Here is a 57,671-nt window from a genome sequence, read left to right as displayed (position 1 = left end):
GCGTACGTCGCGACCGGGCCGGGACGCTCCGTGCAGACGCCGAAGGCGTACCGCGTCGGAAGTCCCGGCCGCTCGATCCCGAACACCTGGGCCGCGCAGGCGAGTTCGAAGGTCGATTGCGGTGGGCGAACGAGCGCCGCCACTCGATGCATGGCGGGAAAGTACCGCACGATGTCTTTCCTGACACTCCGCGGAGCGGCGGTCGGCCGCCAGGCTGGCCCCATGACGACAGAACAGAACACGCCCGCCTATGTGTGGTCCGCCGTCCAGGACGCCCCCGTCCACGAACTCTTCCCGGGCATCCGGGCCCGGCCGCTGTGGAGGGGGGACAACGGCGCGAAGGCCGCCGTGCTGGAGATGGACGCGAACACATGCTGGCAGGGGGTCGACGTCCACGAACCGGGCCCCGAGGAGGTGTTCGTGGTCTCCGGCGTCTTCAACGACGGCGACCGGGACTATCCGGCCGGCTCCTTCATCCACGCCTCCGCGGGCTCCTCGCACGTCCCGCAGACGACGACGGGCTGCACGCTGTTCCTCTTCTATCCGGAAGGTTAGGTCACCCGCGGTCACGCGTCGTTTCCTCATGACCGGTCGTCCGCGTCAGCGCCGGCCACGCCATCGACGCCCTGCCCGCCAGGCCCCCCGCCGCCTGCCGCCCCCCGCGGCCTCTACCGGCCTCGACGCGACCGAGATCACCCACCGCCGCCGTACCGCGGTGACGGCACGACGAACGCCGCCCTGAACTGTGTTCGAACGGCCCCGCGAGCCGTCGTTCAATGTGTGTCGGGGCGCCCGGGGCGGATGGCATGCTGGCGGTGTGAGCGAGGAATCCGACGTCCGCCTGCGTATCGCCGGCGAGTTGCTGCTGTTCCTGCCCGCGCGGCGGCGGCACGAGTGGCAGCGGGTGGCACCCGACGGGACATCGACGCTGGGTCACGTCGTGGAGTCGCTCGGCGTCCCGCTGCCCGAGGTGGGGCCGCTGATCGTCGAGGGCGCGGAGGTCGGCAGGTCCTACCAGCCCGCCGCCGGTGACGTGGTCCACGTTCACGCCGTGCCCCGCCCCCAGCGGGTGCCCCTCGAACCGGGGCGGGACGCGCCCCGGTTCCTGCTCGACGTCCATCTGGGCACCCTCGCGCGGCGGCTCCGGCTGCTGGGCGTGGACGCGACCTACCACAACGACATGGACGACCCCTCGCTGGTCGTCGAGGCGAACAGGGAACGCCGCGTGCTGCTGACCCAGGACCACGGCCTGCTGTGCCGCCGGGCGCTCTGGCTCGGCGCCTACGTACGGGGCACCAGGGCGGACGACCAGCTCCGCGACCTGCTGGAGCGGTTCGCGCCACCGCTGCGGCCGTGGACCCGCTGCACGGCCTGCAACGGGGAGCTGGCCCCCGTCGACAAGACGGAGATCGACCGCCTGCTGGAGACCGGGACCAGGCGCTCGTACGACGTGTACGGCCGCTGCTCGGAATGCGGCCAGATCTACTGGCGCGGCGCGCACAGCGAGCGTCTGGAGGAGATCGTACGCTCGGCCATGCGCACGGTCCGCCCGGAGTCGCAGGTGGGCGGGGGTCCGCGCTGAGGCGGGCCGGTCCCGTTCCGGGAGCACCGCGGGGTGCGGCACCTCCGGCGGTCACGGGAACGCGCGCCGGCCCGGTGTCGCCGTGACGTCCCGCCCAGGGGCGCTCAATCGTCAAGGGCCGGCAGGTCGAGCCGGTCCAGCCGGTCGCGGTCGGACAGCACGTCGATGGCGAGGATCCTGCCGACCGTGACGGTGAAGGCCATGACGGCCAACGGCCGCCCGTGCGCGACGACGACCCCGGCGACTCCGTTGACCAGCGCCGGGCGCGCGAACGGGGAGAGCCGTCCGAAGGTGAGCGCCTGCTCGGCCACGGTCCGCGCACCGGTGATCACGACCGTGTGACGGGCCCGCGCGCCGCCACCGTCGGACCGGAGCACGACGCCGGGATCGAGCACGGCGACGAGCGCGTCGAAGTCACCGTCGCGAGCGGCGGCGAAGAACGCGTCGACGACCTCACGCTGGCGGGCGAGATCGGGGTCGGGAGCCGGGGCCTGCCCCCGTACCCGGCGGCGTGCGCGGCTCGCGAGCTGCCTCGCCGCGGCCGGGGACCGCCCGACCATCGGGGCGATCTCCTCGAACGGCACCGCGAACATGTCGTGCAGCACGAACGCGAGCCGTTCGGCCGGCGACAGGGTCTCCAGCACCACCAGCAGCGCCAGCCCGACCGAGTCGGCCAGCAACGCCTCGTGCTCGGGGTCTCCCCCGGCTTCCCGGCCGACGATCGGGTCGGGCACGCGCGTCTCGAGGGGGTCCTCGCGCCGCTGTTCGCGCGAGCGCAGCACGTTCAGGCACACGCGCGCCACCACCGTCGTCAGCCACGCGGCGAGGTTCTCCACGCCGCCGGTGTCGGTGCGGCCGAGCCGCAGCCAGGCGTCCTGGACGGCGTCGTCGGCCTCGCTCACCGAGCCGAGCATCCGGTAGGCCACCGCCCGCAGACGGGGCCGGTGCTCCTCGAAACGCTCCGTCAGCCATTCGCGCTCGTCCACCCGTCACGTTCCTTCCTCGCGGAGTGTCGTAACGGTGGACCCGCGAAACCCGGCCGATGTGACCGGAGGACCGGTTCCCCCTCAGGAAAAGTGGTCGGGGGCGAGGAGCGGATGAGCTCCTTCCACTCGGCGATCGGGCGGCCGTACTTCTTCTCGATCGAGGGGAAGTAACTCGCCGGGCCCTTCACAGCGTCAGCCATGTCCGCAGTATCCCATCTATCCCTATTAGTCCTTGATCGATCCAGGCACGGGACGCGCCTCGGCCGGACACCGCGAAACCAAGATCACATGATTCGGGGTCAGGGTCCACGGATGGGCGTAATCTCCCTGAAGGACACCGGAAGGCAGGAGATCCCCCCATGGCCGATGAGCCGACCGTCTCGACCCCGTCATCCCGTTCGCCAGAGGACGGGCGGAGGCCCGGAATGGAACGGATCGACGCCGAGGTGCCGCACTCGGCTCGCATCTGGAACTACCTGCTGGGCGGGAAGGACAACTTCGCCGTCGACCGCGAGGCGGGGGAGAGGGTGTCCGCCGTCTTCCCCGGCATGGTGGACGTCGCCCGTCATTCCCGGTACATGCTCGCCCGCGTGGTGCGTCACCTGACCGGCGAGGCGGGCATCCGCCAGTTCCTGGACATCGGCACCGGGCTGCCCACCGTCGACAACACCCACGAGGTCGCCCAGCGGGTGGCGCCGGACTCGCGCGTCGTCTACGTGGACAACGACCCCCTGGTGCTGGTGCACGCCCGCGCGCTGCTCACCAGCACGCCCGAGGGCGCCACCGACTACATCGAGTCGGACGTGCGCGACCCCGAACACATCCTGCGGGAGGCCGCGAAGACCCTGGACTTCGGCAAGCCCACCGCGCTGATGCTGATGGGCATCATGGGCCTGATCGGCGACCACGACGAGGCGATCACGATCGTGCGCCGGCTGATGCGGGACCTGCCCTCGGGAAGTTACCTGGCGCTCTACGACGGCGTCGACACCGACCCCGCGTACGTCGAGGCGATGCGGCGCCACAACTCGGGGAGCGGCGTGGTCGCCTACACGCCGCGCAGCCCGGAGCTCATCACCCGCTACTTCGACGGCCTGACGCTGCTGGAGCCGGGCGTCGTACCGGTGCAGCGGTGGCGGCCGGATCCCGCCCCCTGGGGAGACGTTCCCGAGGTGGCGTGCGCCGGGGGCGTCGCCCGCAAGCCCTGACCGTTCTCACCACGCCCACCCGGCACAGCACGGCACAGGGGCCGGGGGTTCCGGCCCACCCGCTCAGCAGGCCGGGGATCCGCCACCGGCGGATCGTTCGAACGGCTCGTCGGCGCGCACGACGGTGGCGAGCACCTCGTTGAACGCCTCGGTCGAGGTGGGGTGGTTGTAGACGGCGTCGCGGAGTTCGGCCGCCTTGACGCCGTGCCGCATGGCGAGCGCGACCGTGTTGACGAGTTCCTGCGCGTCGACGCTGAGCAGGACGGCTCCGAGGATCTCGTCCGTCTCGGCGTCGATCACGAACTTCATGAATCCGCGGGTCTCCTCGACGATGTACGCGCGGGGCATCGCCACGATCTCGGCGACGGGCTTGCTCGCGATCCTCACCCGGTGTCCCGCCGCCCTGGCCTCCTTCTCGGTGAGGCCGACGGTCGCGACCGGCGGGGTCATGAACAGGGTGCGGGGAACCGCGACACGGTCCGACACCGAGCGCCGGCCCTCACCGACGAGCTGGTCGAGGACGACGCGGCTGTCGTCGAGGGAGAGGTAGGTGTGCTGCGGCCCGCCGCGGACATCACCGAGAGCGTAGATGTGCGGCTGGCTCGTGCGCAGATGCTCGTCGACCTCGACCGCCCCGCGTTCGGTCGTGCGGACGCCGGCGGCGTCCAGCCCGAGGCCGCGGGTGGCCGGCGCGCGACCGGTGGCGGCGAGGATGGCGTCGGCTTCGAGGGTGTGCCGCCGCCCGTCCTTCTCGTAGACGACGGTCGCGCAGGTCTCACCGTCGCGGACCTCCGTGACGTGCGCGCCCTTGACGATCTCGATGCCGTCGTCCGTGAGGATGCCCTCGGCGACGGCGGCGGCGTCGTCGTCCTCACGGCCCAGGATCCTCGAGGAGGTTTCGAGCAGGGTGACCCGCGAGCCGAACCGGCGGTAGATCGAGGCGAACTCGATGCCGATGTATCCGCCGCCCACGATCGCGAGCCGTTCCGGCAGGGTCGTCGTCTCGATCAGACCGGTGCTGGTCAGGGTGTACTTGCTCTCCCTCAGACCGGGAGTGTCGGGGATGATCGTCTCGGCGCCCGTGTTGATCAGAATGGTCTCGGCGGAGATCGTGACACGTTCGCCGCCCGCCTCGACGCCGACGGTGTGCGGGTCGACGAACGTGGCCCGGCCGGTGACGACCGTCGCGGTCTCGATGCCGTTCAGCGCCTCGTAGTTGCCCCTGCGGAACACCGTGGTGAGTGCCTGCACCTCCTCGACGGAACGCTCGTACCACTCCTGCGCCGGATCACTCTCCCGGCGCTTGCCGGCGCGGTGGACCAGCGCCTTCGTCGGCACGCAGCCGACATTGGGGCATGTCCCTCCGTACATCCGCTCCGACTGCTCGACGAGCACCACGCGCCTGCCGAGGCCGCCCATCGTCTTCGCGACGGCCTTGCCGCCCTTGCCGAAACCGATAACGAGAAGATCGGCGTGAAGAGTGTCGTTCGTGGTGTCCATAATTCCAGTTTCGATAGGTAAGATTGAGCTCATAAGGCGTATTTGTCTCATTTTTCATCGCGAGCGTCTCATCATGGATTCAGTCAGTCACCTCGTCCGCCTGGCGAGAGCGCAGGCGACCCTGGACAAGCGCTGCCTGCTGGCCGGCGCGACCGTCATGGATATTCCCGCCCGGGGTGAGGGTGATGCGGCCTTCCACCTCCTGCTCGACGGCGCGTGCACGCTCGAGCTCCCCGATCGGCACGTCGAGCTCCGGCCGGGCGACGTCGTGCTCCTCCCCCGCGACACGCCGCACCGCGTTCGCACCACCGGATCCGGACCCGCTCAGGGGGTGTCCGAAACTCCCGGTGGCGCGTTCTCCACCGTCCGCAGCCGAACGGGTGAGGGCGTGATCGACCTCTTCTGCGGGCACTACTCGTTCGGCCCCGGCGCGGGGGCCATGCTCTTCCGGAGCCTTCCCCACCCCTTGCATGTGTCCTTCGCGGAATCCGGCGAGGTGAACGAGATCGTCCGGATGCTGGGCGGGATCATGCGGTGGGAGGCGCGGGACGACGGGCCCGGCACCGCCGCCGTCCTCTCGGCCCTCTGCAACGCGCTGCTCGCGATGGTGCTGCGGAAATCGGGCCGGCGGCTCGCCGAACCGGCGCTGTGGACCGCCGCCCACGACGAGCGGATCCGTGCCGTCATCGACGAGGTGCTTCGAGATCCCGGCGCCGACTGGCCGATCGCCCGCCTGGCGCGCGTGGCGGCGATGGCGCGGGCCACGTTCATCCGGCACTTCTCCCGCAGCACCGGAATGACCGTCGGCGCGTTCCTCACACACGTCCGGTTGATGACCGCGGCGGAACTGCTCCTCGACACCGAGCGTACGGTCGCCTCGGTCGCCGCCGAGGTGGGATACCGTTCCGAGTCCGCGTTCGGCCGGGCGTTCCGCCTGGCGACCGGATCGACGCCGGCCCGGTTCCGCCGCAACCTCGAACGCGCGGTGTGAACGACGCCGGCGGCCCCGCGATCCGCGCGGCGGCCTCCGGCCCTGGAATTCTTACCGTCCGCGAACGTCCGTGTGCCGGACCGCCGGGACAGCGGCGTCGCCGCATACCCTCGCCGGGTGAAGATACTGCTCACCGGCGTGGCCGGTTTCATCGGAAGCCACGTGGCCGAAGCCCTCCACGCCGCAGGCCACGACGTGATCGGCCTCGACCTGCGTACCGGCGCCGACGTGCGGGACGGCACGGCGCTGGACGGACCGCTGGGCCGGGTGGACGCCGTGGTGCACCAGGCGGCCAAGGTCGGGCTCGGCGTGGACGTGGCCGACCTGCCCGACTACGCGTCGGTGAACGTTTACGGCACCGCCGTGCTGCTGGCCGCGATGGCCCGCCACGGCGTGGCGAGGCTGGTGCTGGCCTCGTCGATGGTGGTGTACGGGGAGGGCGCCTACGACTGCGCCGCCCACGGCCGGGTGCGGCCGGGGCCGCGGGCGGTCACGGATCTGGACCGGGGAGCCTTCGAGCCGCGCTGCCCGCGGTGCGGCGCCCAGGTGGCGTCGGCCGCCATCGACGAGCACGCGCCGATGGACCCCCGCAACGCCTACGCCACCACGAAGCTCGCCCAGGAACACCTGGCGGCGAACTGGGCGCGCGAGACCGGCGGCACCGCCGTCGCGCTGCGCTATCACAACGTGTACGGTCCGCGGATGCCCAGGGACACCCCGTACGCGGGGGTCGCGGCCATCTTCCGGTCGGCGCTGGAGGCGGGGCGCGCACCACGCGTCTTCGAGGACGGCGGCCAGCGCCGCGACTTCGTCCATGTGCGGGACGTCGCCAGGGCCAACGTGGCCGCGCTGGGGGGCGGGGAACCGGGCTCGCTGGCCGCCTACAACATCGCCAGCGGCGAGCCGCACACCGTGGGCGAGATGGCCGCGGCCCTCGCCGAGCAGCGCGGCGGACCCGTCCCGGTGGTCACCGGCGAGTACCGGCTGGGTGACGTGCGCCATATCGTGGCCTCCCCGGAGCGTGCCCGCCGGGAGCTGGGGTTCGCCGCGGAGGTCGCCTTCGCCGAGGGAATGAAGGAGTTCGCCACCGCCCCGCTGGGATGACGCGCCCGCAGCCCCGCTGGGATGACACGTCCGCGACGCTGTCCGAGGGTGTCGCAGGCGTGCCGCGGGAACGGTTCACCAGGGCGAGAGGACCAGCCCCTGCAACAGCAGTCCCGTCACGACCTGGGCGGCCGGCCACCACCTGCCGGGTGCCAGGCTCGCGGCCAGGCCGACCCACAACGCGTAGGGCACCCAGATGCGTTCCACCTCGCCCCGCGTCACCCCGCTGACGTCCAGCGCGAGCACCGCCACCAGGGCGGCCGCCACCACGGCGCGCAACCCGCCCGGGCCGTGCCGCGCCAGGCCCGCGGCGGTGGCCGGTCCCGTGAGCATGGCCAGCACTCCCAGGTTGGCGAACAGGAAGTACAGGTAGGGCCGGGCGGCCCCCGGATCGGCCGCCCACTCGGCGTGGGTGGCCAGCACCCCGGCGGGCCACAGGAAGCCCGCGGCGGCGAAGGCGGCGGTCACCGCCGCGGCACCGGCCAGGACCGCGAGCACGGCCTCGCGCGGCACGCGGGCGGCGACCGCGACGACCACGGGGATCAGCAGGTAGGGGACCAGGCCGTAGCTGAGATACGGCAGCGCGCCGAGCAGCACCCCGGCGCCGGCCCCCCAGCAGACCCTTCGCGCGATCCGGCCGCGTCCGCCGAGCACCAGGAGCGCCACGCCCCACGCGCCCACCCCGGCGAAGAAGGCGTCCATGCTGGTGGCGATCCAGACCGAGGCCGGGGTGAGCGCCAGGTACGGCAGCGCCCTCCGTGCCGCCCGTTCCCCGCCCAGCTCCCGTACGGTCAGTGCGATCGCCACGGTCGCCGAGCAACCGACCGCGATGACCAGCAGCGCCGCCCACAGCGGTCCGGGAAGCCCGAGCGCGGCCAGCGACCAGAGCACCAGTACGGGCAGCGGGGGGTGCCCGCGCACGTGGGTGGGGTAGTCCGGCAGATGCCGGGTGAAGGTGGCCAGCCAGCCCAGCGGGTCGTCGCCCACCGCGGGCAGGACCGCCAGATACTCCTGCGGATGGGTCAGCGGAGCGGCCGGCCCGTCGGCGGAGATCGCCAGCAGCAACGTCCAGGCCAGCGCGCAGCCGTAGGACACGAGCAGGGCGCTTTTGAAGCCCAGCCGCGCCGCGAGGGCGGGCAGGAACAGGACGGCGGCGCCTCCGAACGCGGCGGCGGGCAGCAGCGCGAGGGGCGGCACGCGGAAATGCCCGTGCAGCGGCGGCAGGTGGTCGATGGTGAGCACGCCGAGCGCGTGCAGGACCGCGCCCGCCGCGAAGGACCCGGCGATCAGCAGTGCCCAGATCCGGAGCGCGCGTGCCGTCTCCCCGCCACGGGTGGGATTCGCGGCAGGGGCACCTCGCGCCACGGCCGTCGCTTCGCGCGGCCATGTGTCCGGAACATCCGGCGAGGAACCGCTCAAAGGATGTTCCTCCCCGCTTCGATTCGCTGCCCTGAGTCGTCGACCACCTTCCAAAGCTAGAGCTGAGCCGGCCACTTGTTGGACATACGTCACAGCTTTGTAAGAGGTGGTCGTCGCTCCCTGGCCTAACCTCGAGATCATGAAGATCGACGTGGTGTTGCCATGCCTGAACGAGGAGGCCGCGCTCTCCTGGGTGCTCGGCCGGATGCCGCACGGCTATCGCCCGATCGTGGTCGACAACGGTTCCACCGACGGCTCGGCCGATGTCGCCGCCGAGCACGGCGCGCTGGTGGTGAGCGAGCCGCGGCGCGGGTTCGGCGCCGCCTGCCACGCCGGGCTGCTGGCCGCGACCGCCGAGGTCGTGTGCTTCATGGACGCCGACGCCTCGCTCGACCCGGGCCAGCTGCCGCGGGTGGCCGGCCCGGTCCTGGCGGGCGAGAGCGACCTCGTACTCGGTCGCCGGATGCCTCACTCCGGGCCCGTGCACGCCCGGGTCGCCAACGCCGCGCTGGCCGCACGCCTGCGGCGCCGCACCGGCGCACCGCTGCGCGACCTGGGTCCGATGCGCGCCTGCGGACGCGCCGGACTGGTCGAGCTGGGACTGTCCGACCGCCGGTTCGGCTATCCCCTGGAGATGGTGCTGCGCGCGGCCGCGGCCGGCTGGCGGATCACCGAGGCCGAGGTCGACTACCTGCCGCGCGTGGGACGCTCCAAGGTGACCGGCACCGTGCGCGGCACCCTCCGGGCGATCGCCGACATGCGCCGCGTCATGGAAGAGACGACGTGAGCGCCGCGCAGATCGTGGTCATCGCCAAGGAGCCGGTGGCCGGGCGGGTGAAGACCCGGCTGACCCCGCCGTTCACCCCCGAGCAGGCCGCCTACCTGGCGGCGGCCGCCCTGCGGGACACGCTGCACGCCGTGGCGGCCGCACGGAGCGACCGGCGGGTGCTCGCCCTCGAAGGGCGTCCCGGGCCCTGGCTCCCGGACGGCTTCACCGTCATCCCGCAGCGCGGCGACAGCCTCGACCAGCGCCTGGCCGCCGCCTTCCACGACGCCCACCGGCTGCACGGGCTGCCGGTGGTCCTGATCGGCATGGACACCCCCCAGGTCACCCCGGAGCTGCTGAACACCGCCCTCACCCTGCTGACCGCTCACGACGCGGTGTACGGACCGGCGGCCGACGGGGGCTTCTGGCTGCTCGGGCTGTGCCGCCCCGACCCGTCCCTGCTGCTCGGCGTGGCGATGTCGCGGCCCACCACCGGCGCCACCCAGCTGCGACGCCTGCACGAGGCCGGGCTGAACGTGGCCCACCTGCCGGAGCTGGACGACGTCGACACCGCCGCCGACGCCTTCCACGTCGCGGCGCAAGTGCCCGGATCCCGTTTCGCCGGAGCTCTGGCGGCCGTCCGGTCGTCCGTGCCGGTCGACGCCGGTCGGCGCCGGTGAGCCGTCATGCCGAGCGACGGGCGCGCGAATCCAGTGAAAACGGGAAGAGGCGGGGCTTTGAGAGCGGAATTTTCCGGTAAGGACCACCGGCGGGTGACGAAGTGGTCGTCCTACGCCGGCTTCGGGGGTGATCGGTGGCGGACGCCACCCGCGGGCACGGTCATGTCGGGGACGGGCTCGCAAGGAGCAGGGAAATGCCGCGGGTAAGGGCGTGGCTGCGGGGGGACGAGCGGCCGCCGGGCCCCTTCCGCCCGGAGTTCTGGCGCAGCCCGCTGCGAGGGCCGTGGCTGACGTCGGTGTTCGGCCTGGTGCTGCTGGCGGGAATCCCGATCGTGGCCCTCACGGGCCTGGTCTCCTATGCCGCCTACAATCCGGGGCTGCCCGGCAACGACATCACTCCGGAGAGAGGGCTGCTGGGCTTCTACCTCTTCGACTGGCCGACCAGTCCGGTCTGGCTGTACCGGCTCAACCAGGGAGTCCACGTCATCCTCGGACTGACCTTGGTGCCGGTGCTGCTGGCCAAGCTGTGGTCGGTGATCCCCAAGCTGTTCGCCTGGCCGCCGGCCCGCTCCCCCGCCCAGCTGCTGGAGCGGGCCGGCCTGCTGCTCCTGGTCGGCGGCGCGGTCTTCCAGTTCACCACCGGCATCCTGAATATCCAGCTGCTCTACGTCTTCCCGTTCTCCTTCTACCCGGCCCACCTGTACGGAGCCTGGATCTTCCTGGCCGCGCTCGTGGCGCACGTCGTCCTCAAGCTACCCCGGGCGATCGCCGCTCTGCGATCTCGCGACTTCCGCCGGGAGCTGCACGCCCGCCTGCGCGACACCCGCCCGGAACCTCCCGATCCCGACGGGCTGGTGCCCGTCGCCCCGGCGCCGCCCACCATGTCCCGGCGCGGCCTGCTGGCCTTCGTCGGCGGTGGTTCGCTGACGATGTTCGGCCTGTCCGTCGGCCAGACCCTCGACGGGCCGTTGCGCGGCACCGCGTTGCTGGCCCCGCACGGCCGTACGTACGGCCCGGGCCCGAACGACTTCCAGGTGAACAAGACCGCGTCCAGCGTGGGCATCGGGGAGGCGGAAACCGGTCCCGGCTGGCGGCTGGCCCTGACCGGGCCGCGTCCGGTACGGCTGTCGCGCGCGGACCTGCTGGCGTTGCCGCTGCACACCTACCCGCTGCCGATCGCCTGCGTGGAGGGCTGGTCCACCGAGCAGGAATGGACCGGTGTACGGCTGGCCGACCTGGCCCGGCTCGCCGGGGCCGCCGACGGGAGCGGGGTTTTCGTCCGGTCGCTGCAGCGCGGCGGCGTGTTCGGCCACGCGTCGCTGAGCGCCCGGCAGGTGGCCGACCCGCGCTCGCTGCTGGCGCTGCGGGTCAACGGCGCCGACCTGTCGATGGACCACGGCTTCCCGGCCCGGATCATCGTGCCCAACGCTCCCGGCGTGCACAACACCAAGTGGGTGCGCGAACTCGACTTCCGGTCGTTCTCGTGACCCGCCGCAAGGGTGAGCCGCGCCGGTGGACGACCGTGTACGGCGCCGGGCCGGGGCACCTGCTCGTCCTGGCCGCCTGCCTGGCGGTGGCCGGCTACGCCGCCACCCGGGTGGTCGCCGCCGGGATATGGGTGGGGTTCCTGCTGTGGTTCCTCGGCGCCCTGATCGTCCACGACCTGGTGCTGGTGCCGGCCTACTCCTTCGCCGACACCGCCCTCCGGTCACGGTCGCGGTCCCCGGGAGTCCCGTCCCGGCCGACGTCCGCCGGCCGGTGGCCGCCGCCGGTCAACTTCGTGCGCGTACCGGCCGGACTCTCGGGCCTGCTGCTGCTCGTCTGGTTCCCTCTCATCCTGCGCGCCTCGGAGCACAACTACCGGGAGGCGACGGGGCTGAGCACCCTCCCCTACCTCTGGCGATGGCTGCTGCTGAGCCTCCTGTTCTTCACCGCCTCGGGTCTCCTGTACGCGTTGCGCCGCCGTGCCGCCGTGCCGCCGGGCGGACGGCCCGGTGAGCATCCGGCCGATCGGTGACCACGCTCTGCCGCCGGACCGCCGGACCGCCGGACCGCCGGTCGGCCACCCCGGTCTCCCCGAGGGCCCGCTCGGCTCGGGCGTCGCCCACAGGTGCCGGTACGCCGAGTTGAGGTGAGGTGACACGAGTGAGGTGAGGTGACACGAGGCTTCTTCGCTCCGTCGATGTTTTTCGCACCATGGGCCGATCAACTCCGTGGCGCTTTCGACGCATTCCTGACCGGTGGCGCAAACAGGGGGTACGCGTCATGGTTTTGTAATGGTTCACGCCGCCTTGTCGCGGTAACGTCGCACCATGATTTCCGCTTGCCGGTTTAGTTTCCGGAAAATCCCTTGCGGCCACGGTGCCTCCGGAAGAAATATCGTACGACCCGACGAACATTTCGTCTTTTTCTGTGAAATCAGGAAATTCGCATGATCGGCGCCCTTTACGAAGACTCTCTGAGGGGAGAAAACGTGGACGTCGAATATTCCGACGGCCGTGTCCGGCCACTCGCCTCCGAGTGCTGGCTGCGGCCCATGGAGGGGGACGAGCACATACTGGCCCGATGCGACGGACCGACCCTCGACGTCGGTTCGGGGCCCGGCAGGCTGACCGTGGCGCTCACCCGGAGGGGAATCCCCGTCCTGGGCGTCGACATCACCCCCCTGGCCGTCAGCCTGACGCGGCGCGCCGGCGGCCTGGCCCTGCACCGAAGCGTCTTCGATCCCCTTCCCGGCACCGGCCGATGGTCCAGGGCGCTGCTGGCCGACGGCAACATCGGTATCGGCGGCGACCCCGAGGCCCTGTTGCGGCGCATGCGGGAGCTGGTCAGGCCGGGCGGTGCGGTGATCGCCGAACTCTCCCCGCCCGGGTCGCGGAGCGAGGTGGAGCGCCTGCGCCTGCGCCAGGACGAACGGGCCGACGACTGGTTCGCCTGGGCGACCGTCTCCGCCGACGACATCGGCTCGCTCGCCCGGCGCTGCGGGTTCCCCTCCGTCGAGCACTGGCAGGAGGCCGGGCGGTGGTTCGCGACCCTCTCGTGAACGTCCCTGCCGCAGATCGTGACGACGGCGCGGACGGCCGTGGGCGAAGAGGCCCCCACCCGATCGGCACGAGGGCCGGGGGAACTCAGGAGAACAGGGCGCGGCCCCAGTAGTCGCCCGCGTCGCGCACGCCCGGCGGGCAGGCGAACAGGCCGCTGGAGACGTGCTTGATGTACTCGTTGAGGGAGTCCTTGCCCGCCAGGGACCTCTGCACGGCGACGAACTGCCGGTGGGGATCGCGCTGGTAGGCGATGAAGAACAGCCCGGCGTCCAGGCGGCCCAGCCCGTCGGAGCCGTCCACGTAGTTGTAGCCGCGGCGCAGCAGGCGCGCGCCGCCGTTGTGGGAGGGGTGCGCCAGCCGTACGTGCGCGTCGTCCTTGATCAGGGCTTCCCCGTCGGGCCCCTTGGCGTCGAAGTCGATCACGTCGAACTCGGCCTTCCCTCCCAGCGGGGCCCCCTCCCCCTTGTCCCGGCCGAAGATCTGCTCCTGCTCGGCCAGCGGCGCCCGGTCCCACGTCTCGACCAGCATCCGGATCTTACGGGTCACCAGGTAGCTGCCCCCGGTCATCCAGTCGGCGCCGTCGCCGGCTCCCACCCAGAGCTGCTCCTTCAGCAGCGCCACGTCCTCCAGCTTGAGGTTGGCGGTGCCGTCCTTGAACCCCATCAGGTTGCGCGGCGTCGCCTGCGCGCGCGAGGTCGACGACGTACGGCCGAAGCCGAGCTGGGACCAGCGCACCGAGACCCGGCCGAAGCCGATGCGCGCCAGGTTGCGGATGGCGTGCACCGCCACCTGCGGGTCGTGCGCGCACGCCTGCACGCACAGGTCGCCGCCGGAGATCTCCGGCAGCAGCGCGTCACCGGGCAGGTGCGGCAGGTCGGCCAGCGCGGCCGGCCTGCGGGAGGCCAGCCCGAACCGGTCGTCGAACAGCGACCCGCCGAAGCCGACGGTGAGCGTCAGCCCGGAGGCTGGCAGGCCGAGGGCCTCGCCGGTGTCGTCGGGCGGCGCCTCGGGCTGGCCGCCGACCGCGCCGAACGCGCCCGCCTCCTGGCCCTGCGTCATCCGGGCCGCGGCGGCGGTCCACTCCTGCAGCAGCTCGGCCAGCTCCGCCTTCTTCCCGGTCGTCACGTCGAACGAGACGAAGTGCAGCCGGTCCTGGGCCGGGGTGACGATGCCCGCCTGGTGCTCGCCGTAGAAGGGAACCGGGTCGGAGGCGGAGGCGGCCCGGACGGGCGCGGGCGGGGGCTCGCCGCCCGCCCCGCGCACCGCGAGGGCGCCCGCGCCGGCGGCCGCCACGCCCGCGGCGCCCATCCCGAACAGCTTCCTGCGGCTGATCCGCCCGCTCATCGAACCCCTCCCCTACGGTGACGGCGCGTCATCCGCTACTTGGCCACCACTGCGGCGATCTTGCTGATCGGCTCGGCGAGCGCGTTGATCGCGTCCGACAGCTTCTTGAGGTCGTCCTTGGACAGCTCGGTGTGCAGCTTCCAGCCGTCGCCCTTGCGGTGTGCGCCGAGCGCGGCCTCGGCTCCGGCGAACTTCTCGTCCAGCGTCTTCACCAGCTCGGGGGCGCGCTCCTCCAGGACGGGCCGGAGTGCCTGCACCGCGGCCTTCGAGCCCTGCAGGTTGGCGTCGAAGTCCCACAGGTCGGTGTGCGAGTAGCGGTCCTCCTCACCGGTGATCTTGCCGGAGGCGACCTCGTCGAGCAGGCCCTTGGCCCCGTTGGCGAGCAGGACGGGCGACAGCTCGGCCGCGTTGGACTGTTCCACGATGGTCTTGATGTCGGCCATCAGCTTGTCGGCGACCGGCCCGTCCTCGCTGACGTCCTTGGTGACCCAGAGATCCTTCTCGATCTTGTGGAAGCCGGTCCACTCCTCGCCCTCGGCCACGTCGTTCTCGCGGGCGTCGATGGCCGGGTCGAGGTCGCCGAAGATCTCCGCGACCGGCTCGATCCGCTCCCAGTAGGTGCGGGAGACGGGGAAGAGCTCCTTGGCCCTGGCGATGTCCCCGGCCTTGACCGCGTCGACGAACTCCTGCGTCTTGGTCAGCAGCGTGTCGCTCTGCGACCTGATGTAGCGCTTGTAGCCGGCGGTCGCGGCGGAGAGCTGGGCGTCGTCGCTGAGCGGCTTGTGCTCGCCCGTCACCTTGAGCGGGCCGCGGACGCCCTTGCCGACCATGCCGGGCTTGCAGGCGGTCTGGTAGCTGCCGGCCGGCAGCTCCACGATCACCTCGCGGGTCAGGCCGGGCACGATGTTCTCCACCTCGCCCATGACCCGGTCACCGGCGGCGTAGACGTAGAACTCGGTCACCTTGGTGCCGCCGTTGGTGATCGAGAACGTCGAGGTGCCCGCGGCCACCTCGGTGACGGCGACCTTGCACTCGGTGTCGGTGGCGGCCACCGCGACAGGACCGCCCTTGGCGGGAGCGGCGGACGCTCCGGCGCCCGCACCCGCGGTGGGCGCGGTGGGCTCGGAGGAGCAGGCGGTGAGGCCGGCGAGGGCCAGAACACCCGCGGCGATGGCAAGGGAAGTACGCATGGTCGTCCTGTTCGAGCGGTTTCAGCCCGCGGGCTGCGGGTTGGTCGAGGAAGCCGGGGAATTCCGGGCCGCCGGGGAATCGGTGGGCGAGGCGGTGGGGCGGCTGCGACGCGGCCTCAGGAAGAGGGCGAGCGTCGGCACCGCGTAGGCGACCCACGCCACCGTCTCCAGCACGCTCGGCTGCGGGGTGATGTTGAACAGCCCGGCCAGCAGGGCGCCGTACCAGGAGTCGGCGGGCATCACGCCGCTGATGTCGAAGGCGTGGGTGGACAGGCCCGGCAGGACACCGGCCTCCTGCAGGTCGTGCACGCCGTACTTGAAGATGCCGGCCGCGACCAGGATCAGCAGCAGGCCCGTCCAGGTGAAGAACCTGGTCAGGTTGATCCGCATCGCGCTGCGGTAGATGGCCCAGCCCAGCGCGACCGCGGTGAGCAGGCCCAGGGTGATCCCGACCAGCGGGACGGCGGTGGTGGTGGCCCCCTGCACGGAGGCGAAGAACAACAGCGCGGTCTCCAGGCCCTCGCGCGCCACGGCGAGGAAGGCCATCACGACCACCGCGGTCGCGCCGACCTCCAGGGCCTGGCTCAGCCTGGCCCGCAGCTCGCCGGAGAGGGTACGGGAGGCGCGACGCATCCAGAAGATCATCCAGGTGACGAACGCGGTGGCGAGCAGCGAGGTGATCGCCTCGAACAGCTCCTGCTGCCGGTATTCCAGGCGGGCGACGGTGAAGGTGAGCAGCGCGCCGAACGCGACCGACAGCACGAGCGCGGCGCCGACCCCGGCCCACACGAGGGGCAGCCGGTCGCGCCGGTCGCTCTTGACGAGGAGCGCGACGAGCACGGAGACGACGAGCGTGGCCTCCAGGCCTTCACGCAATCCGATGAGGTAGCTGGCGAACACCGTCACTCCATGGAAGGAAGCCTTACCTAAATTAGGGCAGGGCAACCTTACTCTCTGCAAAAGGGCGGACTCGCACCGGGGTAACGCCTCCGACCAGGGACAACGATCATGACGAGGGCGATCGGCTCGCGTGTTTCCCGGAAGACCGCTTTCCCGGAAGACCGCGCCACGGGTCCGCGGTGAGAAGGCGGCGCGGCTTCACAGCGTCACGCCTTCGCGACGAGACGGCGTCACGACTTCACGGCTTCACGACGAGACGGCTTCACGGCCTCACGGCGAGACGTCGGCTCGCAGGGATCGCCAGATCCGCTCGGGAAGCAGCCGGCACGCCTCGTCCAGGTCGATGCCGGGAGCCCCCGCCAGCCACCGGCGGGCCGTCTCCGCCACCGGGCCGACGACCAGCATCTCCGTCAGCGCGTCCGGCAGCTCCACGACCAGCCCCGCCTCGGCGTACGGTCGCAGCCAGGCCAGGATCCCGGCCAGCCTGGGCTCCTTCTCCCGCGCGATCAGGGCGGCGTGCGCGGGAAGGAAGGCGGCGTAGGCGGAGGCGTGGACGAAGTGCGCGGCGGCCCGGTGCTCGCGGGTGAAGCCCAGATATCCGGTGACCACTGCCCCGATCCCGGCGGCGGCCCGCGCCTCTGCGTCCCCGCCGTCCTCACCGCCCCCGCCGGACCCCGCCCCCTCCCCCGGCGGCACCGCGTCGAGCGCGGCGATGACGGCGTCGAGCAGGCCGGACAGGCAGCGGGCGTAGAGTGCCGCCGCCAGCCCGTCGAAGCTGCCGAAGTGGTGGTAGAGGCTGCCGACGCTGACACCGCTCGTACCGGTCACCGCCGTCATGGTGAAGCCGTCCGCGCCCTCTCTCTCGTAGAGGTCCAGTGCCGCGGCGAGCAGCCGCTCCCTGGTCTCCTCGCCACGCCGGTGCCTAGGCGACACCGGTCAGCTCCGCGGCCTGCGCCCACAGCCTCTCCGCCAGCACCGGGTCGGCGGCCGCGGCGGCGAGGGGCGTCTCGCGGTCGACGTCGAAGTAACGCCCGGTGCCGGTGCGGTCGAGTGCCAGCCGCACGACGGGGGCCGCGCCGTCCGCCGGCGCCTTCCACAACAGCTTCGCGGCCTTCAGCAGCAGTCCCACCGGGCCGCCCCGGTCGCCGAGCCCGGTCCTGATCACCCCGGGGTGCACGGCGTCGATCGTGACGTCCCGCCCTTTCCAGCGTTCGGCCCACAACGGCATCAGCGCCAGGTTGCAGAGCTTGGTGTCGGCGTAAGTGCGTACGGCGGAGAAGTCGGCGCCGGCCGGGGTGCGCGCGGGGTCGGCCCTGCCCATGGCGTACAGGCCGGCGGTGACCTGGACGACCCTGTCCAAACGGTCCTCCAGCAGGTGGTTGAGCAGGAAGGGCGCCAGGTGGTTGACGGCGAAGGACTCCTCGAACCCGTCCTCGGTGAGCCGTCGCGCCGACGGCCAGATCCCGGCGTTGTGGACCAGCACGTCGAGCCGCGGGCAGGTTCCGGCCAGCGCCTCGGCGGCGGCCCGGACGCCCTTCAGGGTCGAGAGGTCACCGGTGACCAGCTCGGCGCCGAGCCGGGCGGCCTCGTTCGCCGCGGCGGGATTTCTCGCCACGAGCACCACCCGGTGGCCGCGGCGGGCGAACTCCTCGGCCGTGGCCAGGCCGATCCCGCGGTTGGCTCCGGTGATGACGGCGGTGACTCTCATCCTGGAAGCGTAACCGATTCTAGAGAGTCTCTCTAGAATCCCGGGCGGGCGGTCACTTGGCGAGCATGACGTAGAGGCCGAGGACAACGCCGGCGGCAACGACCAGGAAGCAGAACCCGGCTCCCGCGCGACCGGCCGCCCGCCCGCTGGACAGGCCGACCAGGGCCAGGGAGAAGACGGCGACCAGGCCGGCGCCCGCCAGCAGCGAGGCGAGCAGGACCCCCCACAGCGCGTCCAGGTCGACGTAGTCGTTCATGCCGCGTGCTCCCTCGTCCCGGTGGCCGGGGCGAGCCGGCCGGTCCATTCGTCGTTGACGTTGCCGGCGTTGACCGGCCGGCGCCGCGAGGCCAGGTAGAGCGCCGCCGACAGCGCCAGGGCGACGCCGAAGACGACGGCGACGCCCAGCGCGCCGCCGATCACGTTGGCACTCGCCCAGGCCAGCGCGCCGACCACGGCGGCGGCCGGGAGGGTGATCAGCCACGCGGCCCCCATCCTGGCCGCGAGGCTCCAGCGGACCTGGGCCAGGTGCTTGCCGATGCCGGAGCCGATCACCGAGCCCGCGCACACGTGCGTGGTCGACAGCGGGAATCCGAAGTGCGAGGAGGCGAAGATGACGGCCGCCGAGGAGCCCTCGGCGGCGAAACCCTGCGGGGTCTCGATCTCGGTCAGCCCCTTGCCGAGGGTACGGATCACCCGCCAGCCCCCCAGGTAGGTGCCCAGCGCGATCGCGGTCGCACTGGCCACGATCACCCAGGTCGGGGTTCCCGCGTCCTTGCCGACGGCACCGGCGGCGATCATCGCGAGGGTGATGATGCCCATCGTCTTCTGCGCGTCGTTGGTGCCGTGGGCCAGGGAGACCAGCGAGGCCGAGCCGATCTGACCGTATTTGAACCCGCGCCTCCTGGTGCCCTCGGGGACGTTGCAGGTGATGACGTAGACCAGGTAGGTGCCGACGGTGGCCACCAGGATCGCCGCCAGCGGCGCCAGCACGGCCGGGATCAGCACCTTGGACACGATCTCCGCGCCCTTGACGGCCGAGGCGCCCGCCGCGATCAGCGTGGCCCCGACCACGCCGCCGATCAACGCGTGCGAGGAACTGGAGGGGATGCCGAAGTACCAGGTCAGCAGATTCCAGGCCAGACCGCCGATCAGCCCGGCGAAGACGACCGTCAGGGTGATCGCGCCGGTCTCGACGATGCCGGTCGCGATGGTGGCCGCGACCTTCAGCGACAGGAACGCCCCGGCGAAGTTCAGCACCGCGGACAACGCGACCGCGACCTTGGGATGTAACGCACCGGTGGCGATCGAGGTCGCCATCGCGTTGGCGGTGTCGTGGAAGCCGTTGGTGAAGTCGAAGGACAACGCGGTGACGATCACGATGGCGAGCAACACGAAGTTCGCATCCATGCCCCCGGGTATGACACCTCAGACGACATATATGCAGCTCATGGGATTTCATATACAGAATTCATCTTCCCGTCGACCGCGTGTCACCTTGGGCGACGAAGGCCATCGGGAGCCACGCTCCCCGCGCCCGGGTTCCGTGAGGGCGGGAGGCCGCCCCGGGGGTCGCGGGGCGATCGGTCAGAGGTACCCCCACTCGGCGCAGATCTCGCGCAGCTCCTCCGGGATCTCCTCGGGGGCGGGCAGCGGCCTGCCCGGCTGGACCCTGCCGCTCCTGATCTTGTCGCGCCAGTCCCCGATGCCCTTCACGAACTCCCCGTGCCCGTGGTCACCGTAGGTGATCATGCCGGGCTCGTAGCCGACCCCCAGGTAGTCGCAGACCCGCCGCATCTCCTTCTCCGGATCGGCGACGAGCGCCTCGTAGGTCAGGGTGAGCCCGTCGAGCGTCCGCCTGGCCTCGGTGAGGTGGCGCATGTACTGCAGGGTGTGCCGGACCGCCTCCGCCCAGGGGCGCTCCAGCGGAGCGGCCTCGTGCCACGACAGGGCGATCGAGGCGGGGTGGCGCATCAGGAAGATGTAGCGCGCGTCGGGCCAGCAGGTCGCGAGGCGCCGGTGGGCGAAGACGTTGCTGGGCGTCTTGTCGACGATGATCTGCTTGCCGCTCCCGGCCAGCTCGCGGTGGAGCATGCGGTCCCACAGGATGTGCTCGATGTCGCTGACGGACAGGCCGAGCGCCTCCATCGCCTGGCGCAGCGGGTCGGTGGTCAGCGTGACCGCCAGGCGCCGCACGTGCAGCTCGTGCGGCGCGTGGATCCGGGAGTGGCTGTTCAACATGACGCGCAGCAGGGTGGAGCCGGACCGTACCGGCGACAGCACGAACACCGGTTCGCGCAGCAGCCGGTCGGTCTCCGGATCGGCCGGGGGCCGGGGAACGTCCACGGGCGGCGGGGGCGGGGGTGGGGGCGGCGGGGGTGCGACCCTACGCCGCACCCGGGTGATGTTGTAGCCCGTCATCCCTTCGAGAGCCGTGTTGACTCTGGTCTTCCACGCCATGACCAGCACCGTAGGGATCCAAGGCGTCCGGAAAGTGAACGTGACCTGTGCGTTGGGGTGCCGCGCCGCACGGCCGCCGCCGTACGGCGCGACCCTCCCCGGTCACGGATCAGGTACGGAACGGGCCGGTCACGCAGTAGGTGATTCCCCCGGAGGAGGAACCGGACGTGCCGCGCTGGGAGGAGAAGTACAGGCGGTTGCCGGCGGGGGTGAAGGCCGGGCCGGTGATCTCCGAGGACCCCTGGCCGCCGACGCGCAGGAACGGGGAGACGGTGTCGTCGGCGGTGATCAGGCAGATTTCCATGGTGCCGCCGTCCTCGGCGACGTAGAGGTCGCCGAAGGTCGAGCCGGTGACGTTGTCCACGCCGGTCAGCGGGGCGGTGCCGGGACTGACGAGGCTGTCGTCGTAGGCGAGCTCGTAGGTGCCGGCGGCGACGTTGACCTGCCAGACCCGGTTGTCGCCCTTGGTGGTGAACCACACCGTGTCGTCGGCGTAGTAGCACCCCTCGCCACCGTTGAAGGACTTCGATCCGGAGACCTGGCTACGGGTCGCGGTCGGGGAGCCGTCGGGATCCGGGACGTTCGCCCAGGTGAACGAGCCGCTTGTCGCGGAGCCCGCGCGCAGCACCTGCAGCGTGCCGGAGGACAGGTCCCCCCAGGTGGTGGGGACGAACCGGTAGAACCGCCCGTTGGTCTCGTCCTCGGTGAGATAGATGACCTTGCGGACCGGGTCGGCCGCCGCCGCCTCGTGCTTGAAACGGCCCATGGCCGGGCGCTGTGTGGCCGCGCCCCCGAAGGGGCGGGTCTCGTAGACGAAGCCGCGGTCGACCTCCTCGCACGACAGCCAGGTGTTCCACGGCGTCGCGCCACCCGCGCAGTTCTGCCGGGTGCCCGACAGGATCGAGGAGGCGGAGACCACGTTGCCCGCGGAGTCGAAGCGGATCGCCGAGGCGCCGCCGCCGGGGTTGATCTCCGAGTTGGACACGTAGATCCACCCGCTGCCGTCGGCGAAGCAGGCGCCGCCGTCGGGGGCGCTGTGCCAGGTGTAGGAGGTGCCGGGGACCACCTGGCCCGATCGGGCGATCACCCGGCTGGTGAACCCGGCCGGGAGCTGGATGCCGTTGGCGTCGGCGGCCAGCAGGGGGCCGTAGGGACCAGGGGCGTTCTGGGCCGGGGCCGCGAGGGCGGCGTCCTGCCAGAGACTTCCGGTGAGGGCCAGGGTGCTCGTACCGAGCACCGAGGCGCGAAGGAATGTGCGGCGTTCCATCGGCGAACCTCCAAGACGAGGATCAGCAGAACCACTTCCTGAGCGATCCCAACGGTAGGAGCACCGGTGAACACCTGACGGTTAATACGGTTAACGGCATATGGCCTGTATGTTCTGATTGCTGTGGAATAGAGAGATACATCCCTGGTGTCCTGCGGCAAACGCCGTTCCCGGCAGGGCGGATGGAAATGACCGCGCCTTTCGCTCCAGGCTCTGCGGAACGTCGGCCTCCGCCCGCGGAAGACCGGGCATGTCACCGCAGCCGCTCTCGTGCTCCTGCGTGCCGGACACGACCGCGCCACCTGATCACCGAACGCGAGGAGCCGTTGTGCCACAGGGCGCACCGCCGGCCTACCGGGAGGTGCCGGTCCGCGCCCAGGCCTGCTGGAGGGCTCTGTAGTCGATCACGACGATCCCCTCCCGCCGGAGGAGTTCGCGTGCCTCCGGCGATGTCAGGAACTCGTAGTCGGTCCGGCGTACGCGCCAACCGCCGTCGATCGCCCGCGATTCCTCGTTGCCCAGACCGGGATGCACCGCCCACTCGCTCAGGCCGGCCGGCAGGTCGCGCAGCAGCTCGGCGTACCGCGCCGCCTTGCCGTCGACGTCGAGACCGAAACTGTCCAGGAAGTCGTTGTCGGTGACCGGCAGACCCCGCCGTCGCGCCTTCCGGCGTCCGGGTTCGAGCCAGACCCGCACCGCCAGGCCGTACTCCTCGGCCAGCGCCACGGTCAGGTCGAAGATGTCGTCGCGTCCCCCGTCGGCCAGGCAGTGCCAGTCCAGATGGGTCGGCGTCAGCCCGGTGCCGACCACGGCGTCGACCTGTGCGCGGAACTCGAGCTCCACCTCCTCCAGACGAGCCCGGGCGAGAAGCTCGGGAACCTGGGCGGGCGTGAACAGTTCACCCGTCTCGTCGAGCAGCGAGGGCACCCTCTCCTTCGCGGTCAGCGGCCCCCACCGGTAGTGGGTCGTGTCGCAGAACAGGGTGAGGTGGATCCCGAACGGGATCTCCGGCCTCCGGCGAAGCAGGTGCATGGCGTGCGGCGCCCACGGGCACGGCACCATCAGGCTGCACGAACTGGCGATCCCCTGCTCGATCGAGCCGACGACCGCGGCGTTGATCGCGTGGTACATCCCGAAGTCGTCGTTGTTCACGATGAGCACCCGGGCATCGGGAGGGAAACCCAGCAGCTCGCTCGACAGAACCGAGGGAGTGGCGGCCGCGGGCTCGAAGGCGTGGTCATCCATGGCCGCAGCGTGCAGGAGTGGTGAAGGGCACGTCCAGGCAATTGTTGCGAACGGCCTGTTGTGAACGGTCTCGGCCCGCCCCGGCGGTTCCCGGGTCACCGGCGATCTCCCGCGGAGCCGGTGAGAGGTGGCGAACACCGCTCCCCACCGGCTCCGGAGAACGAACCCTCACGGCCTCACACGGGTCAGGGCCTCTCGATCTGGGCGGGCGGCGTCCCCTCGGGCTTGGGAACACGGATCGTGTCGGAAGGCCGGTCTCCCCTGTTGCGCGCGAGCGCGGTGGGATAGCAGTCGTAATAACAGTAGTAGCGGTCGCAGTAGCGCAGGAAACAGATCCAGCCGGCCTCGGCCGTCCGCTCGCAGACGGCCGCCGGAGCCGCCCGGGACGACGCGGCGTGGGCACCGGCCGCCGGGAGGCCGACGAGCAGACCGGCACCGGCCAGGACCGCGCCGGCCAGGACGACGCCGGCGTCGCGAATGAAGATGTTCATGATCCTCCTCGGTCACGTACGGGACACGACAAGGACGAACGTAATCATTCGGCTACACGGAGTCACGTACCCGATCGGCACGTGTCGGGCGTTCCCGGCCGCCGGCGGGCGCCCGGACCGGGGCGGGCGCGTCACATCTCCGCGACCTGGGGGACCGCCACCGAGCGCCGGGCGATGGAGCGTACGATCTCGCCGGTGCGCACGGCGGTCATGGACAGCAGCGACGAGGCGATCCCGTGGCTGCCCTCGGTGGCCCCCTGGAGGTAGACGCCCCAGGTCTGCCCGGGGTCGGTGGCGATCCGGTAGTCGCGCTCCACGAGCAGCTCGCCCGCCTCGCCCGTGTGGCAGTGCTTGCGCGCCTCGCCGAGCAGGTCGAGGGGGTTGCGCTCGCGGTAGCCGGTCGCGCAGACGACCGCGTCGGCCTCGATCGTGCTCACCTCGCCCGTGGGCAGGAAGCACATCCGGACCCGGGCGGTGTCGCCGTCGTCGTGCACGTCGAGCAGGCGGGAGGCGTTCAGCATGCGCAGCCGCTGGACCCCGGCGACCTTCTCTGCATAGGAGCGCCGGTAGAGCTCGTCGATCAGGTCGAGGTCCACCACCGAGTAGTTGGTGTTGCGGGAGTAGGCGAACAGCATGCGCTTCACGTCTTCGGGCGCGGTGAAGAAGTGGTCGACGGCCTCCGGGTCGAAGATGCGGTTGGCGAAGGGGCTGTCGTCGGCCGGCGAGTAGCCGTACCGGGTGAAGACGGCACAGACCTCCGCGGAGGGATAGGTGCGGTGCAGGTGCTCGACGGTCTCGGCGGCGCTCTGCCCGGCGCCGACCACGACGAACCGCGCGGGCTCGCGCCCGCCGAGGGTCTCGAGCCGGGACAGCAGCTCCTCGGTGTGCCAGACCCGCTCGCCCTGCCGCACGCCGTCGGGAAGCACGGGGTCGAGACCGACCGCGATCACGAGGTTGCGGGTCAGGCAGGTGTGCAGCTCGTCGCCGTGCTGCACGACGACCTCGAGGGTGTCGTCGTCGTGCGGGCGCACCGCGACGACCTCGGAGTCGTAGCGCACCAGGTCGGCGAAGGAGGCGGCGGCCCACTCCAGGTAGTCGTGGAACTCCAGCCTGGTGGGGAACATGGTCTTGTGGTTGATGAAATCGACCAGCCTCCCCTTCTCCTGCAGGTAGGACAGGAAGGAGTAGGAGCTGGTGGGGTTGCGCAGGGTGACCAGGTCCTTGAGGAAGTGGACCTGCATCGTGGCGCCCTCGATGAGCATGTTGCGGTGCCAGCCGAACCTCGGTTGCCTCTCGAAGAAGACCGCGTTCACGCCGGCGCCGTACTCCTCCTCCAGGGCCACCGCGAGCGCGAGGTTGGACGGGCCGAAACCGATGCCCACGACGTCATAGACCGGGATCGACATGTTCGCCTCTCACGTACTGAAGGGATGGTCCCCCCGCGGCCGGGCGGCGGCGGGGGGCAGCATGGAACAGGATGGAACGGGATCGAACAGGGTGGGTCAGGCCCCGCCGGCGGCCTTGGCGGCCTTGGCGACCTGGGGCACGACCTGGTCGATCACGTACGGGATGGCCAGCGGCGTCGGCGTGCGCAGCGGCCAGAACGCCTTGAGGTCGAGCGGCACGTAGGAGCCGCGCTTGACCACGTCGAGGCCGGCGAACAGCTGGTTGGCCTCGATCTTCTTCTGGGTGGCCGCGTCGTCGTTGTAGTGGCTGAGCAGCAGGTCGACGTCGAGGACCCCGACCTTCTCCATGCTCAGCTCGGTCGCGAAGCCCTCGCCGGGAAGCGCCTTGACCTCCTCGGGCAGCTCGAGCCCGAACTGGCCGAAGAGCTGGACGCTGATGTCGGTGTCGGACTTCATCACGCCGATGTTGCCGGAGGGGAAGACGCTGGTCAGCGCGAACTTCTTGCCGTCCAGCTCGGGGTGGGTGGTCTTGACCGAGGCGATCTTCGCCTCGACGTCGTCGACGAGCTTCTCCCCCTCGTCGGCCTTGCCGACCGCCTTGGCGACCTGGCGGGCCACCACCTGCCACGAGTCCTGCGCGGGGCCGGTCTCGTAGGCGGTCGTCGGCGCGAGCTGGGAGAGGTTGGCGTACTCCTTGTCGATGTAGTAGTCGCCGCCCGCGAGGATCAGGTCGGGCTTGAGCGAGGCGATCTGCTCCAGCGAGAAGCCCGCCTCTCCGGCCTTCAGCAGCGTCGGCTTGGTACCGGAGATCTTCGGGGCGGTCCAGGGGGCGAGCCCGTCGGGCTGGACTCCGGTCAGCTCCGCCATGGCGACCGGCTGCACGCCCAGGGCGAGCAGGGTGTCCTGGTCGACCTCGCCGAGGGCGACGATGCGCTGGGGGGCGGACTCGATCGTGGTGGTGCCGAGCTTGTGCTTGATGGTTACCGGGAATCCGGAGGCGGCCTGGGTAGCGGGGGCGTTCGCGGCGGCCTGTTCGGCTCCGCCGCTCTCGCCGGCGCACGCGCCCACCAGGCCGAGGCCCAGCAGCAGCGTTCCGGTCGCGGCCAGGCGGCGCATCGTGTCGCGCATGAGTATGGGTTCCTTCCAAAGCCCGGGAGGGCTGTCAGTTTTAGGTTAGCCTTCCCTAACCTAACAATCTTTGACGGTTGTGGGAAGCGCCTCATTCCAGGCGGTTCATGAGTTCTGCCACGGTTTGGGCTGTCATGAGTGTCGCGACCTTCACTCCGGCGCAGCCCGGCTCCCGCCGGATGCGGCGCACCAGTTGCATGACGAGCAGCGAGTGCCCGCCCAGATCGAAGAAGTTGTCGTGCGGGCCGACCGCGTCCACCTCCAGGACCTCGGCGAACGCCCGGCACAGCATCGCCTCGCGGTCGTCGTCGCGCCGGGTCGCGCCGTCGCGGCCGTCGCCGGTCCCGGTCCCGGTGACCGTACGGGCCGTGAGCGTGACGGGCAGGTCGCCCAGGCGCGCCTCGGGGTCGGCCGCGACGGCCTCCAGCACGCCGACGAGCGCCCCGATCATCGTGTCGATCGTGGCCGGGTCGAACAGGTCTGCCGAGTAGTCGACGACGAGGTGGAGCTCCTCCCCCCTCTCCCGGAAGATGAAGTCGAGGTCGAACTTCGCCGCGGGCGGGCTGAAGAGCGCCTCCCGCTGCCGCAGCCCGGGGAAGCGGACGTCGCCCATGGCCTGGTTCTCGTAGCCGACCATCACCTGGAACAGCGGGTTCCTGCCGGGCACCCGGGGGGGCCGCAGCGCCTCGACGAGCGCCTCGAACGGCAGGTCCTGGTTGGCGAGCCCGGCCAGGTCGGTGTCGCGGACGCGGGCGAGCAACTCGGCGAAGGAGGGGTCTCCCGAGGCGTCGGCGCGCAGCACGAGCGTGTTGACAAAGAAGCCGACCAGGTCGCCGGCCGCCTCGTCGGTGCGGCCCGCGACGGGGCTGCCCAGCGGGATGTCCTCCCCCGCGCCCGCGCGGTGCAGCAGCGCGGCGACCGCGCTCTGGCAGACCATGAACATGCTGGCCTGGGCGCCGCGCGCCAGCTCGCGGAGCCGCCCGACCAGTGAGGCGGGCAGCCGCCTGGTCGTGGTCCCGCCGCGCTGGCCGACGGTGGCGGGCCTGGGCCGGTCCACCGGCAGCGGGATCTCCTCCGGCATGCCCGACAGCGCCTTGGCCCAGTAGTCGAGCTGGCGGGCGTGCAGGCTGCCCGGGTCGACGGGGTCGCCGAGCAGTTCACGCTGCCAGAGCGTGTAGTCGGCGTACTGCACGGCGGGCGGCTTCCACTCCGGCATGTCCTCGGGTGCCGTCCCGTCCAGCCGCGCGGCGTAGGCGCGGGCCACGTCCCCGGCGAACGGCCCGAAGGACCACTCGTCGAACGCGATGTGGTGGAACACGGCGAGCAGCAGGTGCTCGCCCTCCCCCTCCGGGATGAGCGCGACCCGCAGCGGGATCTCGGTGGCGAGGTCGAACGGCCGCGCGATCACCTCCTCGGGCGGGCAGGTGGTGATCTCCAGGACCGGCCGCGCCTGCTCCGGCGGCAGGATCCGCTGGTAGGGCACGCCCTCGTGCTCGGCGAAGACGGTGCGCAGGCTCTCGTGCCTGGCCGTCACGTCGCCGATCGCGGCGCGCAGCGCGTCCACGTCCAGCTCGCCGCTCAGGTGCACGGCGAGCGGCAGGTGGTACGCCTCGCGGGGGCCGTCGTCCTCGCGCAGGATCTGGTCGATCAGCCAGAGCCTGCGCTGCGCGTACGACAGCGGGACGCGCTCGGGCCGTTCCCTGGGCACCAGCGGGGGCCTGAGCGTGGCACCGGCCCGGTCGTGCAGCCGGGTGGCCAGCTCGGCGACGTTCGGCGCCTCGAACAGGTCGCGGATCGCGAGCTCGGTGCGCAGCACCGCGCGCACCCTGCCGACCAGCCGGGTCGCCAGCAGCGAGTGCCCGCCCAGGTCGAAGAAGCCGTCGTCGATGCCGACGCCCGAGACGTCGAGCACCTCGCCGAACAGGGTGCACAGCAGGTGTTCCACCGCGGTCCTGGCGGCGCGGCCCGACCCGCGCGGGCCCTGCCGGTCGGGGGCGGGCAGCGCCCGCCGGTCCAGCTTGCCGTTGACGGTCAGCGGCAGCGCGTCCAGCGTGACCACCGCGCTCGGCACCATGTAGCCGGGCAGCCGCTTCTTCAGCCCCTCGCGCACCCGCGCGGCGAGCGCCCCGTGGTCGCGGGCCGCCGCCGGGTTGTTCGCGTACGACGCGGGCCTGCGGTCCGGGTCCGCCGGCAGGAAGGCGGCCCCTCCCCCGAAGACGGCGTCGTAGTGGCCGACCTCGTCCGAGGGGGTGGTCACCACGCCGGGGTCGAGCGCGTACAGCAGCTCGGGCTCGATCCCCTCCGCCGGTGCCCGCAGCAGCTCGCGCGCCTCCCGGTGGGAGGCGCCACCCTCCAGCGCGCGCAGCGCGGCGAGCTCGGCCGACAGCCTGGGGTCGGGGATGGCGCGTACCCGGAGCGGCCCGGAGCGGCCGGACAGGCGGGCCGCCAGGTCGTCGGCTCCGGCCCAGTCCACGACCGGGGTCTCGGCGGGCTGTGCGTCAGGCTGTGCGGCGGGCGACTTCCAGAGGGTCACGTCGTAGCGGTGCCTGCTGAGCTCGTTGTGGTGGACGCCCCGCTTGGTCCGGACCTCCACCCGCGCGGCCAGGCCGAGGGAGGCGAAGAACGCGGGGTCGAGGAGGAGCTCCTTCTCCATCCGCACGGCCCGGTCGATCGCCGCCGTGCCGGTGCCGTCGCCGTCACCGTTCCCGCCTCTGCCGAGCTGGATCGCCGCGTGCAGGCAGCGCACCGACCGCAGGTCGCGCACGTCGCCGACGAACAGCGCGCCGCCGGGGGCGAGCAGGTCCATCGCGGCGGCGATCACGTCGGCGAGGTATCCGGCGCTCGGGAAGTACTGGACCACCGAGTTGACGACGATCGTGTCGAAGTGGCCGGCGGGCAGGCCGGTGGTGTCGTGCGCGGCCTGGCAGCTCAGGCGCACCGGCGAGCCGGGGCCGAGGTCGGCCCGCAGCTTGGCGATGACGGGGGCCGCGAAGTCGGTGCCCCAGTACTCCTCGCATCCGGGGGCCAGGCGCGACAGCAGCAGGCCGGTGCCGACGCCGATCTCCAGCACCCGCCGGGGCCCGAGGTCCTCGATGCGGGCCACGGTGGTCTCGCGCCACTCGCGCATGTGCTCCAGCGGGATGGGCGAGCCGTCGTAGCTGCTGTCCCAGCCCGCGAAGTCCTCGGTGTGCACGGCGGTGCCGATCTCGGTGTACTCGGCGTCGTAGATCTGCCGCCACTCGGCCAGGTGCTCGCGCTCGGCGTCGGGGCGCGCGGAGCCGTCGGGCACCACGTAGCCGATGAGGCGCTTCACCCCGGGCACCTCGGTGCCGGCGGCGATGACGGCGGCCTGCCCGACCCCGGGCTCGGCGGCCAGCGCGGTCTCGACCTCCTCCAGCTCGACCCGGTAGCCGCGGATCTTCACCTGCTCGTCGGTGCGGCCGAGGAAGTCGATGTTGCCGTCCGGGCGCACCCGTACGAGGTCGCCGGTGCGGTACATCCGGCCGCCGCCGAACGGGTCGGCGACGAAGCGTTCGGCGGTCAGGCCCGGCCGGTCGAGGTAGCCCCGGGCCAGGCCGGCCCCGGCGATGTAGAGCTCTCCCGGCGAGCCGGGCGGGACCGGGCGCAGCCAGCCGTCGAGCACGTAGCCCCGGGTGTTCCAGATCGGCTTGCCGACCGTGGGCGTGGCGCTGTCCTCGGTGCCGCCGCCCAGCGTGTTGATGGTGTACTCGGTCGGGCCGTAGAGGTTGTAGCCCAGCACCCCCTCGGCCTCCGCGAGCCGGTCCCACACGGCCGCCGGGACGGCCTCGCCGCCCAGCAGCACGAGCGGCGGGCGGTGCTCGCCGTCGAGCAGTCCCTCCTCCAGCAGCTGCTGCGCGTAGGTCGGCGTCACGTTGATGACGTCGATCCGGTGGCGCCGCAGGTACTCGGTGAGCGCCTCGGCGTCGCGCCGCAGCTCCTCGTCGCACACGTGCACCTCGTGGCCCTCGATGAGCCAGAGCAGCTCCTCCCACGACATGTCGAAGGAGAACGACACGGTGTGCGCGATCCGCAGCCGCCGCCCGGCCGACGCCACCACCGGGTCGAAGATGTTGGCCCGGTGGTTGAACTGCATGTTGGTCAGGCCCCGGTAGGGGGTGACCACGCCCTTGGGACGCCCGGTGGACCCGGAGGTGTAGATCACGTACGCCGGGTGCTCCAGCCGGCCGGGCACGTCCCTGCCGAAGCCGGGCAGTTCCTCGTCCGTCAGCCCGGTGCCGGGCAGGCCCGCCAGCGTCTCCCGCACGGCGGGGTCGTCGAGCAGGATCGAGGAACCGGGGTTCGCCAGCCCGGCGGCGATGTCGCGGTGCGAGACCAGGCAGGCGGGGGCGGCGTCGGCCAGCATGAAGTCGAGCCGGTCGGCCGGGTAGTCCAGTTCCAGGGGGAGGTAGGCGGCGCCCGTCTTGAGCACCGCGAACAGCGCGACGACCATCTCGGCGGAGCGGGGCAGCGCGAGGGCGACGACCCGTTCCGGACCGGCGCCGTGCGCCTTCAGCAGCCGGGCCAGGCGGTTGGCCGCCGCGTCCAGCTCGGCGTAGGTGAGCCGCGTGTCGGGCTGGGAGACCAGGGCGAGCTCGTCCGGGGTGCGCGCGGCCTGCTCGGCGAGCAGCTCGGCGATGGTCAGGTCGGGGACGGACCGCTCGGCCTCGGCCCAGTCGCGGCGCAGGCCCTCGTGCTCGTCGGGCAGGAGCAGGTCGAGCCGGTGGCAGGGGGTGTCGGGCGCGGCGGCGAGGGTCTCCAGGACGCGCACGTACCGGTCGGTGAGCCGCTCGGCCTCGGCCTCGGTGAAGGCGTCGCCCCGGTACATGACGCGCAGGCCCGCGCCGGGCTCGACGACCATGGTGACCGGGTAGTGGGTGGCGTCGCGGACCTGGCGGCCGGTCACCCGCACGTCGCCGCCGGGCCCGAACCCGCGCCCGGTGGGCATGCCGGGGAAGTTCTGGAACACGAAGAGGGTGTCGAAGAGGGTGCCCAGGCCCGTCACCCGCTGCACGTCGGCGAGCGCGACGTAGGAGTGGTCGAACAGCTCCGACTGGAACGTCTGCACCCGCTCCAGGACGGTGCGCAGCGGGTCGGCCGCCGAGGCGCGCACCCGGACGGGGACGGTGTTGAACAGCAGGCCGACGACGGACTCGACGCCGTCGACGTCGGGGTGGCGGCCGGACACCGAGACGCCGAAGACCACGTCGTCGCGGCCGGTGAGACCGGCCAGGAGCAGTCCCCAGGCGCTCTCGTACAGGGTGCCGAGGGTGAGGCCGGACTCGCGCGCGAGGGTGCCGAGCCGGGCGGCGAGGTCCTCGGGCAGCGCGCGGTGGATCTCCCCCGCGGTGGCGAGGTCGGCGGGGCGGTCGGCCAGCTCGGGCTTGAGCAGGGTCGGCTCGTCGAGCCCCTCCAGGCTGCGGCCCCACGTCTTGATCGTGGCCTGCCGGTCCTGGGCGTTCACCCAGTCGAGGTAGGCGTGGAAGGGGACGGCGGGCCGGGCGCGCTCGGTGGCGGCGTCGGTGTAGAACTCCAGCAGCGAGGTGACCAGCAGGCCGCCCGACCAGCCGTCCAGCAGGATCAGCTCGGAGGTGAGCACCAGCCGGAAGTCGTCCTCGCCCATCCTGGCCAGCGCGAAGCGGATCAGCGGCGGCGCGTCGGGGACGAACGGCCGGGCGCGCTGGGCCTCGACGAACGCCTCCAGCGCCTGCGGGTCACCGGTCTCGGCGTAGGTCCAGTCGACCTCGAAGTGCTCGGGGACGAACTGCACGGTACGGCCGCCGTCGGTGCGGAAACCGGCCCGCAGGTTGGGGAACTTCAGCAGCACCTCGCGCGCGGCCCCGGCCAGCCGGTCGGGGTCGACGGGCCCGACCAGGGTCACCACGGCCTGCTGGACGTAGATGTCGCGGTCCTCACCGGCGAGCATCAGGTGGAACAGCAGGCCCTCCTGCAGCGGCGACAGCGGCAGCTCGGCCCGCCCCTCCACCGGCCCGCCCGCCACGACCTCGCCGGACAGGACCTCGCCCTCGCCCTCGCCGGGCGGGGCCTCGCCGGACGGGACCGTCACGCCGTCCGCAGGCGCGCCACCGGAGGGGGCCTTCACGGTGCCGGTGGGGGCGGAGAGGGCCGCGACCCTGGCCAGGGCCTCGACGGTACGCAGCCGGAAGACGTCGCGGACGGTGAAGGGGAGGCCCGCGCGGCGGGCGCGTCCCACGAGCAGGGCCGCGCTGATGCTGTCGCCGCCGGTGCGGAAGAAGTCGTCGTCGGCGTTGACGCCGTCCCGCCCGAGGGTCTCGGCGACGAGCCCGGCGATGGCGCGCTCGGCGCCGGTTCGCGGCGCCCGGCCCTCGCGGACGGCGGGCTCGGGCAGCGCGCGCCGGTCGAGCTTGCCGTTGGGGGTGCGCGGCAGCTCGTCGAGGCCGACGAGCACGGAGGGGACAAGGTGGTCGGGCAGGATCTCGCCGAGCCCGGCCCGCAGCGCGTCGAGGTCGAGGCCCGGCTCGCCCACGACGTAGCCGACGAGGCGCGGCCCCGAGCGGGCCGCCACGGCCGCCTGGCGCACGCCGGGCCGCGCGGCGAGCACCGCCTCGACCTCTCCGGGCTCGATGCGGAAGCCGCGGATCTTCACCTGGTCGTCGGCCCGGCCCAGGAACTCCAGCGAGCCGTCGCGGCGGCGGCGCACCCGGTCGCCGGTGCGGTAGAGCCGCGATCCCGGCGGGCCGAAGGGGTCGGCCACGAACCGCTCGGCGGTGCGGGCCGGGTCGCCGAGGTACCCGCGCGCCAGGCCGTCCCCGGCCAGGTAGAGCTCGCCGACCGGGACCTCGCGGAGCCCGGCGTCCAGGACGTACGCCACGGTGTTGGCGATCGGGACCAGCCCTCCGGCGCCCTCGGCGACCAGGCTGTCGCCGGCCGCCTCCGAGCAGCCGTACAGGTTGACCAGGCGGGCGGGGACTCTCGCGGCCAGGGCGGCGGGCAGGGCCTCGCCGCTGCTCACCCACGTGGTGACCGAACCGAGGTTCCCGCGCTCCCCCGCCTCTTCCGTCTCCATGAGCGCGGCCAGCAGGCTCGGCACGACCGTCACCAGGTTCACGTCGTGGCGGCGGATCAGCTCGGCCAGGGCGAGCGCGTCGGTGGCGGTGTCGTCGTCCGCGACGACGACGGTGTCACCGGCGACGAGGCCGCCGAGCAGCTCGGTGCTGCCGTCGATGAAGGCCGGTGAGCTCTTGGCGACCCGCACGCCGGTGGGGGCGAGGTCCGCGCCCCAGGCGAGCCGGTTGGCCAGCGCCCGCTGGGTGCCGACGACGGCCTTGGGGGTCCCGGTGGACCCCGAGGTGAAGATCACGTAAGCGGGGTGGTCGGGGCGGACCTCGACCCCGGCGCGGGGCGGGGCGTCCCGCGGCGGCTCGTCGGCGCCGAGGACCAGCAGCGGCCTGGCGGTGCCGAGCATCAGGTCGATCCTGGAGCGCGGGTAGGTCGTGTCGATCGGCAGGTAGGCCGCGCCGGTCTTGAGCACGGCGAGCAGGGCCACGACGAGCTCGGCCGAGCGGGGCAGCGCGATCGCGACGATCTCCTCGGGGCCGGCCCCCGCCGCGGCGAGCCGGTCGGCGAGGGCCTCGGCGCGCTCGTCCAGCTCGGCGTAGCTGAGGGTCGTCACGCCGTCGCCGTCGCCGCCGGAAACAGTGCCGTCACCGGAAACGCCGCCGGAGACGCCGCCGGTGACGACGGCCGTGGCGTGCGGGGTGCGCGCCACCTGCGCCTCGATCCGCTGGGCGACGGTGAGCGGGGCGAACGCGCGGGCGGTGTCGGGCCGCGCGAGTCCCCGGGGCGGGGTGCCGAGCGACGACAGGCGCCGCGCCGGGTCCTCGGTGACCTGGTCGAGCAGCGCGCCGAGCTCGGCGAGCATGCCGGTGACGGTGTCGGCGTCGAAGAGGTCCGTGGCGTAGGCGACGAACCCCTCGATCAGCTCCTCGCCCTCGGCGAAGTAGATGTCCAGGTCGAACTTGACGCCGCCGGTCTCGGGCAGGAACGGCTCGGCGCGCACGCCGGGCAGCCGCAGCCGCACGTCCTCCAGCCGCTGGTGGACGATCATCACCTGGAACAGCGGGCTGCGGGCGAGCGAGCGTTCGGGGGCGAGGCGCTCCACGACCTGCTCGAACGGTACGTCCGCGTTGGAGAACGCGGCCAGGTCGGCGTGGCGGACCCGTTCCAGGAGCTCGGTGAAGGTGGGGTCGCCGGTCAGGTCGGTGCGCAGCACGACGAGGTTGACGAACACGCCGACCAGGTCCGCGAGGTCCTCGTCCGGCCTGCCCGCGATGGGCGAGCCGAGCGCCACGTCGTCGCCCGCGCCGGCCCGGTGCAGGAGCGCGGCCACGGCGGCGTGCAGGACCATGAAGACGCTGGTGCCGGTCTCCAGGGCGAGCCGTCGCGCCCCGGCCAGCGGCAGCCGGAACGGCGCCAGCCCGCCCCGGTGGCTCGCCTCGGCGGGACGGGGCCGGTCGGCCGGCGGCGCGCTCTCCTCGGGCAGCCCGCGCAGCGTCCGCTCCCAGAAGTCGAGCTGGCCGGCGGGGGCCGGGGACTCGCTCCGCCAGACGGCGTAGTCGGCGTACTGCACGGGCAGCGGCGCCCAGTCCGGCGCGACGCCCGCAGTGCGGGCGGTGTAGGCGCGCGACAGGTCGGCGAGCAGCGGGGTGAACGACCACTCGTCGGCGGCGGCGTGGTGCTGGAGCACGACGAGCACGGACTCCTCGGCGGCCACCCGCAGCAGGGTGGCCCGGACGGGCAGGTCGGCCCCGAGGTCGAAGGCGTGCGAGGCGGCCCTCGTCTCGGCCGCGCGCAGCCGTTCCTCCGGCCAGCCGCGCGCGTCCACCACGTCGAAGGCGGCCTCGCCGGTGTCGAGGACGCGCTGGACCGGCAGCCCGTCGGGACCTTCCTCCAGCAGGGTGCGCAGCGCCTCGTGCCGGGCGACGACGTCGCCGAACGCGGCGCGCAGCGCGTCGACGTCGACCGGCCCGTACAGCCGCAGGCCGAGCGGGAGCGCGTCGGCGGCCGAGGGGCCGCGCAGGCGCTCCTCGAACCAGAAGCCGCGCTGGGCGGGCGAGGCGGGCACGATCGCGGGTCTGGTCACGTCGCGGACCCTCGGCCGGGTGCCCCGTACCAGCCTGGTCGCCAGCGTGGCGACCGTGGGCGCCTCGAAGACGTCGGCGATGGTGAGCTCGGCGTCGAGCGCGGCGCGCACCCGCCCGGCGAGGCGGGTGGCGAGCAGGGAGTGGCCGCCCAGGGCGAAGAAGTCGTCGTCGACGCCCACGGACTCCAGGCCGAGGGTCTCGGCGAAGACCGCGCACAGCGCCGCCTCGCGGTCGTCACGCGGTCCCCGGCTCGACACCCGGACCTCGGGCGCGGGCAGCGCGGCCCGGTCGAGCTTGCCGTTGACGGTGCGCGGCAGCGCCTCGAGCAGGACCGTCGCCGCGGGAAGCATGTACTCGGGCAGCGCCCCGGCCGCCGCCGCCCGCAGGCCCGCCTCGTCGAGGTCGCCGTCCGGCACGACGTACGCGACCAGCCGCTTCTCGCCCGGCGTGTCCTCGCGGACCACGACGGCGGCCTGGGCGACACCCGGGTGGGCGGCGAGCACGGCCTGCACCTCGGCGGGCTCGATGCGGAAACCGCGGATCTTCACCTGGTCGTCGGTGCGCCCCAGGTACTCCAGCGTCCCGTCGCGGCCCCACCTGGCCAGGTCGCCGGTGCGGTACATGCGCTCGCCGGGCGGGCCGAAGGGGTCGGCGACGAAGCGTTCGGCGGTCAGGCCCGGCCTGCCCGCGTAGCCGCGGGCCAGCTGCGTCCCCGCGAGGTAGAGCTCGCCGGGGACGCCGACCGGGGCCGGGCGCAGCGCGGCGTCCAGGACGTACGCGCGGGTGTTGGGGAACGGCCTGCCGATCCCGGACGACGGCAGCTCGGCGGAGGTCGCCCAGATCGTCGCCTCGGTCGGCCCGTACACGTTGACGGCCGACGCCGCCACCGCGTGCAGGGTCCCGGCGAGCGCGGCCGGGAGGGCCTCGCCGCCGACGAGGACCCGCAGCCCGCGCAGCGCGGACGGGTCCAGCGAGCCCAGCAGCGACGGGGTGCCCTGGACGACGGTCGCCCCGGCGAGCAGCGCGCCCAGCGCCGCCGGTTCGCGCACGGTCTCGCGCCCGGCGAGCACGACGGTCGCGCCGCTGACCAGCGGCACGTACAGCTCCAGCGCGGCGATGTCGAACGCGATCGTGGTCACCGCGACCAGCCGGTCGCCGGCGCCCAGGGCCAGGCGATCCCTCATGGTGAGGAGGAAGGCGGTGAGCGCGGAGTGCGGGACGGCCACGCCCTTGGGCCGGCCGGTGGAGCCCGAGGTGTAGATGACGTACGCCAGGTCGCCGCCCCGGACCGGGCACGACGCCTCTTCTCCGGCGATCGACCCGGGAAGCGTGCCGGGGGACGCGTCGCCCGGGGTCAGCGTCTCGGTCCCCGGCGGGAGGAGGGCCGCGGTCTCCGGGGTCGCGATCACGCAGAGCGGGGCCGCGTCCCGGAGCATGTAGGCGAGCCGGTCGGCCGGGTGGTCCAGGTCCAGCGGCAGGTAGGCGGCGCCCGACTTCAGCACGGCCAGCAGCGCGACCACCAGGTCGGGGGTGCGGGGCAGGGCCAGTGCGACGACCCTGCCCGGTCCCGCGCCGCGCTCGCGCAGCGCCCGGGCGAGGGCCGAGGCCCGCAGGTCCAGCTCGGCGTAGGTGAGCGTGGCCCCGCCGTCGCCGTCGACGGCGACCGCGCCGGGGGTGCGGGCGGCCTGCTCCTCGAACAGGGAGGTCACCGTCGTGTCCGGGACGGGGCGCGAGGTGTCGTTCCACTCCGCCAGCAGGGCCGACTCGGCCGCGCCGAGCAGCTCCAGGTCGGCGATCCGCAGGTCCGGGCGGCTCACCGCGTCGCCGAGCAGCGTCTCCAGGTGGGCGAGGAGGGCGTCGACGCGCTCGTCGTCGAACAGCTCGCGCCGGAAGGTGGCCTCGACGGTCATCCCGCCGGGCCGCACGAAGGCCTCCAGCGACAGGTCGAAATGGGTGGTGCCGTTGTGGATGTGCGTCCAGCTCGTGGCGACGCCGGGCAGGTCCAGCTCGCCGATCTCCTGGGCGAGGAACAGCAGCATGGTGTCGAAGAACGGCGAGCCGCCGCGCCTGCGGGCGGGCCGCAGCTCCCGCACGATCGCGTCGTAGGGCAGCGTCCGGTTCGCGAACCCCTCGGTGCAGGTGTCGCGGACCCGGTGCAGGACCTCGCGGAAGGTGGGCGCGCCGGACAGGTCGGTGCGCAGCACGAGGGTGTTGCCGAAGTTCCCGGCCAGCCGCTCGATCTCGGTGTGCTCGCGGTTCATCACGGCCGAGCCGATCGCGATGTCGGTCGCGCCGGTGTAGCGGTGCAGCAGCACCGCGTGCGCGGCGAGCATCACCATGTACGGGGTGAGGTTCTCCCGGGCGGCCAGCTCCCGCATCCCGGCGACGACGGCGTCGTCGAAGCGGCGTGCCCTGCGCCCGCCCCGCTCGGACGCGGTCGCGCCGCGCGGGCGGTCGGCGGGCAGGTCGAGGGGCGCGGGCGGCGGGTCGAGGCGCCGCCGCCAGTAGTCCATCTCCTCCGCCGGGTGCGGGCGGTTCTGCTCCCAGGCGGCGAAGTCGGGATAGTGCACGGTCAGCGCGGGCAGGCCGTGCGGCTCGCCGGAGACGGCGGCGCGGTACAGGGCCGACAGGTCGCGTGACAGCGATCCCCAGGTCATGCCGTCCCAGGCGATGTGGTGCACGACCAGGACCAGGCCGTACGCGTCGTCGCCGAACCGGAGCAGCTCCAGCCGGATCGGCCGGTCGGCGCGCAGGTCGAAGGGGAGCGCCGCGAGCCGCGCGGCGTACGCCTCGGCGTCGGCCTCGGCGCAGTCGCGCACCGGCAGGTCGAGGGAGTCGTCGGCGACGACGTGCTGGAACGGCGTCCCCTCGTCGTCCTCGCCGTAGACGGTGCGCAGCACCGCGTGCCTGCGCAGGAGGGCGCGCAGCGCCTCGCGCAGCGCGCCGGTGTCGAGCGCGCCCGACATGCGTACCAGCAGGCACACGTTGTAGGCGGGGCTGGCGGGGAACGTCCGGTGGTGCAGCCACATGCTCTGCTGCGCGTAGGACAGCGGGGCCGGGCCACCGGAGCGGCGTGGAGTGATGCGGTCCCTGCCGGGGCCGAGCCCCGCCTCGGCCATCATCCGCCGCATCAGTTCGCGCCGCCGTGCGACGTCCTGCTGCTGTTCCCGCACGCTCAACTCTTCCTTCGTGGCCGGGCCGGGCACGCTGTCCCGCATTAACACTTAGGTTAGCCTTGCCTCTTAAATCCACACAAGGTTAGCCTTACCTAAATTGATCGGTGTTACCCGGTTTTGCAGAGGGGTGGGTTCGTTGTCCTTTGGTGTCCGCACGGATGAGATGCGCGCAGAGGTAGTGGTCGAGAGCGCAGCCGACCCGTTGCGTCTGGTCACCCGCCTGGCCGGGTCCGGGCTGTTCGACGACTACACCGTGTACGAGCGACCGGGTCTGTGGACCTTCGCGGGCGGGGTCGCGGGCGAGGTGATCCTCGAACCCGGAGTCGTGCGCAGCCGCTGGCTGGACGGGTCCTCCCTGACCTCCGCGACCTCGATGGACCCGCTGGAGTCGCTCGTCTCGCTCGACTCGATGCGCTCGGTGCACTCGCTCGACTCGGTGGACGAGCCGTGGTCCGGCCGTCCGGCCGCGGCGCTGGAGGCGGCGTTGCGGGCCGCCCCGTGGCCGGTCTGGAACGCCTACGGCTGGATCGCGTTCGAGTTCGCCGCGCTCACCCCGGCGGGCAGGCTCGCCCACCTGGTCGTGCCGCGCACCGAGGTGCGCATCGAGGCGGGACGCGCACTGGTGGTGAGCGTGGACCGCGACGAGGCGGAGCGGGTGGCCGAGCTGCTGTCCGGCCGGGGCGGCGTGCCCAGGCCGCCGGCACCGGCGCCGTCACCGGTCGACGTGCGCCCCGGCGGCGACCTGTACCGGTCGCGGGTCGCCCAGGCGATCTCCGAGATCGACGCCGGGCTCTACGAGAAGGTCATCGTCTCCCGGCGGCTGCCGATCCCGTTCCCCGTCGACGTCGTCGCGACGTACGCGTGCGGCCGGGCCGCCAACACCCCGGCCCGCTCCTTCCTCCTCGACCTGGACGGCTTCCAGTCGGCCGGGTTCAGCCCCGAGGTGCTGGTGAGCGTCGACGGGCACGGCACGGTGACGACGCAGCCGCTGGCCGGCACGCGGGCCTTCGGCCGGGGCGAGGACGTGGACTCGAAGACCCGCCGCGAGCTGGAGAACGACCCCAAGGAGATCTTCGAGCACGCGGTGTCCGTACGCGCCTCGCAGGACGAGCTGTACCGGGTGTGCGCGCCCGGCACGGTCCGGGTCACCGGTTTCATGACGGTGAAGGAGCGCGGCAGCGTGCAGCACCTGGGGTCGAGTGTCAGCGGCGAGCTGTCCCCCGGCCGCACCGGCTGGGACGCGCTCGACGCGCTGTTCCCCGGCGTGACCGCCTCCGGCATCCCCAAGCCGGGGGCGATCGACGCGATCGCCCGGCTGGAGGAGCCCAGGGGCCTGTACGCCGGAGCCGTCCTGACCGTCTCCCAGGACGGCGCGATGGACGCCGCCCTGGTGCTGCGCGCCGTCTACAGCGAGAACGGCCGGGCCTGGCTGCGGGCCGGCGCCGGCATCGTGTCCGGTTCGACGCCCGAGCGGGAGTACGAGGAGACCTGCGAGAAGCTCTCCAGCATCGCCCCGTACGTGGTCCCGCGCGCCTGAGGAAACGCCACCCCGGCGTTTCCGCACGCCGGCCTCCGCCCTGTCCGCCGCCCTGGCCCCCGCCCGCCCTCACCGTCCACCGTCCGCCCTCACGCGCCTTTCCCGCACGTGAGGGCGGACCTCCCGCGTGAAGGCGCTCAGCCCAGGCTCGCGGCGAGCTCCTTTTTGCTGATCTTGCCGACCGGGGTGCGGGGGAAGGTCTCGACCAGCTCGACGCGGTCGGGCCACTTGTATCCCGCCACGCCGCGCTCCTTGAGGAACTGCTTGATCTCCCGGAGGGTCGGCGCCTGGTCCCGGACGATCAGGAAGGCGCAGGTCCGCTCCCCCATCACCGGGTCCGGGGTGCCGACCACGGCGGCGTCGTGCACCGCGGGGTGGGCCAGCAGGTGGTTCTCCAGCTCCTCGGCGGAGATCTTGTCACCGCCCCGGTTGATCTGGTCCTTGTCGCGGCCCTCCACGACGAGGTGACCGGAGGGGAGCACCCGCACCAGGTCTCCGGTCCGGTAGAAGCCGTCGGGGGTGAAGGACCGCGCGTTGTGCTCCGGCGCGCGGTAGTAACCGCGCAGGGTGTACGGGCCGCGGGTGAGCAGCTCGCCGACCTCGCCGGGGGCGACCTCGGCGCCGTCGGAGTCGACCACGAGGATCTCGTCGGCCGGGGACAGCGGCCTGCCCTGCGTGGTGTCGACCAGCTCGCGGGGGTCGTCCAGCCGGGTGTAGTTGAGCAGCCCCTCGGCCATGCCCAGCACCTGCTGCACCGCGCAGCCCAGCACGCCGGGAACCTGCGCGGCCCGCTCGGCGGCGAACTTGGCCCCGCCCACCTGCAGCAGCCGGAGCGACGACAGGTCCTCGCCCGACCAGGCCGCCTCCTCCAGCCAGAGCAGCGCGATGGGGGGCACCACCGCGCACACCGTCACCCGCTCCCGCTCGATGAGGGGGAACGCCTCGTCGGGCGACCCGGAGGGTGCCAGGACGACGGTGCCCCCCTTGGCGAACACCCCCAGCACACCCGGGCAGGCGAGCGCGAAGTTGTGCGCGACCGGGAGCACCACGAGGTAGACCGTCTCGCGGGTGAAGCCGCAGACCTCGGCGCTGGCCTCCAGGTTGTAGACGTAGTCGCGGTGGGTGCGCGGGATCAGCTTCGGCAGCCCGGTGGTGCCGCCGGAGAGCAGGAACACCCCCACGTCGGCCGGATCGGGCCGCTCGTACGACACGGGACCGGAACCGGCACCCTGACCGGGATCGAGCGCGGGACCGGAGCCGGTCTCGAGGGCGGGATCGAGGCCTGGATCGAGGTCGGCCAGGGCGGTGAACTCCTGGGCGTCCCCGTCCACCACGACGTGCTCCACGGCCAGCGAGCGGGCCAGCTCGCGGTAGTCGAACCCGCCGTGCACGTCGGGGATGACGTACGCCCTGGCCTCGCTCAGCTCGCACAGGTAGCCGATCTCGCTGCTGCGGTGCGCGGGCAGGGCGAGCACCGGGGCGGCGCCGATCCTGACCAGGGCGAGGAAGACGACGACGAAGGAGGCGGTGTTGGGCAGCTGCACCACGACACGGTCACCGCGCCGGATGCCCAGCCGCGCGAAACCGGCCGCGGCGCGTTCGGCGCGGCGGTCCAGCTCGGCGTAGGTCAGCCGCTCCTTCCCTGCCACGAGCGCGGTCCGCCCGGGGTCGCCACCGCGCAGCACGTCGCCGAGCAACCGGTCGCTCCAGTAGCCCTCGGCCAGGTAGCGCGCCGCGAACTCCTCGGGCCAGGGGGTGAATCCTTCCACGGGTCACCGCCCCGCGATCTGGGCCACCGCGCCCGCGACCGGCTCGGCCGGGTCGGTGCCGATCGCGACCACACGGTTGGCGCCGTCCACGTGGACGACGCTGGGCCGGTGCGCCCGCGCCTCCGCGTCGTCGAAGTTCCCGTACGAGATGATGATGACCAGGTGCCCGGGATGGATCAGGTGGGCCGCCGCGCCGTTGACGCCGACGACCCCGCTGCCCGCCTCGCCGGTGATCGCGTAGGTGACCAGGCGGGCGCCGTTGTCGATGTCGACGACATGGACCTGCTCGCCCTCGACGATGTCGGCGGCGGCCATCAGCTCGGCGTCGATGGTCAGGGAACCCACGTAGTGCAAATCCGCCTGGGTCACGGTGGCACGGTGGATTTTTCCGTTCATAAGGACCCGTTGCACTGGTCTGTCCTCTTTCCTTAAGGTCAACTAAGGTAAGCCTCACCTTATCCACTCTGCCCGTCGAGGAGAACCCCGAAGATGCTGCGCCGTCTGGCCATGGACATCAGCCCGCTCCGGACCAGCAGAGCCTTCCGCGACGTTTTCGTGGCGCGCACCGTGTCGGTTTTCGGCATCGGCATGCTGATGGTCGCGGTGCCCGTACAGGTCTACGCGATGACCGGGTCGACCGTGCACGTCGGCGCGGTCTCCTCCGCCGAGGGCTTCGCGCTGCTCGCGGGCTTCCTGTGGGGCGGCGTGCTGGCCGACCGGCACGACCGGCGCCGGTTGATGCTGGTCGCGCGCACCGCGGCCGGCATCGGCTTCGCGCTGCTGACGCTGAACGCCTTCCTGCCCTCCCCCTCGCTGGCGGCCATCTACGTGCTCGCCGCCTGGGACGGGCTGGCGACCGGCGTCAGCGTCACCGCGCTGCTGGCCGCGACCCCCGCCCTGGTCCCCACCGACAAGCTGGTCGCGGCGGGCGCGCTCAACGCGCTGACCGTACGGCTCGGCTCGATGCTCTCCCCCGCGCTCGGCGGCCTGACCGTGTCGGCGTTCGGCGTCGGCTGGAACTACGCGGCCGCGGCCGCGGGAACGCTCGCCACCCTCGGCCTGCTGACGAGGTTGCCCGCCCTGCGACCGGCCGCCGCCGTCACGGAGAACCCGCTGAGGGCGATCGCCTCGGGGCTGCGGTTCGTGGCCTCGCACCGCGTGGTCGGCTCGCTCATGCTGCTCGGCCTGCTGTTCATGGTGGCGGGCGGCATCCCGGTGCTCATGCCCGCGTTCGCGACCCTGCAGCTGGGCGGCGGCCCGGCCACGATCGGCCTGCTCTACGCCGCGCCCGCCTGCGGCGCGGTGCTCGGCTCGGTCACCAGCGGCTGGGCCGGGCGCTCGCGCGCGCCGGGCAGGGCGCTGCTCGTCGCGTCGGTCTGCGGCTTCGCGCTCCTCGCCTGCCTCGGGCTGGCGACCCATCCCGCGCTCGCCGTCGCGATCCTCTTCGGGTACGGCCTGGTCGCGTCCATCGAGGAGATCCTCCGCTACGGCCTCATCCAGGCACACACCCCCGACGGCTACCTCGGCCGGGTGAACGCGCTGTGGGCCGCCCAGGAGACCGGCGGCGAGGCCGTCGGCGCGCTCGGCGCGGGGGCGCTCGGCCGCTACCTGGCGCCCGGCACCGCGATCGTCGTGTACGGCGCCGCCAGCGCCGCCCTGGCCCTCGCTCTCGCCCTCACGCTCACCGGCCTGCGCGGCGCGACCCTGCAGGCCGATCCGCGGGACGCGGAACCGCAGGAGACGTAGTCCCGGTACACCCGGCCCCCGGGCGCGGAGGCGCACCGGCCCGGGCTCGGGCACCCCGGCGGAACCGGCGAAGGCGGTGCGACGGAACGGCTGGAAAAACGGCCGCCTCTGTCAGATGGTGAGGTGTGACAGCGAACCCCTCATATCCCTGCCGACGTACGACCACCGGCGACGCCCGGCCGGCGAGGCATCGCCGGTCCCGGGAGGAGTCCGGAGGAACGACGAGAGGAAGCCCATGGCCCAGACGGCCCAGACGACCGTCGCCCTCCTGCTGTTCGCCGCCCTGACCGGTGGCACGGCACCGGCGCAGTCCGGCCTGACACCGGCGGAGACACGGGTGGGGACACGGGCGGCCGTCCTCGCACCGGTCGCGGCCACCGCCCCGGCGACGGACGGCACCGCGCGGGGCAGGACCGCCGCTCCGAATCTCCGCGCGTGCTACGACGGGAAGTGCAACCTCACCCTTTCGAAGGCGGTGCGTTTCCGGGTCAGTCCCCGGTTCGGCGTCACCCGGCTGTCCATCTCCTTCGACCGGACCTCCGTGCGGGTGCGGGCCACCGGGCCCGGGGTGACCTCGCAGGCGGTGCTCGGCCTCCGCTCCACGGGGTCGGTCAACGGCATCGGGATACGAGTGGTGTCGCTCTCCCGCGGCAAGGCGGTGCTGAAGCTCTCCCCCAGACGCTGACTCGGGAAGGTGGCGCGAGCGAGGCGGCAGGTACGCGGTCCCGCTGTCCCGGTCCCGGAACCTGGTCGGCGCTCGGCCGTTGAACCGGGCATGGGCAGACTCGTCAGGACCGTTTCAGCGGCTGTGCTTCTCGGCGTGGCCACCGGGAGCGCCAATGCCACCACCGCGATCCAACCCGTCCATGTCGCACCCGCACACTCCATAGCGGAGCTCACCGAGCGCCTGCGCGCCCACGAGTCGGATGACACGTCGCGATCTCGCGGGGCTCACAACTTCTTCTGGCTGTGCACCGAGCTTGGGAGTGTGTCGGTGCGCCGGAATTTTCCGGTGCACGTCGTCCGGCTCGCCACCGACCCGCCACTGCAGGTCCGCTTCATCCGGGCCTCCGACCCGGCGGCCGCGCGTGAACTGAGCGATGCCGCCACGCGGGTCGCTCAGGGCTGCGCGGGCCCGCCGGACGAGGAGATGGGCGCCGCCACGCGCGGGAAGGTAACCGTCGCGCCTTTCCTGCGCGGCGGCTGGTCGGGCGTCCAGGTCGTGTCCAACATGCGTCTCAAGCGGCCGGCCGCACTCCTCTACAGGCCGATAACGGGGGGACGAGTGGTCGCGAGCCGTGGCGTCTGGTTCGCCGATCTCGCCTGGGAGGTACGGGGAAACTTCGGCTACGCCCCGCGCAGCTGGACGACCCGGGGGCTGCGCGTCGCCGAGTGGGCCCTGTCCCTCGCCGGTTGAGACGGCGACCGCCCTCCGGACGGGCGGCCGGTGCGATCTCCGTTCGGGTGGAGATTCGGGTGGAGAGGAGTCACGGGTGGCGTCATGCCGGCCTCGCCGGACCGGCGAACTCGCCCGGAACGTCCTCCCGGAGGAAGGTGTTCACCGCTTCCACGTACCGGCGGGGTCTCGACATATGGATCACGTGATTGGCTTTGATCTTCCTGTATCGGCTGTGCGGTACGAGGCGCCCGATCCGGGCCGCGTCCTCGTCGTCCATCGCGCCGACAAGACCGCGGCCCGGCACGCGCCGCCAGTCACCGTGCAGCACCAGCAGCGGGCACGACACGTGAGTGAGCGCGTCGGCATGGTCGAGTCCCTCGTAGAACCGGCCGTCGACGAAGGCCCGCGCGAAGTCCACGTCGTACATGGACAGGCACTTGAGCAGCAGGCGGAGCTTGAGAGGGAAGTAGGGGATGTCCACCGGCCGGCCGGGATGGCGAGTCTGGAACGCCTGGACACGGCGGGACAGGAAGGAGACGAACCAGTCCGGGACGCGCTTCTCGCGGGTTTCGGAGACCGGGAGCGTCAGGCCGCGGAAGTAGTCGGCGAGATCGCGGTGGCGGGGGTCGCCGAGGGTGTCGACGAGGTGTTTCAGCCCGCCGTACACGAAGCGGTCGTGGTCACGGAAGCGGGGCATCTCCGCGGAGAACACCGGGGCGTCCTCCAGGATCGCCGCGGCGACCTGATCGGGGAGGTTGGCCGCGCACCACAGGGCGAGGAGCCCGCCGGAGGAATTGCCGGCGATGACGGCAGGGGATCGCACGACCCCGGAGAGGAAGGCCGTCATGTCCGCGCCGAGGTGTTTCCAGGAGTACTCGCCCGGGGTCCAGCTCGACGTGCCGTGCCCGCGCACGTCGACCGCGTAGACCCGCAGCCGACGCGACAGCGGCACCAGCACCCGCTGGTAGCTCTCCCAGGTCCCCATCTGCGCCGGCAGCAGGACCAGCGGAGGCCCGTTGTCCGGGCCCACCACGTAATTGAGCCGCACGGCTCCGGTGTCGAACCGGTGTTGCCGGAACCCGGCGTCACGGACGGCCTTGATGTCGATCGTTTCGGATAGGCCCTCGTAGGGGTTGCGGTACGGATACGTGCTCACGAGGGTCCTTCTTCCGTGCGGTAGGGGCCGGGGCCCGGTGCGCGGTCTTCGGAGAGGTCCGACGACACGAGCTCGATGAGCTCGCTCAGGGCGCCGGCCAGCGCCGCCCGGCCCTGCGCGCTCATGCGTCCCAAGATGGCCGCGAACCTCTCCGCCGACCGCTGGTCCGTCGTCGTCAGCATCCGTTCCGCCTCGTCGGTGAGCTTCAGCCGGATCCGCCGGTGATCGTCGAGATCGCTCACCCGGTGCAGAAGCCCGGCGCGGACCATCCGGTTCACCAGGGCGGAGGTGGCCGCGAGCCGCCGTCCGAGGGTTTCGGCCAGCTCTGAGACCGTGCAGCCGTTTCGGCGGCGGACGGCGAACAACACGCGCAGCTGCGGCAGCGTGAGGTCGAGGTCCAGCCACGCGTCCGAACGCTGCAGGGTCAGCATCCGCAGCCGCGACGCCAGGTGCTCGACGTCGCCGCCTCCACCCGATGTACTTGTCATGATGTGAATAGTCTACATCGGGTTGACCATCGGGCATCATCGCCTGATCCGTGATCTCGAGGCCCTGCCTGCTCCGCGGTCGTTCTTCTGCCGGATCTGCCGGCGCGCCGAGCGCGGGGTGTGGGCGCCGGCATCCAGATCAGCCCCGTCGCGGCCGCGCCGGTGGCTGCGGGGTTGGCGGGATTGCCGGGCGCGGGTGGTGGTCGGAACACGTCGTCGCCGAGCCGGCGGCAGCGGCGACCGGACATGGTTCGGATCGCCGCGGCCGGCTCAGCGGCCGTGAGCCCAGATCAAACCGCCGCGGCCGGAAGACGCCACGCCGACCGCCCAGACGGAACCGCTCTCCGGCCGGATGGCGAGGTCACGGACGAACGCGTCCTGGTTCGGCGGAGCCGGAAAGGCTCCCGGCTCGACACCGTCGGCACCGATGTGCAGAAACCCGCTGCCTCCGCCCTTGGCGTCGTAGACGACCCAGGCGCCGCCTCTGCCGTCGGGCTCCGCCTGGGCGCGCGGCTGGATGCCCGGTTCACCGCGGACCTCGAAGCCGAAGCCGCCCAGATGGCCCGACAGCAGCAAAGTCTCGCCGCAGAAGGAGCGCTTCGCACCGCCGCACGGCCAGGCGACCCAGCCGACGGCCATCACCCGGCCGGTCTCACCGTCGACCGCGACATCCGTCAACTCCGAGATCTGGTTCGAGCGCGCGGACGGAATCGCGGGAAGCGCGACCGTGCGCCAGGCCGTACCGGTCCAGCGGGCCAGGGCCGCCGCGCCCCGCACCGAGCCCGCCGCCCACTTGCCGTCGAGTCCTTTGACCACGATCGGCGTGTCGACCTTGCGCCACACCGACCCGGCCAGGCGCCGCAGCGTGGACCGCGCCTTCCACCCGGCGTCACCGGCCGCGGGGAACGTGTTCGAGTTCTCGATGACCCACAGGTTCTTGCCGATGGCGTACGCCCGGTCCACCCGGCCATGGCGCCATCGCTTGGCCTGCCAGCGCCTGCCGTCCCACCGGGCGTACCGCGACGCGCCGAACGCCCAGACCCTGGTGTCGGACGCCGACGTCAGCCGCCTCACCCGGAAGCCCGGCCCGGTGACCCGCTTGAAGGTGGACCGGCCGCCCTTGAGCAGGAGCGACTCGGTGCGGCTCGATCCGCGATCCAGGCGTCTCGTCCCGGCGACCCAGACCGCCCCACCCGGCGTCACCGTCACCGCGTCGTAGGAGTCACGGCGGTGGTCGTGGACGATGCTCCACTGACCGGCCGGTGCCACGGCGTGGGCGGCGGCCGGATCGGTGGCGACGAGAAAGGCGATGGCCGCAGCGGTGCCGCGAAACAGCGTTCCCATACGGGTGAGACGCGCCCTTCAGCGGAAAAGTTTGCAGACGAGGTACTACTGGCCGGGCTCTCCGGCGCCCAGGCGCTCGGTGAGCTCGTCCTCGGACATGCCCTCGACCGTGAGCCAGATCCCGGCGACCGCCTCCAGCCTGCCCGGGGTCTCCTCGACCTCGGCGAAACGCTGGGCGACGCGTGACACGGTCCGCTCGGTGAACAGCGCGCGCAGCGGGAGCGAGGATGCGTCGAGCGCCTCGCGCAGCCGCGCGATGATGGTGGTGGCCAGCACCGAGTCGCCGCCGAGCGCGAAGATGTCGTCGTGCGCGCCGACCCTCGGCACGCCGAGCACCTGGCCGACGACCCGGGCCAGCACCCGCTCCAGCGCGGTGTCCGGCGCGGTGTAGGGCGTGCCCGTCTTCCCCGCCTCCGCGGTGACGAGGGCCGTGAGCGCCCTGCGGTCCACCTTGTTGTTCGCGGTGAGCGGCAGCTCGTCCAGGGTCACCAGCAGGTCCGGGACCATGTGCGGGGGCAGCAGCTCCCGTACGTGGGCGAGCAGCTCCTCGGTCCCGGTCTCCCGCGCACCGGGCTTCCCCGCGCGGGTCTCTTCCGCTCCCGTCTCCGCCGCTCCCGTCTCACCGGCGAGCACGACCGCGGCGGCCAGCCGCGAGTCGGCGAGCAGGCCGACGGCGCGGCGCACCCGGGGATGGTTCTCCAGCGCGGTCTCGACCTCGCCGAGCTCGATCCGGAACCCGCGCACCTTCACCTGGTGGTCGCGCCGCCCGAGGAACTCCAGCGTGCCGTCGGGCCGGTAGCGGGCCATGTCCCCGGTCCGGTACCAGCGGGTGCCCTCGTGGACGACGAAACGGTCGGCGGTGCGCTCGGCGTCGCCGCTGTAGCCGTCCGCGACACCCGCGCCGCCGATCCACAGCTCGCCCTGCGCCCAGTCGGGGCGGTCGCGCCCGGCCTCGTCCACGACCCGGCAGGCCACCCCGCGCAGCGGCACGCCGTACGGGACCGCCGTCCAGTCGGCGGGCACCTCGCCGTCGACCTCGATCACGGTCGAGTGGATGGCGGTCTCCGTCGTGCCGCCGAGCGCGACGAACCTGGCCCCCGGTGAGCGTTCCCGCAGCAGCGCGGGCAGGTGCGTGCCGACCCAGTCGCCGCCGAGCAGGACCAGCCGCAGGCTGGGCACGGGGCCGGTCCGCAGCAGCATCTCCAGCACCGACGGCACGCAGTTGAGCACGGTCACCGACCACCGCCCGGCCAGCTCGGCCCAGCGGGTGGCGTCGCGGCGGTCGTCCTCCAGGGGGATCGCCACGGCGCCGCCGCGGGACCAGAGGGCGAACAGGTCGAACACCGACAGGTCGAAGTCGAGCGCCGACACGGCGAGCGACACGTCCGACTCACCGATCGAGAACCGCTCGACCAGGTCGCCGATCGTGTTCATCGCGGCCCGGTGCGAGACCTCGACGCCCTTGGGCTCCCCGGTCGAGCCCGAGGTGAACAGCACGTAGCCGACCTGGTCGGGGGCGACGGGCACCGGCCCGTCCAGAGGCTCGGGGTGCGTCACGGCCGAGGTGAGCGAGACCGCGACCCCGGCCGTCTTGAGGATCCTCTCCCGCCGGGCGGCGGGCTGCCCTGCCCCGACGGGCACGTACGCGGCCCCGGCCGCCAGCGTGCCGAGCACCGCCACGGCCTGGTCGGGCCCCTTGGGCAGCTCGACGGAGACCCGGTCTCCCGGCCGTACCCCCCGCTCCACGAGATGGGCGGCGACGCGCAGGGCGCGGTCGGCCAGCTCGCCGTACGTGAGCGTGCCCCCGGTGCCGTCAGCGCCGTCGTCACCGGTGCCCCAGTGCAGCGCCGCGAGGCCGGGGGTGCGCCGCGCCCGCGCGAAGAACTCCTCGTGCAGCGTCCGCGCGGGCAGCGCCGGCTGGGCGTTGAGCTCGTGCCGCAGGCGCAGCTGGTGCGGCGAGGCGCCGATCCGCAGCGGCTCGTCCCAGTCGGCGTCCGGCGCGCCCAGACGGGTGATCGCGCCCGTGTAGACGGCGAACATCGCGTCGGCGACGCCGTCGGGGAAGGCGGGGTCGCGCACGTCCCAGTTCAGCAGCAGCCCGCCGGAGACCTCGGTGACCTGGGCGTCGAGGAGCACCTGCGGCCCCTGGGAGATGATCCACTCCGGCTCTCCGAAGCTGCGCCGCGCCCGGTCGCCGAACAGCTCGCCGAGATTGAGCGCGCTGGTGTAGACGATCGGCGCGAGCACCTGCTCGCCCCGCGCCCGCGACAGGTCGCGCAGCACCTCCAGGCCGGAGTAGTCGCTGTGCTCGCCGGCCGTGTGCAGCAGCGCCTGCAGCTCGCGGGCGCGCTCGGTGAACGGCAGCTCCCTCGACAGGTCGGCCTCCAGCAGGATGGAGCCGGTGAAGTCGCCGACCAGGGCGTCCACGTCGGGGTGGATCGGCTCGCGGTGGAACAGCGGCAGGTTCAGCAGGAAGCGCGGGGTCGCCGACCAGGCGCCCATCACCTCGGCGAAGACGGCGGCGAGCGCCATCGCGGGGGTGACGCCCTCCCGGTGGGCGCGGGCGATCAGCCGCTGTTTGTCCTCGGGGGCGAGCCAGTGGTGTTTGCGGACGACCCGGTCGCCCGGCTGCGGCACGACCGGCAACTCCGGCGGCCCGGACAGCTCGCCGAGCCGCTCGCCCCACCAGCGCCGGTCACGGGCGCGGGCCTCGGCGCGCGGGTCGGCGGCGAGGTAGCGCGCGTAGCTGTAGCCGATCGGCGGCAGGCTCTCGCCCTCGTACAGCGCCGCGAGGTCGGCCAGCAGGGTGCGGTAGCTCATCGCGTCGGCGGCGACCATGTCGACGTCCAGGTGCAGCCGCGCCGCGCCGGACGGCAGCAGGCTCAGCCGCGCGTCGAAGACACGGCCCGTCTCGATGGGGAGGCGCTGGGTGGACATCTCGGCGCGCAGCCGTTCCAGCTCCTCGCCGGGATCCGGTACGGCGCGCAGGTCGTGCACCGTGACGGCGGGTCCGGGCCGCTCCGGCAGGATGCGCTGGGTCCCGTCGTCGGAGATCGCGGCCCGCAGCATCGGATGCCGCTCGACGAGCGCCACGACGGCCGCCTCCAGCCGGGCGGGGTCGATCTCGCGTCCGTCGAGTTCCACGTAGAGGTGCGCGGCGACGGAGCCGAGCGACTGGCCGGAGTCTCGGCCGATCCAGTAGGCGTGCTGCATGAGCGCGAGGGGGAACGGCCCGTCGTCCGGCTCCGCGGCTTCCCGCCGCGTGCCGGGGCCGGCACCGGCACCGGGGGCGGCGTCAGGGCCGGAGGTGGGGGTGAGGGCCGGAAGCGGATGCGGTGCGATGGCACCGCGCTCGTCGAGCAGTTCCCACCACTCGGCCAGCGTGGGACGCCGCGCGAGTTCGGCGAAGCCGACCTCGACGCCGAGGCGGCGCAGGCGGCCGGTCAGTCCCATCAGCTGGATCGAGTCCATGCCCAGCTCGATGAGGTTGTCGTGCGCCTCTACCTGCTCTCCGAGCAGTTCTGTCAGCGAACGGTGCAGTTCTTCCCTGGTCAGCACGGAACTCTCCTCAAGTCAGGTAAGCCTAACCTAATTTAGGAGGATTCCCGCGTCAACGCACGTCTCACGACAAACCCTTCGATCCCGGACGCGGGGTCTCTCGCCCCCCGGCCGGCCAGGACCGTCCGGCACGCCGTCACCGCGAGACGCGAGTCCCTCACGCCCGCCCTCTCGTCCCCTCGGTCGACAGCAGCCAGACCAGGTAGACGCCGCCGAGCACCCCGGTGACCACGCCGACCGGCACCGCGACCGGCAGGTGCAGCGTCACCAGGTCACTGAACACGAGCAGCGCCGCGCCCATCAGCGCGGCCGGTACGAGCTGCGTGCCGGGCCTGCCGGTGAGCCCGCGCGCCAGCTGCGGCGCGGCCAGCGCGACGAACGGGACCGGCCCCACCGCCGCGGTCGCCACCGCCACCAGCCCCACCCCGACCACCACGAGCACGGCACGCGTCCCCTGGACCGGCACGCCGAGCGCCTGCGCCGCGTCGTCCCCGAGCTCGCCCATCCGCAGCCGCCTCCCGAGGGCCAGCACGACCGGTACGAGCACCGCCATGGCCACGGCGAGCGGCCACGCGTGCTGCCATCCCCTGCCGTTCAGGCTGCCGGTGAGCCAGAACGCCGCCTCGTACGCCTCGCGCAGCTCGGCGCGGGTGACGAGGTAGGCGTTGAGCGCCTCGAGCATCGCGGCCGCGGCGACCCCCACCAGGACCAGCCGGTAGCCGTGCACCCCGCCCCGGTAGGCGACCAGGTAGACGGCGAGCGCGGTCAGCACCGCGCCGAGGACGGAACTGGCCGCGATGGCGGCGGCGCCGCCGCCGATGACCAGGATCTGCAGCAGCGCGCCGGTGGCCGACCCCGTGGTGAACCCGATGATGTCGGGGCTGCCCAGCGGGTTGCGCGTGATGCTCTGGAAGACGGCCCCGCTCAGGCCGAGCGCCGCACCGGCGAGCAGGCCGGTGACCGCCCTGGGCAGGCGCAGCGTGAGCACGATGAACTCCGTGGCCCGGTCCCCCTGCCCGGTCAGCACCGCCACCACCTCGGTGAAGGAGATGGGGAACTCACCGCTGCCGACCACGGACACGGCCGCCCCCAGGGTGGCGGCCACCAGCACGACGCACACCGCGACGACGCGCGGCTCCCACCGCAGGGACACCGTCCCGACCCGCAGGACACGACTCATGCTCACAGTTGGGGAACCCTTCCGCGACGGACCATCAGTGCCAGGAGGGGGGCGCCCAGGAACGCGGTGACGATGCCCGTCTCCAGCTCGCCGGGCGCCGCGACCACACGTCCCGCCACGTCGGCGGCGAGCATCAGCACCGGCGCCAGCAGCAGCGAGTACGGCAGCACCCAGCGCTGGTCGGGACCGACCAGCGCCCGGACCACGAAGGGCACCGCCAGCCCGACGAACGCGATCGGCCCCACGGCCGCCGTGGCGGCACCGCACAGCACCACGACCGCCAGCGCCCCCAGCGCGCGGGTCCGGCCCGGCCGGGCACCCAGCGCCCGCCCCGTGTCCTCCCCCAGGGCCAGGGCGTTGAGCGGGCGCGCCAGGCAGAGCGCCAGCACCGTCCCCGCCAGCAGGAACGGGCCGATCTGGGCGAAGACGGCGAGGTCGCGCCCGGACAGCGAGCCCACCTGCCAGAAACGGAAACTGTTGAAACTGCGCGGGTTGAGCAGCATCATCCCCGCCGTCAGCGAGCTGAACACCGCGTTGATCCCGGCGCCCGCCAGGACCAACCGCGCGGGGGTGGCACCGGAACGGCCGCGCGACCCGACCAGGTAGACCAGCAGCGCGGCTCCGGCGGCCCCGAGGAACGCCGCCCACACGTAGACGAGGACGTCGTCCACCCGGAACAGGCCGATCACCGTCACGACCGCCACCGCGGCGCCGCCGTTGACGCCGAGCAGGCCGGGTTCGGCCAGGGGGTTGCGGGTCAGTGCCTGCATGAGCGCGCCCGCCAGTCCGAGCGCCGCCCCGACGGCCACCCCCAGCAGCGTGCGCGGCAGCCGCAGCTCCTGGATGATCAGGGCGCCCTCCGAACCGTCCGGGGAGAACACTCCGGACAGGGCCTGGTCGAGCGGGATCTGCTTGGCGCCGATCACGATGCTGCCCAGCACGGTGAGCAGCAGCAGGCCGCCGAGCAGGCACAGACCGGCCAGCCGTTTGGGGAGATACGCGCTCTTTACGGGAGGAGGCACACGCTTCAAGTTAGCCTAACCTAACTGAGGTGTCGACGAACGAGCCGGGCGACGCGCACGAATTCCCGGCTTCCCCGGCTTTCCCCGGCCTCCGGGGCCCGGGGGGGCACGGTCGCGCCCGCGACGGGAGGCGGTCGCTCCGGCCCGCGACGGGAGGCGCGGCCGCTCCGGCCCGCGACGGACCCACGGGAAGGGCATCGCGGCACCAAGAAGCCATCGGACACGCGCACCGGAATCCGCACGCGGCCCGCGGGTTCCGTACCGTGCACGAAGGCGGCCGCGCCGGATCGGGCGGCGGCGACACCCGCGTCCGGAACGAACCGGTGTGATGCGGCCTTCAGGAGGGGTGGCACGCTTTTTCCCGTGCCCCCGTCGCGCGAAGCACGACCATGGAGATGGTGACATGACACGTCCGCCGGTCCCGCCCTTCACTCTCGAAACCGCCCTCCGGAAGGTCCGGATGGCGGAGGACGGGTGGAACACCCGCGACCCGGAGCAGGTGGCCCTGGCCTACACCCCGGACTCCCGCTGGAGGAACCGCGCGGAGTTCGTCGACGGGCGGGACGCGATCATCGCGTTTCTCCGGCGCAAATGGGCCAGGGAGCTGGAGTACCGGCTCATCAAGGAGCTGTGGGCCTTCGACGGGAACCGCATCGCCGTGCGTTTCGCCTACGAGTGCCACGACGACTCCGGCAACTGGTTCCGCTCCTACGGCAACGAGAACTGGGAGTTCGACGAGGAGGGGCTGATGCGCGCGAGGCACGCGTCCATCAACGACCTTCCGATCACCGAGGCGGACCGCAGGTACCACTGGCCCCTGGGACGCCGCCCGGACGACCATCCGGGACTCGGCGACCTGGGTTTCTAGGGAACGCCCGCGGGGTCACGGGCGGGATCGCGCTCCGGCGTGTCCCCGCGCTCCCCGCCGTGGACGAAAGACCCGCTCTCCAGGGACCTCGGCCCCTGCCCCCGGACCCGCCGCCGCGATGGAATGGGACCACTCGCCACCGTCCTCATTCTCGTTGGGAGATGTCATGACCGAACGCATAGCGACCCCCGGTGACCTGGGCAGGCGGGTGGCCCGGCTGCGCGACTCCCTGGGCCTGAGCCGCGAGCAGCTGGCCGACAGGGCCGGGATCGACATCGGGTACGTGGGCTACCTGGAGGAGAGCGCGGCCTCGCCGGCGGCGGAGACCGTGAGCCGGCTGGCGTCCGCACTGGAGGTCGGCGTCGAGGAGTTGCTGGGCGCCACGGCGGACCTGCCGCCCGGCCGCGGCCGCCCCGCCGCCGGGTCCCTGCTGGAGAAGCTGACCGAGCAGGAGTGCCTGCGGCTGCTCGCCCCCGGCGGGGTGGGCCGGGTGGCCTTCAACGATCCGGGAGGACCGGCGATCCTGCCGGTCAACTACGTGCTGCGCGAGGGCTCGATCGTCTTCCGTACCGCCTTCGGCGGGCCGCTCGACGACACCCTGCGCACGGGTGTCCAGGGCGTGGAGCTCAAGATCGGTTTCGAGGTCGACCGGATCGACGAGGCCGGGCGCGCGGGCTGGAGCGTGCTCGTCAGGGGCGGAGCCCACCACGTCTCCTCCGCCGAGGAGCATGCCGCCGCGGAGGCCTCCGGTGTCCGGTCCTGGGCGGGCGGCGACCGCGAGCTGTACGTCACGATCGTCCCCGTCGAGATCACCGGCCGCCGCATCCGGCACGCCCCCTGAGCGCGTACGGCCTTCCGGAGGCGACACCGGGGACCTTGGTCCCTACCTGTGAGGTCACGGGGGGACTAGCGTTCGGGTCATGATTCGCGTGTTCCTGGTCGACGATCACGAAGTGGTACGGCGGGGCGTGGCCGCGCTGCTGGAGTCCGAGGGCGACATCGAGGTGGTCGGCGAGGCGGGGACCGCCGAGTCCGCGGTGGCCCGCATCCCGGCGTTGCGGCCGGACGTCGCCGTCCTGGACGTGCGCCTGCCCGACGGCAGCGGGGTGGACGTGTGCCGTGAGGTCCGCTCCAGGGTGCCGGGGCTGGCCTGCCTGATGCTGACCTCGTTCGCCGACGACGACGCCCTGTTCAACGCGGTGATGGCCGGCGCGTCCGGCTACGTGCTCAAGCAGATCCACGGCTCGGACCTGGTCGGCGCCGTGCGCACCGTGGCGGGCGGCCAGTCACTGCTGGACCCGCACACGACCTCGGCCATGCTGGCGCGGTTGCGCGAGCAGGCCACCCGCAAGGATCCCCTGGAGGCGCTGACGGATCAGGAACGGCAGATCCTGGAGCTGATCGGCGAGGGCCTGACCAACCGGCAGATCGGCGAGCGGATGCATCTCGCCGAGAAGACCGTCAAGAACTACGTCTCCAACCTGCTGGCCAAGCTCAGCATGGATCGCCGCACCCAGGCGGCCGCCCTGTCGGCCCGGTTGAAGGCCCACCGGCGGAACTGACGGCGCCTCTGTCCCCGACCGGCGACGACTCCTTCCCGACCGGTGAGGACTCCGTACCCGACCGGCGACGGCTCCTTCCCGACCGGTGAGGACTCCGTACCCGACCGGCGAGGGCTCCGTACCCGACCGGCGGGGCGGAGCCGATGCTCCGGGGGTCACCCGGTGTCCCGCGGACCGCCGTCCTTGCGCTCGAGCGGGACGCTCCACACCAGCCGGGTGCCGCCCCCCTGCGGTGTCTCGGCACCGAGGAACCCGCCGAGGTTCTCGGCCCGCTTCTGGAGGTTTCGCAGCCCGCTGCGCCTGCCGCCGGCGGGAAGGCCTGCGCCGTCGTCCGTCACGGTGAGGACGAGCCGCCCCCCGCCGAGCTCCACCGACACCTCCGCCTTGGAGGCCCTGGCGTGCCGCACCACGTTGGACAGCGCCTCGCGCAGCACCGCCGGCAGGTGCTCGGCGATCTCCGGGGGAACCCCGGTGTCCAGCCGCCCCTCCATGGTCAGGCCCGGCATGAAGCCGAGGTGGCCGCGCGCCCCCTCCACCAGGGCGACGATCTGGGCGCGCAGGCCGGCGTCGCCGTCGCCGGGAGCCTGCAGGGCGAAGATGGTCGAGCGGATCTGCCGGATGGTGCCGTCCAGTTCGTCGATCGCGTTGCGCAGCCGCTCGGAGGCCTCGGGCCGCTCGACGAGCCGCACCGTGCTCATCAGCGTCATGGCCACCGCGAACAGCCGCTGGATCACCACGTCGTGCAGGTCCTTGGCGATCCGGTCGCGGTCCTCCAGCAGTCCCAGCCGCTCGGCGTCCATCCGCCTCTCCGCCAGCTCCAGGGCGATCGCGGCCTGCCCGGCGAAGGAGTGCAGGGTGCGGACCTCCGCCTGGTTGAACGGGACGCGGCCCTGACGCTTGCCCAGCGACAGCACGCCCCGCACACCTCCCGCCGCGCCGAACGGCACCGCGGCCACCGGGCCGAGCGAGACGTACTCGGCGATCACGATCGGGACCTCGGTCTCGGCCGGGTCCGTGACCGTGACCGGCTCACCGCCGGTGAACGCCAGGCCCGCCAGGGACCTGGCGATCGGGGCCTCCGCGTCCACCACCCGCTCGTGGTTCTCACCGTCGGCGACGACCGCCCGCAGGACCCGCCCGGTCTCGTCCGGCAGCAGGACCGCCGCGATGTCGGCCCCGGCCATCTGCCGCGCCCGCCGCGCGATCAGCGTCAGCACCTGATTCGGTTCGGCGCCCGACAGCAGGCTGGTGGTGACCTCCGCCGAGGCCTGCAGCCACATCTCCCTGCGCCGGCTCTCCTCGTACAG

44 protein-coding genes and 1 pseudogene (1 of these 45 running past the window's edge) are annotated in these 57,671 nt (G+C 72.7%); 17 read left to right on the top strand and 28 right to left on the bottom strand.

The genetic code is table 11. From position 1 onward, the window contains the following. Positions 1 to 152, bottom strand: the start of a protein-coding gene (locus AB0G15_RS34815; RefSeq protein WP_362848277.1) for a helix-turn-helix domain-containing protein. Its footprint begins 799 nt before the window's first position; 152 of the gene's 951 nt are visible here — the first part of the coding sequence; it begins with the start codon at positions 150 to 152; its stop codon lies off the left edge, out of view. 70 nt (positions 153 to 222) lie between these two features. On the opposite strand from AB0G15_RS34815, the gene AB0G15_RS34810 reads away from it, so the two are divergent. Together AB0G15_RS34810 and AB0G15_RS34805 are read left to right on the top strand one after the other, a co-directional pair. Beyond that, positions 223 to 555, top strand: a complete 333-nt coding sequence (locus tag AB0G15_RS34810; protein WP_362848274.1) for a cupin domain-containing protein — start codon at positions 223 to 225, stop codon at positions 553 to 555. 262 nt (positions 556 to 817) lie between these two features. Next, positions 818 to 1,582, top strand: coding sequence for a Mut7-C RNAse domain-containing protein (locus AB0G15_RS34805; protein WP_362848271.1), 765 nt, complete (start codon positions 818 to 820; stop codon positions 1,580 to 1,582). A 104-nt stretch (positions 1,583 to 1,686) separates the two neighbouring features. Here the strand turns inward: AB0G15_RS34805 and sigJ are convergent, their stop codons facing one another. After that, complete coding sequence (sigJ, locus tag AB0G15_RS34800) at positions 1,687 to 2,568, bottom strand: RNA polymerase sigma factor SigJ (RefSeq protein ID WP_362848268.1); 882 nt, start codon at positions 2,566 to 2,568, stop codon at positions 1,687 to 1,689. A 92-nt stretch (positions 2,569 to 2,660) separates the two neighbouring features. Then, positions 2,661 to 2,768: pseudogene (locus AB0G15_RS34795) on the bottom strand (DUF4287 domain-containing protein); the annotation flags it as partial. A 225-nt stretch (positions 2,769 to 2,993) separates the two neighbouring features. On the opposite strand from AB0G15_RS34795, the gene AB0G15_RS34790 reads away from it, so the two are divergent. Then, positions 2,994 to 3,776 carry an SAM-dependent methyltransferase gene (locus AB0G15_RS34790; protein WP_362848265.1) on the top strand — a complete coding sequence of 261 codons (783 nt, stop codon included), beginning with the start codon at positions 2,994 to 2,996 and terminating at the stop codon, positions 3,774 to 3,776. A 63-nt stretch (positions 3,777 to 3,839) separates the two neighbouring features. On the opposite strand, the gene AB0G15_RS34785 is transcribed toward AB0G15_RS34790, so the two are convergent. Beyond that, positions 3,840 to 5,276 carry an FAD-dependent oxidoreductase gene (locus AB0G15_RS34785; RefSeq protein ID WP_362848262.1) on the bottom strand — a complete coding sequence of 479 codons (1,437 nt, stop codon included), beginning with the start codon at positions 5,274 to 5,276 and terminating at the stop codon, positions 3,840 to 3,842. 73 nt (positions 5,277 to 5,349) lie between these two features. On the opposite strand from AB0G15_RS34785, the gene AB0G15_RS34780 reads away from it, so the two are divergent. Together AB0G15_RS34780 and AB0G15_RS34775 are read left to right on the top strand one after the other, a co-directional pair. Further along, positions 5,350 to 6,267 carry an AraC family transcriptional regulator gene (locus AB0G15_RS34780; RefSeq protein WP_362848259.1) on the top strand — a complete coding sequence of 306 codons (918 nt, stop codon included), beginning with the start codon at positions 5,350 to 5,352 and terminating at the stop codon, positions 6,265 to 6,267. A 117-nt stretch (positions 6,268 to 6,384) separates the two neighbouring features. Continuing rightward, on the top strand, positions 6,385 to 7,371 hold the full coding sequence (locus tag AB0G15_RS34775) for an NAD-dependent epimerase/dehydratase family protein (protein WP_362848256.1): 987 nt from the start codon (positions 6,385 to 6,387) through the stop codon (positions 7,369 to 7,371). Positions 7,372 to 7,446: 75 nt separating this feature from the next. Here the strand turns inward: AB0G15_RS34775 and AB0G15_RS34770 are convergent, their stop codons facing one another. Beyond that, positions 7,447 to 8,736, bottom strand: coding sequence for a hypothetical protein (locus AB0G15_RS34770; protein ID WP_362848254.1), 1,290 nt, complete (start codon positions 8,734 to 8,736; stop codon positions 7,447 to 7,449). Positions 8,737 to 8,929: 193 nt separating this feature from the next. On the opposite strand from AB0G15_RS34770, the gene AB0G15_RS34765 reads away from it, so the two are divergent. From AB0G15_RS34765 to AB0G15_RS34745, 5 genes are all read left to right on the top strand, one after another. Further along, complete coding sequence (locus tag AB0G15_RS34765) at positions 8,930 to 9,577, top strand: glycosyltransferase family 2 protein (RefSeq protein ID WP_362848251.1); 648 nt, start codon at positions 8,930 to 8,932, stop codon at positions 9,575 to 9,577. Beyond that, on the top strand, positions 9,574 to 10,236 hold the full coding sequence (locus tag AB0G15_RS34760; RefSeq protein ID WP_362848248.1) for a TIGR04282 family arsenosugar biosynthesis glycosyltransferase: 663 nt from the start codon (positions 9,574 to 9,576) through the stop codon (positions 10,234 to 10,236). Before AB0G15_RS34765 ends, AB0G15_RS34760 begins: the two co-directional genes overlap by 4 nt. A gap of 194 nt (positions 10,237 to 10,430) precedes the next feature. Beyond that, the gene (locus AB0G15_RS34755) at positions 10,431 to 11,723 is read left to right on the top strand and encodes a molybdopterin-dependent oxidoreductase (RefSeq protein ID WP_362848245.1); all 1,293 of its coding nucleotides are present in this window, start codon (positions 10,431 to 10,433) and stop codon (positions 11,721 to 11,723) included. Next, entirely contained in the window at positions 11,720 to 12,253 is a 534-nt protein-coding gene (locus AB0G15_RS34750) for a hypothetical protein (RefSeq protein ID WP_362848242.1), read from the top strand. Before AB0G15_RS34755 ends, AB0G15_RS34750 begins: the two co-directional genes overlap by 4 nt. A 456-nt stretch (positions 12,254 to 12,709) precedes the next feature. Next, the gene (locus AB0G15_RS34745) at positions 12,710 to 13,279 is read left to right on the top strand and encodes a methyltransferase domain-containing protein (protein ID WP_362848239.1); all 570 of its coding nucleotides are present in this window, start codon (positions 12,710 to 12,712) and stop codon (positions 13,277 to 13,279) included. Between the two features lie 85 nt (positions 13,280 to 13,364). On the opposite strand, the gene efeB is transcribed toward AB0G15_RS34745, so the two are convergent. The 14 genes from efeB to AB0G15_RS34675 all read right to left on the bottom strand — a co-directional run bounded on the left by efeB (position 13,365) and on the right by AB0G15_RS34675 (position 38,777). Then, positions 13,365 to 14,624: an iron uptake transporter deferrochelatase/peroxidase subunit gene (efeB, locus tag AB0G15_RS34740; RefSeq protein WP_362848236.1), complete on the bottom strand. Its 1,260-nt coding sequence runs from the start codon at positions 14,622 to 14,624 to the stop codon at positions 13,365 to 13,367. A 35-nt stretch (positions 14,625 to 14,659) separates the two neighbouring features. Further along, positions 14,660 to 15,814, bottom strand: a complete 1,155-nt coding sequence (gene efeO / locus AB0G15_RS34735; RefSeq protein WP_362848233.1) for an iron uptake system protein EfeO — start codon at positions 15,812 to 15,814, stop codon at positions 14,660 to 14,662. 21 nt (positions 15,815 to 15,835) lie between these two features. Continuing rightward, positions 15,836 to 16,714 (bottom strand): iron uptake transporter permease EfeU, encoded by an 879-nt coding sequence (gene efeU, locus AB0G15_RS34730; protein ID WP_362848230.1) that lies wholly within the window; start codon positions 16,712 to 16,714, stop codon positions 15,836 to 15,838. 270 nt (positions 16,715 to 16,984) lie between these two features. After that, the gene (locus AB0G15_RS34725) at positions 16,985 to 17,647 is read right to left on the bottom strand and encodes a TetR/AcrR family transcriptional regulator (RefSeq protein ID WP_362848227.1); all 663 of its coding nucleotides are present in this window, start codon (positions 17,645 to 17,647) and stop codon (positions 16,985 to 16,987) included. Further along, entirely contained in the window at positions 17,637 to 18,422 is a 786-nt protein-coding gene (locus AB0G15_RS34720) for an SDR family NAD(P)-dependent oxidoreductase (protein ID WP_362848224.1), read from the bottom strand. Before AB0G15_RS34720 ends, AB0G15_RS34725 begins: the two co-directional genes overlap by 11 nt. 52 nt (positions 18,423 to 18,474) lie before the next feature. Next, a complete protein-coding gene (locus AB0G15_RS34715; protein ID WP_362848221.1) occupies positions 18,475 to 18,678 on the bottom strand; it encodes a hypothetical protein in 204 nt (67 codons plus the stop codon). Continuing rightward, positions 18,675 to 19,829: an inorganic phosphate transporter gene (locus AB0G15_RS34710; RefSeq protein ID WP_362848219.1), complete on the bottom strand. Its 1,155-nt coding sequence runs from the start codon at positions 19,827 to 19,829 to the stop codon at positions 18,675 to 18,677. The genes AB0G15_RS34715 and AB0G15_RS34710 overlap by 4 nt, the downstream gene beginning before the upstream one ends. Positions 19,830 to 20,006: 177 nt before the next feature. Further along, on the bottom strand, positions 20,007 to 20,879 hold the full coding sequence (locus tag AB0G15_RS34705) for a sulfotransferase (protein ID WP_362848216.1): 873 nt from the start codon (positions 20,877 to 20,879) through the stop codon (positions 20,007 to 20,009). Between the two features lie 109 nt (positions 20,880 to 20,988). Further along, positions 20,989 to 22,146, bottom strand: coding sequence for an alkaline phosphatase PhoX (locus AB0G15_RS34700; protein ID WP_362848213.1), 1,158 nt, complete (start codon positions 22,144 to 22,146; stop codon positions 20,989 to 20,991). A gap of 351 nt (positions 22,147 to 22,497) precedes the next feature. Then, positions 22,498 to 23,391: a polysaccharide deacetylase family protein gene (locus tag AB0G15_RS34695; RefSeq protein WP_362848210.1), complete on the bottom strand. Its 894-nt coding sequence runs from the start codon at positions 23,389 to 23,391 to the stop codon at positions 22,498 to 22,500. A gap of 185 nt (positions 23,392 to 23,576) precedes the next feature. Continuing rightward, entirely contained in the window at positions 23,577 to 23,882 is a 306-nt protein-coding gene (locus tag AB0G15_RS34690) for a hypothetical protein (RefSeq protein ID WP_362691486.1), read from the bottom strand. 131 nt (positions 23,883 to 24,013) lie between these two features. Continuing rightward, a complete protein-coding gene (locus AB0G15_RS34685; protein ID WP_362848208.1) occupies positions 24,014 to 25,288 on the bottom strand; it encodes a lysine N(6)-hydroxylase/L-ornithine N(5)-oxygenase family protein in 1,275 nt (424 codons plus the stop codon). Between the two features lie 96 nt (positions 25,289 to 25,384). Beyond that, the gene (locus AB0G15_RS34680) at positions 25,385 to 26,416 is read right to left on the bottom strand and encodes an iron-siderophore ABC transporter substrate-binding protein (RefSeq protein ID WP_362848205.1); all 1,032 of its coding nucleotides are present in this window, start codon (positions 26,414 to 26,416) and stop codon (positions 25,385 to 25,387) included. 91 nt (positions 26,417 to 26,507) lie between these two features. Then, positions 26,508 to 38,777: an amino acid adenylation domain-containing protein gene (locus AB0G15_RS34675; RefSeq protein ID WP_362848202.1), complete on the bottom strand. Its 12,270-nt coding sequence runs from the start codon at positions 38,775 to 38,777 to the stop codon at positions 26,508 to 26,510. A 121-nt stretch (positions 38,778 to 38,898) separates the two neighbouring features. On the opposite strand from AB0G15_RS34675, the gene AB0G15_RS34670 reads away from it, so the two are divergent. Then, positions 38,899 to 40,272: a salicylate synthase gene (locus AB0G15_RS34670; protein WP_362848199.1), complete on the top strand. Its 1,374-nt coding sequence runs from the start codon at positions 38,899 to 38,901 to the stop codon at positions 40,270 to 40,272. A 137-nt stretch (positions 40,273 to 40,409) separates the two neighbouring features. Here the strand turns inward: AB0G15_RS34670 and AB0G15_RS34665 are convergent, their stop codons facing one another. Both AB0G15_RS34665 and panD read right to left on the bottom strand, forming a co-directional pair. Beyond that, positions 40,410 to 42,041, bottom strand: coding sequence for an AMP-binding protein (locus AB0G15_RS34665; protein WP_362848196.1), 1,632 nt, complete (start codon positions 42,039 to 42,041; stop codon positions 40,410 to 40,412). A gap of 3 nt (positions 42,042 to 42,044) precedes the next feature. Then, the gene (gene panD / locus AB0G15_RS34660) at positions 42,045 to 42,452 is read right to left on the bottom strand and encodes an aspartate 1-decarboxylase (protein WP_362848193.1); all 408 of its coding nucleotides are present in this window, start codon (positions 42,450 to 42,452) and stop codon (positions 42,045 to 42,047) included. Between the two features lie 78 nt (positions 42,453 to 42,530). On the opposite strand from panD, the gene entS reads away from it, so the two are divergent. The 3 genes from entS (at position 42,531) to AB0G15_RS34645 (ending at position 45,204) form a co-directional block, all read left to right on the top strand. Continuing rightward, a complete protein-coding gene (gene entS / locus AB0G15_RS34655) occupies positions 42,531 to 43,787 on the top strand; it encodes an enterobactin transporter EntS (RefSeq protein WP_362848190.1) in 1,257 nt (418 codons plus the stop codon). 235 nt (positions 43,788 to 44,022) lie between these two features. Then, entirely contained in the window at positions 44,023 to 44,472 is a 450-nt protein-coding gene (locus AB0G15_RS34650) for a hypothetical protein (protein WP_362848187.1), read from the top strand. A gap of 309 nt (positions 44,473 to 44,781) precedes the next feature. Continuing rightward, on the top strand, positions 44,782 to 45,204 hold the full coding sequence (locus tag AB0G15_RS34645; protein ID WP_362848184.1) for a hypothetical protein: 423 nt from the start codon (positions 44,782 to 44,784) through the stop codon (positions 45,202 to 45,204). A gap of 82 nt (positions 45,205 to 45,286) precedes the next feature. On the opposite strand, the gene AB0G15_RS34640 is transcribed toward AB0G15_RS34645, so the two are convergent. The 6 genes from AB0G15_RS34640 to AB0G15_RS34615 all read right to left on the bottom strand — a co-directional run bounded on the left by AB0G15_RS34640 (position 45,287) and on the right by AB0G15_RS34615 (position 53,934). Then, positions 45,287 to 46,342 carry an alpha/beta hydrolase gene (locus tag AB0G15_RS34640; protein ID WP_362848181.1) on the bottom strand — a complete coding sequence of 352 codons (1,056 nt, stop codon included), beginning with the start codon at positions 46,340 to 46,342 and terminating at the stop codon, positions 45,287 to 45,289. Then, on the bottom strand, positions 46,339 to 46,830 hold the full coding sequence (locus AB0G15_RS34635) for a MarR family transcriptional regulator (RefSeq protein WP_362848178.1): 492 nt from the start codon (positions 46,828 to 46,830) through the stop codon (positions 46,339 to 46,341). The genes AB0G15_RS34640 and AB0G15_RS34635 overlap by 4 nt, the downstream gene beginning before the upstream one ends. Positions 46,831 to 47,100: 270 nt before the next feature. Beyond that, positions 47,101 to 48,174, bottom strand: a complete 1,074-nt coding sequence (locus AB0G15_RS34630) for a hypothetical protein (RefSeq protein WP_362848175.1) — start codon at positions 48,172 to 48,174, stop codon at positions 47,101 to 47,103. Between the two features lie 45 nt (positions 48,175 to 48,219). Next, a complete protein-coding gene (locus tag AB0G15_RS34625) occupies positions 48,220 to 51,732 on the bottom strand; it encodes an amino acid adenylation domain-containing protein (protein ID WP_362848172.1) in 3,513 nt (1,170 codons plus the stop codon). Between the two features lie 157 nt (positions 51,733 to 51,889). Beyond that, positions 51,890 to 52,912, bottom strand: a complete 1,023-nt coding sequence (locus AB0G15_RS34620; RefSeq protein WP_362848169.1) for an iron chelate uptake ABC transporter family permease subunit — start codon at positions 52,910 to 52,912, stop codon at positions 51,890 to 51,892. 2 nt (positions 52,913 to 52,914) lie between these two features. Next, entirely contained in the window at positions 52,915 to 53,934 is a 1,020-nt protein-coding gene (locus AB0G15_RS34615; protein ID WP_362848166.1) for an iron chelate uptake ABC transporter family permease subunit, read from the bottom strand. Between the two features lie 403 nt (positions 53,935 to 54,337). Between AB0G15_RS34615 and AB0G15_RS34610 the strand changes: the two genes are divergently transcribed. From AB0G15_RS34610 to AB0G15_RS34600, 3 genes are all read left to right on the top strand, one after another. Further along, on the top strand, positions 54,338 to 54,802 hold the full coding sequence (locus tag AB0G15_RS34610; RefSeq protein WP_362848163.1) for a nuclear transport factor 2 family protein: 465 nt from the start codon (positions 54,338 to 54,340) through the stop codon (positions 54,800 to 54,802). 166 nt (positions 54,803 to 54,968) lie between these two features. Further along, positions 54,969 to 55,643: a pyridoxamine 5'-phosphate oxidase family protein gene (locus tag AB0G15_RS34605; RefSeq protein WP_362848161.1), complete on the top strand. Its 675-nt coding sequence runs from the start codon at positions 54,969 to 54,971 to the stop codon at positions 55,641 to 55,643. A 79-nt stretch (positions 55,644 to 55,722) separates the two neighbouring features. Beyond that, positions 55,723 to 56,364, top strand: coding sequence for a response regulator transcription factor (locus AB0G15_RS34600; protein WP_362691432.1), 642 nt, complete (start codon positions 55,723 to 55,725; stop codon positions 56,362 to 56,364). 155 nt (positions 56,365 to 56,519) lie between these two features. Here the strand turns inward: AB0G15_RS34600 and AB0G15_RS34595 are convergent. Beyond that, a partial coding sequence (locus tag AB0G15_RS34595) for a GAF domain-containing sensor histidine kinase (protein ID WP_362848158.1) occupies positions 56,520 to 57,671 on the bottom strand: 1,152 nt, incomplete at its 5' end.

The organism is Streptosporangium sp. NPDC023825, assembly GCF_040639575.1.
Classification (GTDB): Bacteria; Actinomycetota; Actinomycetes; order Streptosporangiales; family Streptosporangiaceae; genus Streptosporangium.
The sequence above is the reverse complement of the archived record's forward strand: the minus strand, read 5'-3'. Positions and strand labels throughout refer to the sequence as shown.

Coding starts and splice junctions, on each gene's coding strand:
- AB0G15_RS34810 (WP_362848274.1), top strand. CDS start 223: ATGACGACAGAACAGAACACGCCCGCCTATGTGTGGTCCGCCGTCCAG.
- AB0G15_RS34790 (WP_362848265.1), top strand. CDS start 2,994: ATGGAACGGATCGACGCCGAGGTGCCGCACTCGGCTCGCATCTGGAAC.
- AB0G15_RS34785 (WP_362848262.1), bottom strand. CDS start 5,276: ATGGACACCACGAACGACACTCTTCACGCCGATCTTCTCGTTATCGGT.
- AB0G15_RS34780 (WP_362848259.1), top strand. CDS start 5,350: ATGGATTCAGTCAGTCACCTCGTCCGCCTGGCGAGAGCGCAGGCGACC.
- AB0G15_RS34765 (WP_362848251.1), top strand. CDS start 8,930: ATGAAGATCGACGTGGTGTTGCCATGCCTGAACGAGGAGGCCGCGCTC.
- AB0G15_RS34755 (WP_362848245.1), top strand. CDS start 10,431: ATGCCGCGGGTAAGGGCGTGGCTGCGGGGGGACGAGCGGCCGCCGGGC.
- efeB (WP_362848236.1), bottom strand. CDS start 14,624: ATGAGCGGGCGGATCAGCCGCAGGAAGCTGTTCGGGATGGGCGCCGCG.
- efeO (WP_362848233.1), bottom strand. CDS start 15,814: ATGCGTACTTCCCTTGCCATCGCCGCGGGTGTTCTGGCCCTCGCCGGC.
- AB0G15_RS34720 (WP_362848224.1), bottom strand. CDS start 18,422: ATGAGAGTCACCGCCGTCATCACCGGAGCCAACCGCGGGATCGGCCTG.
- AB0G15_RS34715 (WP_362848221.1), bottom strand. CDS start 18,678: ATGAACGACTACGTCGACCTGGACGCGCTGTGGGGGGTCCTGCTCGCC.
- AB0G15_RS34710 (WP_362848219.1), bottom strand. CDS start 19,829: ATGGATGCGAACTTCGTGTTGCTCGCCATCGTGATCGTCACCGCGTTG.
- AB0G15_RS34705 (WP_362848216.1), bottom strand. CDS start 20,879: ATGGCGTGGAAGACCAGAGTCAACACGGCTCTCGAAGGGATGACGGGC.
- AB0G15_RS34700 (WP_362848213.1), bottom strand. CDS start 22,146: ATGGAACGCCGCACATTCCTTCGCGCCTCGGTGCTCGGTACGAGCACC.
- AB0G15_RS34695 (WP_362848210.1), bottom strand. CDS start 23,391: ATGGATGACCACGCCTTCGAGCCCGCGGCCGCCACTCCCTCGGTTCTG.
- AB0G15_RS34690 (WP_362691486.1), bottom strand. CDS start 23,882: ATGAACATCTTCATTCGCGACGCCGGCGTCGTCCTGGCCGGCGCGGTC.
- AB0G15_RS34685 (WP_362848208.1), bottom strand. CDS start 25,288: ATGTCGATCCCGGTCTATGACGTCGTGGGCATCGGTTTCGGCCCGTCC.
- AB0G15_RS34680 (WP_362848205.1), bottom strand. CDS start 26,416: ATGCGCGACACGATGCGCCGCCTGGCCGCGACCGGAACGCTGCTGCTG.
- AB0G15_RS34675 (WP_362848202.1), bottom strand. CDS start 38,777: ATGCGGGACAGCGTGCCCGGCCCGGCCACGAAGGAAGAGTTGAGCGTG.
- AB0G15_RS34670 (WP_362848199.1), top strand. CDS start 38,899: ATGCGCGCAGAGGTAGTGGTCGAGAGCGCAGCCGACCCGTTGCGTCTG.
- entS (WP_362848190.1), top strand. CDS start 42,531: ATGCTGCGCCGTCTGGCCATGGACATCAGCCCGCTCCGGACCAGCAGA.
- AB0G15_RS34650 (WP_362848187.1), top strand. CDS start 44,023: ATGGCCCAGACGGCCCAGACGACCGTCGCCCTCCTGCTGTTCGCCGCC.
- AB0G15_RS34635 (WP_362848178.1), bottom strand. CDS start 46,830: ATGACAAGTACATCGGGTGGAGGCGGCGACGTCGAGCACCTGGCGTCG.
- AB0G15_RS34630 (WP_362848175.1), bottom strand. CDS start 48,174: ATGGGAACGCTGTTTCGCGGCACCGCTGCGGCCATCGCCTTTCTCGTC.
- AB0G15_RS34620 (WP_362848169.1), bottom strand. CDS start 52,912: ATGAGTCGTGTCCTGCGGGTCGGGACGGTGTCCCTGCGGTGGGAGCCG.
- AB0G15_RS34610 (WP_362848163.1), top strand. CDS start 54,338: ATGACACGTCCGCCGGTCCCGCCCTTCACTCTCGAAACCGCCCTCCGG.
- AB0G15_RS34605 (WP_362848161.1), top strand. CDS start 54,969: ATGACCGAACGCATAGCGACCCCCGGTGACCTGGGCAGGCGGGTGGCC.
- AB0G15_RS34600 (WP_362691432.1), top strand. CDS start 55,723: ATGATTCGCGTGTTCCTGGTCGACGATCACGAAGTGGTACGGCGGGGC.